The 57,671-nt window shown below is 59.0% G+C and carries 49 protein-coding genes (1 of these 49 cut by a window edge); 26 read left to right on the plus strand and 23 right to left on the minus strand.

The window, feature by feature from the left end; all coding sequences use genetic code 11:
- Nucleotides 1–324 precede the first annotated feature (324 nt).
- A complete protein-coding gene (locus HMPREF2605_RS00365) occupies nucleotides 325–660 on the minus strand; it encodes a hypothetical protein (protein WP_049345994.1) in 336 nt (111 codons plus the stop codon).
- 173 nt (nucleotides 661–833) lie between these two features.
- Here HMPREF2605_RS00365 and HMPREF2605_RS00370 point away from each other — a divergent pair, with 173 nt between their 5' ends.
- The 3 genes from HMPREF2605_RS00370 (at nucleotide 834) to HMPREF2605_RS00380 (ending at nucleotide 3,229) form a co-directional block, all read left to right on the plus strand.
- Nucleotides 834–1,361 (plus strand): peptidylprolyl isomerase, encoded by a 528-nt coding sequence (locus HMPREF2605_RS00370; protein WP_049352247.1) that lies wholly within the window; start codon nucleotides 834–836, stop codon nucleotides 1,359–1,361.
- Between the two features lie 172 nt (nucleotides 1,362–1,533).
- Complete coding sequence (locus tag HMPREF2605_RS00375) at nucleotides 1,534–2,358, plus strand: rhomboid family intramembrane serine protease (RefSeq protein ID WP_049338659.1); 825 nt, start codon at nucleotides 1,534–1,536, stop codon at nucleotides 2,356–2,358.
- Between the two features lie 241 nt (nucleotides 2,359–2,599).
- A complete protein-coding gene (locus HMPREF2605_RS00380; protein ID WP_246828140.1) occupies nucleotides 2,600–3,229 on the plus strand; it encodes a rhomboid family intramembrane serine protease in 630 nt (209 codons plus the stop codon).
- A gap of 337 nt (nucleotides 3,230–3,566) precedes the next feature.
- On the opposite strand, the gene HMPREF2605_RS00385 is transcribed toward HMPREF2605_RS00380, so the two are convergent.
- From HMPREF2605_RS00385 to HMPREF2605_RS00405, 5 genes are all read right to left on the minus strand, one after another.
- Nucleotides 3,567–4,385, minus strand: a complete 819-nt coding sequence (locus HMPREF2605_RS00385) for a shikimate 5-dehydrogenase (protein ID WP_005504124.1) — start codon at nucleotides 4,383–4,385, stop codon at nucleotides 3,567–3,569.
- A gap of 1 nt (nucleotide 4,386) precedes the next feature.
- A complete protein-coding gene (locus HMPREF2605_RS00390; protein ID WP_005504125.1) occupies nucleotides 4,387–4,707 on the minus strand; it encodes a glutaredoxin domain-containing protein in 321 nt (106 codons plus the stop codon).
- Nucleotides 4,708–5,239: 532 nt separating this feature from the next.
- Entirely contained in the window at nucleotides 5,240–5,404 is a 165-nt protein-coding gene (locus HMPREF2605_RS00395; protein ID WP_005504128.1) for a hypothetical protein, read from the minus strand.
- 434 nt (nucleotides 5,405–5,838) lie between these two features.
- Entirely contained in the window at nucleotides 5,839–7,236 is a 1,398-nt protein-coding gene (locus tag HMPREF2605_RS00400) for a galactokinase (protein ID WP_070846630.1), read from the minus strand.
- 257 nt (nucleotides 7,237–7,493) lie between these two features.
- Nucleotides 7,494–8,096 carry a TetR/AcrR family transcriptional regulator gene (locus HMPREF2605_RS00405; RefSeq protein WP_049350255.1) on the minus strand — a complete coding sequence of 201 codons (603 nt, stop codon included), beginning with the start codon at nucleotides 8,094–8,096 and terminating at the stop codon, nucleotides 7,494–7,496.
- A 291-nt stretch (nucleotides 8,097–8,387) separates the two neighbouring features.
- On the opposite strand from HMPREF2605_RS00405, the gene HMPREF2605_RS00410 reads away from it, so the two are divergent.
- The 4 genes from HMPREF2605_RS00410 to HMPREF2605_RS00425 all read left to right on the plus strand — a co-directional run bounded on the left by HMPREF2605_RS00410 (nucleotide 8,388) and on the right by HMPREF2605_RS00425 (nucleotide 12,398).
- Nucleotides 8,388–9,341 (plus strand): biotin synthase, encoded by a 954-nt coding sequence (locus HMPREF2605_RS00410; protein WP_070846631.1) that lies wholly within the window; start codon nucleotides 8,388–8,390, stop codon nucleotides 9,339–9,341.
- Nucleotides 9,342–9,590: 249 nt separating this feature from the next.
- On the plus strand, nucleotides 9,591–11,333 hold the full coding sequence (locus HMPREF2605_RS00415) for a cation:proton antiporter (protein WP_070846632.1): 1,743 nt from the start codon (nucleotides 9,591–9,593) through the stop codon (nucleotides 11,331–11,333).
- 193 nt (nucleotides 11,334–11,526) lie between these two features.
- Nucleotides 11,527–12,039, plus strand: a complete 513-nt coding sequence (locus tag HMPREF2605_RS00420; RefSeq protein WP_049352259.1) for a hypothetical protein — start codon at nucleotides 11,527–11,529, stop codon at nucleotides 12,037–12,039.
- An 11-nt stretch (nucleotides 12,040–12,050) separates the two neighbouring features.
- Complete coding sequence (locus HMPREF2605_RS00425) at nucleotides 12,051–12,398, plus strand: hypothetical protein (RefSeq protein ID WP_049338642.1); 348 nt, start codon at nucleotides 12,051–12,053, stop codon at nucleotides 12,396–12,398.
- A 174-nt stretch (nucleotides 12,399–12,572) separates the two neighbouring features.
- Here HMPREF2605_RS00425 and HMPREF2605_RS00430 read toward each other — a convergent pair whose 3' ends face one another.
- From HMPREF2605_RS00430 to HMPREF2605_RS00455, 6 genes are all read right to left on the minus strand, one after another.
- The gene (locus tag HMPREF2605_RS00430; RefSeq protein ID WP_210401028.1) at nucleotides 12,573–13,097 is read right to left on the minus strand and encodes a hypothetical protein; all 525 of its coding nucleotides are present in this window, start codon (nucleotides 13,095–13,097) and stop codon (nucleotides 12,573–12,575) included.
- A 134-nt stretch (nucleotides 13,098–13,231) separates the two neighbouring features.
- Entirely contained in the window at nucleotides 13,232–14,005 is a 774-nt protein-coding gene (locus HMPREF2605_RS00435; protein ID WP_070846633.1) for an HAD family hydrolase, read from the minus strand.
- 185 nt (nucleotides 14,006–14,190) lie between these two features.
- Entirely contained in the window at nucleotides 14,191–15,045 is an 855-nt protein-coding gene (locus tag HMPREF2605_RS00440) for a PTS system mannose/fructose/sorbose family transporter subunit IID (protein WP_070846634.1), read from the minus strand.
- Between the two features lie 11 nt (nucleotides 15,046–15,056).
- On the minus strand, nucleotides 15,057–15,923 hold the full coding sequence (locus HMPREF2605_RS00445; RefSeq protein ID WP_012902657.1) for a PTS mannose/fructose/sorbose transporter subunit IIC: 867 nt from the start codon (nucleotides 15,921–15,923) through the stop codon (nucleotides 15,057–15,059).
- Nucleotides 15,920–16,900 (minus strand): mannose/fructose/sorbose PTS transporter subunit IIA, encoded by a 981-nt coding sequence (locus HMPREF2605_RS00450; protein ID WP_070737403.1) that lies wholly within the window; start codon nucleotides 16,898–16,900, stop codon nucleotides 15,920–15,922. The genes HMPREF2605_RS00445 and HMPREF2605_RS00450 overlap by 4 nt, the downstream gene beginning before the upstream one ends.
- A gap of 758 nt (nucleotides 16,901–17,658) precedes the next feature.
- Nucleotides 17,659–18,528 carry a PRD domain-containing protein gene (locus HMPREF2605_RS00455; RefSeq protein ID WP_049345980.1) on the minus strand — a complete coding sequence of 290 codons (870 nt, stop codon included), beginning with the start codon at nucleotides 18,526–18,528 and terminating at the stop codon, nucleotides 17,659–17,661.
- A 259-nt stretch (nucleotides 18,529–18,787) separates the two neighbouring features.
- On the opposite strand from HMPREF2605_RS00455, the gene HMPREF2605_RS00460 reads away from it, so the two are divergent.
- From HMPREF2605_RS00460 to HMPREF2605_RS00500, 9 genes are all read left to right on the plus strand, one after another.
- Nucleotides 18,788–19,531, plus strand: coding sequence for a response regulator transcription factor (locus tag HMPREF2605_RS00460; protein ID WP_049354120.1), 744 nt, complete (start codon nucleotides 18,788–18,790; stop codon nucleotides 19,529–19,531).
- A 93-nt stretch (nucleotides 19,532–19,624) separates the two neighbouring features.
- Nucleotides 19,625–21,280, plus strand: a complete 1,656-nt coding sequence (locus HMPREF2605_RS00465; protein ID WP_246826887.1) for a sensor histidine kinase — start codon at nucleotides 19,625–19,627, stop codon at nucleotides 21,278–21,280.
- 262 nt (nucleotides 21,281–21,542) lie between these two features.
- Entirely contained in the window at nucleotides 21,543–22,244 is a 702-nt protein-coding gene (locus HMPREF2605_RS00470; protein WP_070846635.1) for a TetR/AcrR family transcriptional regulator, read from the plus strand.
- Between the two features lie 182 nt (nucleotides 22,245–22,426).
- Nucleotides 22,427–25,213, plus strand: a complete 2,787-nt coding sequence (locus HMPREF2605_RS00475; RefSeq protein ID WP_070846636.1) for an MMPL family transporter — start codon at nucleotides 22,427–22,429, stop codon at nucleotides 25,211–25,213.
- Nucleotides 25,214–25,358: 145 nt separating this feature from the next.
- Nucleotides 25,359–25,763, plus strand: coding sequence for a fluoride efflux transporter FluC (locus tag HMPREF2605_RS00480; RefSeq protein WP_246827040.1), 405 nt, complete (start codon nucleotides 25,359–25,361; stop codon nucleotides 25,761–25,763).
- Nucleotides 25,763–26,215, plus strand: a complete 453-nt coding sequence (locus tag HMPREF2605_RS00485) for a fluoride efflux transporter FluC (RefSeq protein WP_070678835.1) — start codon at nucleotides 25,763–25,765, stop codon at nucleotides 26,213–26,215. Before HMPREF2605_RS00480 ends, HMPREF2605_RS00485 begins: the two co-directional genes overlap by 1 nt.
- Before the next feature lie 225 nt (nucleotides 26,216–26,440).
- Complete coding sequence (locus HMPREF2605_RS00490; protein WP_070684739.1) at nucleotides 26,441–27,082, plus strand: VanZ family protein; 642 nt, start codon at nucleotides 26,441–26,443, stop codon at nucleotides 27,080–27,082.
- Nucleotides 27,083–27,197: 115 nt separating this feature from the next.
- A complete protein-coding gene (locus HMPREF2605_RS00495; protein ID WP_083324830.1) occupies nucleotides 27,198–27,743 on the plus strand; it encodes an ArsR family transcriptional regulator in 546 nt (181 codons plus the stop codon).
- Nucleotides 27,744–27,783: 40 nt separating this feature from the next.
- Nucleotides 27,784–28,218: a HEPN domain-containing protein gene (locus tag HMPREF2605_RS00500; RefSeq protein ID WP_070684817.1), complete on the plus strand. Its 435-nt coding sequence runs from the start codon at nucleotides 27,784–27,786 to the stop codon at nucleotides 28,216–28,218.
- A 161-nt stretch (nucleotides 28,219–28,379) separates the two neighbouring features.
- Here the strand turns inward: HMPREF2605_RS00500 and HMPREF2605_RS00505 are convergent, their stop codons facing one another.
- From HMPREF2605_RS00505 to HMPREF2605_RS00515, 3 genes are all read right to left on the minus strand, one after another.
- Nucleotides 28,380–29,387 carry an MIP/aquaporin family protein gene (locus tag HMPREF2605_RS00505; RefSeq protein ID WP_049345964.1) on the minus strand — a complete coding sequence of 336 codons (1,008 nt, stop codon included), beginning with the start codon at nucleotides 29,385–29,387 and terminating at the stop codon, nucleotides 28,380–28,382.
- A 482-nt stretch (nucleotides 29,388–29,869) separates the two neighbouring features.
- Complete coding sequence (gene argE / locus HMPREF2605_RS00510) at nucleotides 29,870–31,099, minus strand: acetylornithine deacetylase (protein ID WP_070846637.1); 1,230 nt, start codon at nucleotides 31,097–31,099, stop codon at nucleotides 29,870–29,872.
- Nucleotides 31,100–31,230: 131 nt separating this feature from the next.
- Nucleotides 31,231–31,773, minus strand: a complete 543-nt coding sequence (locus tag HMPREF2605_RS00515) for a flavin reductase family protein (protein WP_070819214.1) — start codon at nucleotides 31,771–31,773, stop codon at nucleotides 31,231–31,233.
- 383 nt (nucleotides 31,774–32,156) lie between these two features.
- Between HMPREF2605_RS00515 and HMPREF2605_RS00520 the strand changes: the two genes are divergently transcribed.
- The 5 genes from HMPREF2605_RS00520 (at nucleotide 32,157) to HMPREF2605_RS00540 (ending at nucleotide 37,891) form a co-directional block, all read left to right on the plus strand.
- The gene (locus HMPREF2605_RS00520; RefSeq protein WP_070846638.1) at nucleotides 32,157–34,160 is read left to right on the plus strand and encodes a DUF6541 family protein; all 2,004 of its coding nucleotides are present in this window, start codon (nucleotides 32,157–32,159) and stop codon (nucleotides 34,158–34,160) included.
- A 171-nt stretch (nucleotides 34,161–34,331) separates the two neighbouring features.
- Nucleotides 34,332–35,069, plus strand: a complete 738-nt coding sequence (locus tag HMPREF2605_RS00525; protein WP_005507977.1) for a glycosyltransferase family 2 protein — start codon at nucleotides 34,332–34,334, stop codon at nucleotides 35,067–35,069.
- A complete protein-coding gene (locus HMPREF2605_RS00530; protein WP_005507976.1) occupies nucleotides 35,070–35,447 on the plus strand; it encodes a DUF2304 domain-containing protein in 378 nt (125 codons plus the stop codon).
- A 51-nt stretch (nucleotides 35,448–35,498) separates the two neighbouring features.
- On the plus strand, nucleotides 35,499–36,374 hold the full coding sequence (locus HMPREF2605_RS00535; protein WP_070846639.1) for a glycosyltransferase family 2 protein: 876 nt from the start codon (nucleotides 35,499–35,501) through the stop codon (nucleotides 36,372–36,374).
- 116 nt (nucleotides 36,375–36,490) lie between these two features.
- The gene (locus tag HMPREF2605_RS00540; RefSeq protein ID WP_070846640.1) at nucleotides 36,491–37,891 is read left to right on the plus strand and encodes a hypothetical protein; all 1,401 of its coding nucleotides are present in this window, start codon (nucleotides 36,491–36,493) and stop codon (nucleotides 37,889–37,891) included.
- A gap of 91 nt (nucleotides 37,892–37,982) precedes the next feature.
- Here HMPREF2605_RS00540 and HMPREF2605_RS00545 read toward each other — a convergent pair whose 3' ends face one another.
- The 6 genes from HMPREF2605_RS00545 to HMPREF2605_RS00570 all read right to left on the minus strand — a co-directional run bounded on the left by HMPREF2605_RS00545 (nucleotide 37,983) and on the right by HMPREF2605_RS00570 (nucleotide 44,208).
- Nucleotides 37,983–39,098: an acyltransferase gene (locus HMPREF2605_RS00545; RefSeq protein WP_005507973.1), complete on the minus strand. Its 1,116-nt coding sequence runs from the start codon at nucleotides 39,096–39,098 to the stop codon at nucleotides 37,983–37,985.
- Nucleotides 39,099–39,152: 54 nt separating this feature from the next.
- Nucleotides 39,153–40,145: a glycosyltransferase family 2 protein gene (locus HMPREF2605_RS00550; protein WP_070846641.1), complete on the minus strand. Its 993-nt coding sequence runs from the start codon at nucleotides 40,143–40,145 to the stop codon at nucleotides 39,153–39,155.
- Nucleotides 40,146–40,205: 60 nt separating this feature from the next.
- A complete protein-coding gene (locus tag HMPREF2605_RS00555) occupies nucleotides 40,206–41,192 on the minus strand; it encodes a glycosyltransferase family 2 protein (protein WP_070846642.1) in 987 nt (328 codons plus the stop codon).
- Nucleotides 41,193–41,503: 311 nt separating this feature from the next.
- Nucleotides 41,504–41,728, minus strand: coding sequence for a hypothetical protein (locus HMPREF2605_RS00560; RefSeq protein WP_070846643.1), 225 nt, complete (start codon nucleotides 41,726–41,728; stop codon nucleotides 41,504–41,506).
- A gap of 196 nt (nucleotides 41,729–41,924) precedes the next feature.
- A complete protein-coding gene (locus HMPREF2605_RS09355; protein ID WP_141762257.1) occupies nucleotides 41,925–42,524 on the minus strand; it encodes a DUF7340 domain-containing protein in 600 nt (199 codons plus the stop codon).
- A gap of 1,033 nt (nucleotides 42,525–43,557) precedes the next feature.
- The gene (locus HMPREF2605_RS00570; RefSeq protein ID WP_049354102.1) at nucleotides 43,558–44,208 is read right to left on the minus strand and encodes a peptidoglycan amidohydrolase family protein; all 651 of its coding nucleotides are present in this window, start codon (nucleotides 44,206–44,208) and stop codon (nucleotides 43,558–43,560) included.
- Between the two features lie 436 nt (nucleotides 44,209–44,644).
- Between HMPREF2605_RS00570 and HMPREF2605_RS00575 the strand changes: the two genes are divergently transcribed.
- Complete coding sequence (locus HMPREF2605_RS00575; RefSeq protein ID WP_070846644.1) at nucleotides 44,645–45,937, plus strand: MFS transporter; 1,293 nt, start codon at nucleotides 44,645–44,647, stop codon at nucleotides 45,935–45,937.
- An 84-nt stretch (nucleotides 45,938–46,021) separates the two neighbouring features.
- On the opposite strand, the gene HMPREF2605_RS00580 is transcribed toward HMPREF2605_RS00575, so the two are convergent.
- Nucleotides 46,022–46,936: a shikimate dehydrogenase gene (locus HMPREF2605_RS00580; RefSeq protein WP_070846645.1), complete on the minus strand. Its 915-nt coding sequence runs from the start codon at nucleotides 46,934–46,936 to the stop codon at nucleotides 46,022–46,024.
- 240 nt (nucleotides 46,937–47,176) lie between these two features.
- Between HMPREF2605_RS00580 and HMPREF2605_RS00585 the strand changes: the two genes are divergently transcribed.
- The 4 genes from HMPREF2605_RS00585 to HMPREF2605_RS00600 all read left to right on the plus strand — a co-directional run bounded on the left by HMPREF2605_RS00585 (nucleotide 47,177) and on the right by HMPREF2605_RS00600 (nucleotide 56,833).
- Complete coding sequence (locus tag HMPREF2605_RS00585; RefSeq protein WP_070846646.1) at nucleotides 47,177–52,066, plus strand: NAD-glutamate dehydrogenase; 4,890 nt, start codon at nucleotides 47,177–47,179, stop codon at nucleotides 52,064–52,066.
- A gap of 476 nt (nucleotides 52,067–52,542) precedes the next feature.
- Nucleotides 52,543–53,898: a hypothetical protein gene (locus tag HMPREF2605_RS00590; protein ID WP_070846647.1), complete on the plus strand. Its 1,356-nt coding sequence runs from the start codon at nucleotides 52,543–52,545 to the stop codon at nucleotides 53,896–53,898.
- Nucleotides 53,899–53,931: 33 nt separating this feature from the next.
- A complete protein-coding gene (gene pelF / locus HMPREF2605_RS00595) occupies nucleotides 53,932–55,647 on the plus strand; it encodes a GT4 family glycosyltransferase PelF (protein WP_070599560.1) in 1,716 nt (571 codons plus the stop codon).
- Nucleotides 55,637–56,833: a putative glycoside hydrolase family 15 protein gene (locus HMPREF2605_RS00600; RefSeq protein ID WP_070846648.1), complete on the plus strand. Its 1,197-nt coding sequence runs from the start codon at nucleotides 55,637–55,639 to the stop codon at nucleotides 56,831–56,833. The genes pelF and HMPREF2605_RS00600 overlap by 11 nt, the downstream gene beginning before the upstream one ends.
- Nucleotides 56,834–56,945: 112 nt before the next feature.
- Here the strand turns inward: HMPREF2605_RS00600 and HMPREF2605_RS00605 are convergent, their stop codons facing one another.
- Nucleotides 56,946–57,671, minus strand: partial view of a glyceraldehyde-3-phosphate dehydrogenase gene (locus HMPREF2605_RS00605; RefSeq protein ID WP_070738108.1) — the 3' portion only. 711 nt of this gene lie beyond the right edge of the window; the window shows 726 of its 1,437 coding nt (coding positions 712–1,437); the start codon falls outside the window, past its right edge; its stop codon occupies nucleotides 56,946–56,948.

Genomic DNA, 57,671 nt, shown 5'->3' on the forward strand with positions numbered 1-57,671 from the left:
AGAGTAGGTCATCGCCGGTTTATTTTTGAACCGAGAACCCCATGTCGAAAGACATGGGGTTCTTTGTATATCCGGGTATGTCAGGGAAATACCGCAGGGTGCACCCCGGGGTATATGCACGGGGAGATTCAGCGCTCTACCTGTAGCATCTGTAGCGCCTCCTCTCTCCCCTTTTCCTCCCCCCCCCAAAAAAACAAACAATAGCCGCCCGTCAGAGTAAAACTCTTGGCGGGCGGCTATCTCTCATAAAGCGCTCTCTTACGCCGCTAGCGGCGCCTCAGAAAGCTATCTTAGATCCCCTGAGAGAAGGAGATACGGGAACGCTTACGCGTTCTTCCAGGGATCCTCCACGGGACGAGCTGCGTTGTAAGCTGCTGCGCCTGCAACGCCCAGCGCAACCAGCAGACCCAGGAATGCCAGGCCCTTACGGGGGCGCTTGCCGCCGTTACGCTCGATACGAGCCAGTTCCTTCTCAGCGGCGCGAACGGTCTTCGCGGTAGCCTTACGAGCCTTCTTCAGGGCCTTCTTGTTGCCGGTCAGCTTCTCAGCGAACATCTCAGCGGTCTTGCCTTCCAGTGCGGACTCAACAGCAGCCAGGGAAGAGACAACAGCCTGAGCCTTAGCAGCCTTGCGTGCCTTGCGCTTCTTGCAGCAGAACATGGGGTGACCTCCATCGGTTGAAATGCGCCAGCGACTAGAAAACGCCGCCGCGCGCGTAGTGTTCACCTCTCAGGATATTCAATTCCCGCCCAAAAAGCCCGCTCGACGGTGCGCCCGGGGCGAAAAAACATGTTAGATGGCGAATGAGCGCCGCCCCGTGCCACAATAGAGCCATGACTAATGCAACTGCTAAGGCAACTATCCACACTAACTACGGTGACATCGTCGTCGAGCTCTTCGGCAACCACGCACCGCTGACTGTTGAGAACTTCATCGGCCTCGCTGACGGCTCCCGTCAGTGGAAGCACCCCCGCACCGGTGAAATCATGAACACCCCCCTGTACAAGGACGTCGTGTTCCACCGCATCATCAAGGACTTCATGATTCAGGGTGGCGACCCCCTGGGCATGGGCGTTGGTGGCCCCGGCTACCAGTTCAAGGACGAGATTCACCCCGAGCTCTCCTTCTCCAAGCCCTACCTGCTGGCAATGGCTAACGCAGGCCCCGGCACCAACGGTTCTCAGTTCTTCATCACCACCGTTGAGACCCCCTGGCTGAACGGCCGCCACACCATCTTCGGTGAGGTCACCGACGAGGCATCCAAGAAGGTTGTTGACGCTATTGAGAGCGTTGAGACCGGCTTCCAGGACCGCCCGGTCAAGGACGTTGTCATCTCCTCGATCGACATCGAAAAGCTCTAATAAACCCCATCGGAAGGCTCATACGAGCATTCTGCTGAAGGTGTTGAGAAAACACGTATAGTTCAGGGGCCCGCCAGGATTCTTCCGGTGGGTCCCTGCGCTTATATGCCCACGCGCGCCATCCCCCGCACACCACCTTCGGATAATCCTGTACACAACCCCTGGAGGTTCAGTGGAGAACTTTCCCAACTACGCAGGCTACGGGCAGACTCCCACCGTCTGCGTCAACCACCCCAACCGCGTTAGCTACGCCCAGTGCAAGCGCTGCAACCGCACCGTCTGCGGCGAATGCCAGGTAGCGCTGGATGTGGGCATGGTCTGCCCCGACTGCTACCGCGACCTCACGGGCGGCAGCTCGAAGGCGCAAGGTTCGAAAGCACAGGGCTCATTCCTGGCGCGCCACTGGCACATTACGTACACGCTCATTCTGATTAACGTCGCGATGTACGGTCTGCAGCAGATCATTCCCAATGAATGGGTGGTTAGGCATGGCAACATCTGGTGGCCCTACGTCCAGCATGGCGAGTACTACCGCATCATCAGCTACGGTTTTCTGCATATGCAGAACGACCCGATGCACCTGGTGTGGAACATGATTAACCTCTTCATCTACGGTGTGTCCCTCGAACGCATGATGGGGCGCTGGAAGTTCCTCCTCGTGTACCTGGGCTCTATCGTCTTCGGCGCCCTCGGCGTGTACGTGCTGGCGTCTGACACCAGCGTGGTGGGTGCCTCCGGTGGTCTATTCGGCCTCATGGGCTCTTTCTTGACCCTGCTAATCATCAGGAAGCAGAAGGACACCGCACGAGTGTTCGTCATGATTACTGCCCCGAACATCATCTATAGCATTCTGACCCCCTCGAATATCTCCCACGCATGCCATGCGGGTGGTTTTGTCGGTGGTGTGCTGTTGACACTGCTGTTTGTCCCGCTTGTGGATAAGCCCGAGCCTCCTCAGCAGCAGAGCCCGCAGCAATGGCAAAACGGCAGGTACTAAGCCTGAAAATACGTGAAAAATCTTCGGAAAATCCGGCACGAAAATCTTTGGAGAGGCAGTGGAGAACTTTCCCAACTATATGAATTACGGGCAGAGTCCAACGGTCTGCGTTAACCACCCCGACCGCGTCAGCTACGCCCAGTGTGGGCGCTGCAACCGCACCGTCTGCGGCGAATGCCAGACGGCACAGGGTGCGGGTGTAGTCTGCCCAGACTGCTATCGCGAGCTTAACGGGGGTAACGTGAGACCGAAGCGTTCCTTCATCGCCCGTCACTGGCATATTACGTACACGCTCATCCTGATTAATGTCGTGGTGTACGGCCTGCAGCTGATCATTCCGTTCCGCTGGGTACACAATCTCGGCATGATGTCTGGTCCCCGTGTCCACCACGGCGAGTACTACCGCCTCATCACGCACGGGTTTGTGCACTCGCAAACTGACCCGATGCACCTGGTGTGGAACATGATTTACCTCTTCATCTTCGGTGTGTCCCTCGAACGCATGATGGGGCGGTGGAAATTCCTCTTTGTATATATGGCGGCTACCGTAGGTGCCGGCTGCAGTGTGTACCTCTTCACCTACTACCGTGGTGCCGTGGGCGCATCAGGCGGTGTGTACGGCCTCTACGGCGCGTTCTTCGTCCTTCTGCTTCTTCGGAAGCAGAAGGATACTGCACGCCTCTTTATTCTGCTCATGGGTATTGACGTTGTGCAGAGCCTCTTCCACCCGAATATTTCTCACGCGGGACACTTTGGCGGTCTTGTCAGTGGCGCACTAGCAACCCTGCTGATTATCCCGTTCGTGAAGAAACCCGAGTCCTCGAATCCGCCGCCGCAGAGCCCGCAGCAGTGGCTCAACGGCAGGTATTAAGCCTGGAAAACCGCGGAAATCCGGTGCAGAGACACGTTATCCACAGCAGTTTTCCACACTGTGTATAACTACATTCGTGTAATTCCACGAGTGTGAGTACATGTTAAAAACCTGTGGATACAGGCTAAAACAACCGAATTACACGGGGTGAATTACACGGGTGTAAGAGTTTTCCCCAGATTTCTCCACAGATGTGGAAAACCTTAAATACCAGGGTGTGTGTAATTACAAAAAATTCCGGTGCTACGCACCAACAAAAAGTGCCCGGAAGGATCAACCTTCCGGGCACTTTCACGTATCGAGCCCCTTACGGGGCAAAGAAGCAGCGGGTGCGAACCTAGTTCGCCTGAGCTTCCGCCTCCTCAACCTCCTCGGGGGTGAGCTCCACGCCGGTGTACAGGCGGAACTGCTCAGCGGCCTGCAGAGCAATCACCTCGCCGCCGTGAATAACTTCCTTACCCGCCGCGCGAGCCGCACGAACCAGCGGAGTCTCAACGGGCATCGCCACCACGTCAAAGACCACCTGTGCCTCAGCAATAGCCTCCTGCGGGTAGGACAGCTCCTCGCTCTCCTCACCGCCAGCCATGCCAATCGGGGTCACGTTCACCAGAATCGGCGCTCGCAGGTTGCCCACCTCCGGCGCCCAGGCGTACTCGTAACGCTCAGCCAGCGCGCGGCCGGTCTCCTCGTTACGGGCAATAATCATGCCCTGCGAGAAGCCCGCATCAAAGAACGCACCAGCCACAGCCGCAGCCATACCGCCCGAACCGCGCAGCAGGAACGGCAGAGACGGATCCACATTATGCGAACGCAGCAGGGAGGCCACCGCAATCACATCCGTGTTGTACGCCTTCAAGAAGCCGTCAGTGTTCACAATCGTGTTCACCGCACCAATAACCGCAGCCGAGTGGTCCATATCGTCCATCAGCGGGATAACAGCTTGCTTGAACGGCATAGACACCGAGCAGCCACGAATACCCAGAGCACGCACGCCGGCGATAGCACCCTCAATATCGGTGGTGGTCATCGCCTTGTACAGGTAATCCAGACCGTGCTTCTCATACAGGTAATTGTGGAACTTAATACCGTGATTTGACGGGCGACCAGACAGAGAAATGCAGACCGTCGTATCGCGGTTCAGTGCCGGGCGAGCCATCTTAAGCCTCGCCGCCAGCGTCGAGAGTGTTCTGGATCAGCTTCTTCACCTTGTTGCGGCTCACCAGGTCAGCGACCACAAAGTGGGTGTCGCCGGTATCCACGGTGGGAACAACCGCGTTGCCGTCGTTGAGGGACTTCACGTGCGCCTCAGCCTGCGGATCCTCCCAAATGTTCACCCAGGTAGCGTGGTCGCCCAGCTCGCCCAGCTTAGAATCCAGAGCCTCGCAGTAGGGGCAGCCGGGGCGCCAATAAATGACGACGCCGCCATCCTTCATGACCTCGCGTGCCTTCTGCTGATCGGACTGCTGACGTTCAAACATAGTTCCTCCATAAACAGGGTGCTCCGCGGTCTCCAGGAGGCGCTAAAACCTGCCTGAGGGCGCAGCTCAATAAGTTGATGTATCAAGCATAGCCTGAGTACGTAGGTGCGGGGGAGAGGCCCTCATCGGGCGAACGCCCGCGCCGCACCCCGGCAACCCGCACAGCACTCCCGCAGAAGCCTTCACCCTGCGCCCCAGAAGCCTTCCCCCGCGCATTAACGGCATACGCCCCACACCAAGGTTGCCGGACCAATGATGCGGGGCGTATACAGTTCGCGAGAAAGCGCGAGCACTTGTGCTGAGTAAGAGTAAAAGAAGAGTGAAAACAGGCTACCAGGCGGTAACCGAAGCTGAGCAATATGCCGAGTGAGTCGGTGAATGAAAGAACCCAGGCGGGGCAGAACGCCCCATTATTCGAGAGAGATGTTGAGTGAAAGCCGTTGAGTGAAAGCCTGTGATGCAAACCCAGGGAAATGGCGCCCTACCCCATGAGGAAGCGAGGCAGGGCGCCAATCCAAAGGAGGCTGTCGCCTTACTTGCCGAACTTCTCGGTCAGCTTGGAGACGTTCTCGGTCACGACCTCTTCAACCTTGGCAACGTGCTCGTCGGTGACGACCTCCTTGCCAGCCTTCTCGTTGATGACTTCCTGAGCCTTGTCGAGGCCCTGCTCAACGGTGCCCTTGATATCGAAGCCCATGGGGGCCTCCTTTCTGCGCTTTCGCGCTCTAAAGCCTCACTTCAAGTGAGGGGTCTGCCCGGACGGGCAGAAAACTGGAGTGTGATGCTTTGGTGGACGAAACCTGCAAGCTGGGTTTGTATGTGACGGTAGAACCCAGTGTAGATGCTATCCATATGCCGGACTATGCGCATCGAAACTTTACAGCTCACGGATTGCGTCCGTCGATAAGTGTACATACCCGCGAAGGCAAGAAAAACCACCCTCAGAAAACGTGGCGCCACTTTTGACCAACGACCAAAAAATTATGGCTTATCAGCGCGTTATTGCAGGGGATAACCGGAGGAAAATTGCAGAAACTCGCAGGAAACTTCCAGCTATGAATATTGTTCAAAACCCCGAAAAAACGCCCCTGTGACACCCCGCCGATTTATGACAGACCTCAGCGCCCAACCCTACAACACCGGAATATCCGTAGGATCAGCGCCCGCAGCCCAATCATGAGACGCCGCAAAACCAGCAACCATCGGCAAAAAACGAGGCGCCGCATAGCCGCGCACAGCATACGCAGTCGCCACCGCATCCGCGGCAGCCTCCAGCTGAGAGGTCGGAATCAGCGCCATCACCGCGCCACCAAAACCGCCACCCACAATACGGGCACCCAACGCGCCCCGATCCAGGCACACCTGCACCGCATCATCAATCTCAGGGCGAGAAACACGCAACTCATCTCGCATCGACACAAAAGACTCCGTGAAAATACGGCCCGCCTCCTCAAACGCCGCAAAGCCCAGCTCATCAGCATGCTGCAGCAAATAGCTCGCACGACCCACCAGAGTCATATCGTGGAACGCATGACGCACCCAACCACGCGGGAACGAACACGGGCGACCCGCGTCCTCCAGAGCATCCAAGGCACGATTCACCGAAGAATCCACCAAGTCAGCACGCCACGCCTTTGCCGCACGCGCATCCATACCCGCACACGACAAATCCTCCGGTAGGGCATCACGCAAAAAACGCAGACCCAAAGCGTCAGCGCACGCCTCAGACGCCGCACGACGAGCCGCAAAACCGCCATCCGTCAGCTCATGCGGAGTGTTCGTATCGATCACCAAAAAACTCAGGCCATGCTGGGCAATATCCACCGCAACCGGCTCAATCGAAAAATCACGGAAATCAATCACCAGAGCCTGCTCCGGATGCGAACGCAACGACGCCGTCTGATCCAGGCCACCCGTATGCGCGCCAGCCACCTTATTCTCAGCCGTAATACACACCTGAGCCAGACGCGCACGCAACGCATCACTATCAGCCGGGGTAGCATCCGCCTGCGGGCACTCCTCACGCACCGGACACGAGAGCTCCAACAACGCCAACGCCGTCGAACACTCCAAAGCCGCCGAAGATGACAAACCGCCACCCACCGGAACACGAGAATTAATCAGCAGGTCAGCACCAAACTCATCGGGCAGCATAATATCCCTGCCACCCTCCTGATTCATCGCCCACGCAACACCCGCCACATAGGTGAACCAGCCCTTCAAATGACCCGGTTGAATATCGCGAATCACGACCGTGCGCTCATCGCCGGGCATCTGCAAAGAAGCCGCGCGCAACACGCCATCACGACGCAACGCACCCGCCACATAGGTGCGGTACGGCAACGGCATCGGCAGGCACGAGCCACCCAAAAAATCAATGTACTCGCCCAAAAGATTCAGACGCCCAGGCGCAGACCACACACCATCCGGCTCGTAACCATACGCAGTAATAAACTCCTCACGCACGCGCGCAATCTCCGCGCTATGGTCCGGAAGAGCCGCCCACTGGGCGGTAGCGGTCATCGACATGGAACACCTCTGATAAAGCCCAACAGGGCACTAAGACATAAACAACACCCCACCCGCACCAGATACACTCCGGGTACAAGCACGTGTCACCTCTAGACTAAAGCAGAAAACCAGCGAACATCGACTCAGCCGCCAAACCGCACCGGTATCAGCGTGCGGCAGGGCAGCCAAAAGCCAACGCACGCAAAAGCCCCGCACCCTACAAGGGGGCACGGGGCAACATACATAACTAATAAACCAACAGAAGGGCCAAGCGATTACGCATCCTGCGTGTAGGGCTCCTGCACCACCATCATCGAATCAATGGCAGAAAGCAGATCCTGGCGGTAACGGTTAAACGCATTCTCAATCAGAGGAACATCGCCGCTCGCCACAGCCTCCTGAGGCGAAATCAGCGGCAGAGTCTGATACTCCTCCACCAGGCTCAACGCAATATGAGTCAACAAACGAGCACGACGCAGCGCCTCCGCATGACCCAAACCAAGAGCCTGGAACTCATGAGCCATAGCCACCACCGGCTTCAACTCACGCGGGTGCAGAGTCAAACTCAAACGCACCACCTCAGGGCACTCACGAATCGGGTAGAGCAGGGAGAACAGAAGATCACCGCGGCGAATCATCGAAGCGCGAATAGCCTCCGGATTCGGCTCAGCCTCCTCAGACATCGACTTCGGGGCACGAGCCAGAATGTAATCCGCCAACAGAATGAGAAGCTGCTGCTTATTCTTCACGTGGTAGTACAGAGCGCCGGGAGCCACGTGAAGCTCCTGAGCGAGTCGGCGCATGGAAAGGTCCGCCAAACCGTAGGTCGCCAAGACCTCGTAGGCGGTATCTAGAATCTTTTCACGGGAAAGTACCACCCTTTCATTTTAGGGTGTTCAACTCTATATCTTGAGCAAGATGCACCCCGCGGCAAACAAAAACCCAACAAATACGCGGCACAAACCCAAAAAGCAATGTTGATTCTCACTCACCCGGAGCGAACGGTTCGCGTTTCATGAGCGCTTTTGCCACCAAAAACGCTTCAGCACACACAGAATAGGTAGCCGCCCACGCTCTCGGCATAAAAACACGTCTTAAACCGCCCAAAACCGCCAAGGCAGGCAAACCTCGCGGGCACACGCCCCGAAATCAGGTGTTTAATATTCGGTATGAGCAATGCATTTTCTGAACTAATCGAGCGCGCCACCGTAGGCGAAGGCCTCAACCGCGAAGAAATCCACACCCTCCTCGTGGACGGTGAAGGACAGGACTTCGCCCTCATCGAGGCAGCCTCCGTCGTGCGCCGCAACGAATTCCGCAACATGATTGCGATCCACACCGAAGATGAAGCGCTCGCCGATGCGCTGGGCACCCGCTCCATCGCCGTGGACTCCTACGAAGTTCTGGACATCTCCCGCGATATCGACTCCGAAGAACTCGCGGCAACCATCGAACGTATTGCAGAGTCCTCCGCAATCGGCGTGACCGTACTGCTACCCGAAAATGCAGTACCCATGATGCTGATGCGCGTGCTGTCCATCCTGCGCCTGGCAGCACCCGCCAAGGTTATTCACCTGTCCGAAGGCTACGAACAGTCTCTGCGCTCGCTGACCTCCCTCGCAATGCACGTGGTCAGCGCTATCACCATTACCGACGACATTGAGCAGTGGCCGATGGTTAACGAGGTGCTCAAGGCACTGCGCCACGGCGGCATCGTTATCTCCGGCACCGGTGGACGTGACGCCCTCGCAGGTTACCTGCGTTACCTCTCCGACCTGGGTGTGGACCTCATGGGTCACCGCGATGCACGCGGCTCTGCCTGTGGCTCGGTTGACGGTGGCGGCTGTGGCTGTGGCTCGGGTGGCTGCGGTAGCCACGATGAGTCGGCACCTTCCGCCGGTGGTTGTGGCTGTGGCTCGGGTGGATGCGGTTCCTCCGCTGAAGCTCCGGCTGAGTCTCACGGCCACTCCCACGGTGGCGGCGGTTGCTGCGGCGGCCACGACGAACCTAAGGAAGAAAAGGGAGGCTGCTGCGGCGGCCACGACGAGCCCGAACCGGTCGTGGAGGAGGAAGCTCCCGCTGGCGGTTGCGGCTGCGGTGCTGGTGGATGCGGCTCTAAGTAATCCGCTAGAGGTAACTACCCCAAGCAATATATTCCAAATATAGAATTTTCCCCTGAATAACCTGCTGAAAAGCAAGGATATTCAGGGGAAAACGCTATATTCCACACAAGGCATTAGGCTTAGAGGTAAACAGCACCAGAATAAACGCCGCAGAACCCCCATATCCCGAAAGTGGTATGCGCCGCTCCGGTAGAGTAGAAAGACGTAGCCGACTAACCCTAGCCGCGCGAAAGGAACAACACCGGACCAATGCTTTACCTCTCCGTTATTGTCATCATCCTGATTGCGACCGTGTTCATGGTCAGCGTCGGTGACCGACTCAACCTCCCCTGGCCGGTCATGATGACCCTGCTCGGCACCGCCGCGCTCTTCATCCCCAACCGACCGGACATCACTATCGACAGCGACATCATCCTGCCGATCTTCCTTCCGCCGCTACTGTGGGCCATCGGCGTTAAATTCTCCTGGGGCACCCTGCGCCGCCGCTGGAGATCCGTACTGCTCTACTCGGTCCTTCTCACCACCGTCTCCGCCCTGGCAATTGCCGGCGCAGCCATGTGGTGGGTCCCCGGCATGACCATCGCCGTCGCCCTTGCCGTTGGTGCCGCCGTCTCCCCGCCCGACCCCGTCGCCGTGGAAGCAGTCGCTGAGCCCGTCGGCATCCCCCGCCGCCTCATCGGTACTCTGCAGACCGAAGGTAGCTTCAACGACGCTATCGCAATCGTTCTCTTCCACGCCGCAATCCACTCCATGACCAGAGGCCACCACATCGAGCCGCTCTCGGTCGCCAAAGACTTCGTGCTCGGTTCGATCCTCGCGGTCATTATTGGTTACATCTTCGGCTGGCTCGGCGGCTACGTTCGCCAGCGTGCCCACGACGTGGTCACCAGCAACGCCGTGACCCTCGTGATCCCCTTTGGCGCCTACCTCGCTGCTGAAAGCGTGCACGCCTCCGGCGTTATTGCCGTGGTCATCGGCGCTATCCAGTTCACCAGCACCAAATACATGGCGGCACTCGAAGCGGAAGAACGCCTCTCCTCCACCTCCTTCTGGCAGATTATTGAGCTGCTCATGACCGGTGTCGCCTTCGGCCTCATCGGCCTGCAGGCAAGTAGTATCATCGCCACCGCCGACCCCTCCCGTATCGCAAGCCTCTTCGCTGACGGTGCCCTGGTCGCACTGGTCGCCATCCTGGTGCGCCTCATCTGGTTCACCATCGTCTGGCTGGCAGGACGCAAGAACCCCATCCACGAGGGCGCCCCCGAAAGCTTTGCTGAAGTTATCGTTATGACCTGGTCCGGCATGCGAGGCCTCGTGACCCTGATTCTTGCCCTGTCCATCCCCGTGGTCAACGGCACCGAACAGGTACGCCAGGACGCCATCGTCATGATGCTCTCCGTACTCTTCTTCACCCTCGTGCTGCCCGGCCTGACCCTGCCCCTGCTCGTGAAGGTCCTTGGCGTGCAGGCTAACCATGAAGAAGAAACCGCCGTACCCGAGCTGCTCAAGATTGCGCAGGTCGCAGCCCTCGAGGCGCTGCAGGCTGAAGCGAAGGCAACCACCGACCCGGAAACCTACGCTCGCGTGAAGGAAATGTGCTCCGCCATTACCCGCCGAGACGAAATCAGCGAGGCACTGCCCGAAGAATACAAGCAGCACATGGAGAAGCTTAAGGACAAGAGGAACGACTTCGTGCGCCTGCGCGATGCCGCCCTCGTCGCCGCGCAGAACGAGGTTATTTCTGCTCAGGACCGCTACGACTCCCACGACGTGACCCGCGTGGTGCGTAAGCTGGACATCCTGGCGCAGGCAGAAAGCATCCGCTCCTCCGGCATGTTCATTCTTCCTGCCATGACCGCCGGCGCGGTCGCCATGGAACGCTACAACCTCTGGAAGAAGCACCAGAGCACCCTGAGCACCAGCGCAATCCCCGTGGTCGAGAACGCGCCCGCCTCGCCCCTGGTCACCAACGAGGTAACCCCCAAGTCCTAGCCGGTACGCCCGTGCGCGAACACTACGTTTCTGCCCCTGCCTACGCCACCGAGATAAGCCATCTGGTCTTTAGCTCACAGGCGATAGACAGGGGCAGAAGCAGATTAAGCCTCAACTATCACCTAAAATGAGACAGGAAACGTAGTGAACGTACGTTAGCTCTCTCAAACTCACGAACACATTGAAAGTAGACATGGACTTCAAGACTCTCTCGCCTGCGTACCTGACCTCCCTCGGCGTAATTTTTTGCGGCGCGCTCTTGATTGGAACCTCCAACCCCTGGCTCCTGTGGCTCGGCTGGATCCTTCTCATCCTTGCGTTGGGCCTGAACGTCCTCGCCTTTGTGCTGTCCGTGGGTAAGGCGAAGGGTGACCCGACCCCCGCACTGGTGACCAACCTGGACGGTTTCGAATCCTCCGTGGAGAACCGTATCCGCGAGCGCGCAGAGCACCGCCGCGAAGAACGAGAAGCCGCTGAGCATGAGGCAGTTGAGCACGATGCTGCGGCGCAGGTTGATCAGGAAGTAGCTCCCGCTGAGGCAGCTGAGACCGTTGAGGCGACCGCGCCCGCTGAAACTGCAGAGGTCCGCGAGGAAGAGCCCACCGAATCTCAGCCGATTGTTGATCGTGCCCCCGGCCGTATGAGCGTTCTGCCCTCGCGTCCCCGTTCGGGTCGTACCCCCAAGCCCCGCTCCAACGCACGCTAGGTAGGTCGGTAGTGAATACGAAGTTTTTGCTTTCCCCGGCGTACCTGGTTTCTGTTGCCCTGATGCTTTCCGGCGCGGTGCTTTCCGGTGGTCGGTTCATGCTGATCGGCTGGATTCTGTGCATTGTGGGTGTCTGCCTGAACGCCATGACCCTGGTGGTGCTGACGAATCGCGAGCAGCTGTACACCATGGAGGCGAAGGCTGCCCGAGGCACCCGCCGCGGCTTTGATGACCGCCCCGCTGTGGTGCAGCGATTGGACGAGGCTCCGGCTACTGACAGCGCAGACGAAGGATCTGCGGAGTCCGTCGAGGAAGCCGCAGAAGAGCCTGCTGAAGCACCCGCACAGAAGACCAACTAGGGTGTAACCCCTAAGACGTAAAAGACCCCCGCAGAGGGTATCTGACGTAAATAAAAGACCGTAACCGCCCCCCGTACAGGGGAGTGGTTACGGTCTTTTGGGTGCCTGAACACTCACCTCGACTAACGCTCGTCGAATACTTTTTGGGAGGGGCGAGCGAGCGCAGCGGGGTCTTTAGCGCTGAGTGCCCAGCTTCTGTGCCGCGAAATCCGCGTACTCTTGCACGTGCGCGCGAGCCTGCTTGGTCAGCGCCTTATTCTCATCCAGGATGCGCGTCGACTGCGCCGCCATCAGCTCCAGGTACTGGCGGTTGCGGGTCTTTTTCCATGCGGTGCGTGCCGCCTCCAGCTCCGCAAAATCGTTGAGCGCCTGACGCTGCATCGTGTAGCGAACCCACATGAGCACCAGAATCAGCACCAGCGGGATGAGACACGCCCAGCTCTGCCACAGCCCGTACAGCGCCGCCGCAATGGCGCCCAAAATAATCAGCACCGGGGAAATCGAGACGATGGGGGAGTCCGGGCGGTTCTTCTGGTTCTTCACGAGTGATTCACGCGCCATAGCGCGGAAGGTGTCAGAGAAGCTGGACGGGTCGTAAGACTGGGCAGGCTCCGGTTGCTGGCTCTTCTGGGACTGGCTCTTGGGAAACTGATCCTTGCCGGGCTGGTTCTTACGGGGCTGAGAAGCGGAAGGGCACATAGAAACCTCACGGGGGTACACGGGGAGTAACGGGAAAGCGGGTGTTTCACGTGAAACGGGGGAGTAGGCGGCGAGTACGCGGAAGCGGCTGGCAGACGGGCGCTCGCCGCACCTAAACGCCACCTCGGCAGCTTCTACAGGGAAGCCTCAATAAACTCGTACGCCTTATCCACACAATCGGTGGTGACAGCCTTAACCTCATCGGGGGAGTAGCAGAACGACGCCGAACGGTCAGCGTAGCGGTGCATGTCGATATCGTTCCACGAATCTCCAATCGTGTGCACCTCATAGGAGCTACCCGGATGCTCCGACTGCAGGTACTCCACCAGATGCTGCAGACCGGTGCCCTTTGTGCAGGCGGGCGGCACAATATCCAGGAAATCCTGGTTCTTGTGGCAGTCCACCGAATCACCAAAACGCTCCAGAATCCAGATGTACGCCGCCTCGCGAACCTGAGCATCCGGAATCCACAGGGGCACACCCACGTACTCGTGGTTCTGCAGGTCGTCAGCCGGCAGGGGAGTGAACTCCGGCAGGATATTCGTCGAGGAGCCCACCCGGTCGCAGAGGCTGTAATCGTTATCCAGAGTCGTCGCGAACAGAGCCACGCCGTCCACGGTGCTGAAATGCTCGTAGCACGCCTGCACAACACTCACCGGAAGAGGCTGATGGTAAATCACCCGGTACTGCCGGTCAGTAATCACCGCACCCGTGTACAGCACGTGGTAGTCAAAGCGGATGGCGGTCGGGTTCAACGCCAGTTGCGTGGCAAAAATGCTCTTGCCCGTGCACGAGACCGCCAGGTTACCCTCCGCCTGCCAGCGGGCAATCGCCTGCTCAGTGGCAGGCTCCACGGCACGGTTAAACAGGATCGTGCCGTCAAGATCGAAAGCCATCAATTTGGTCATAGAAACTCCTTCGCGGGAGGGCTGCATTGCCGCGAATTGTGCGCCGCAACCGATAGAAAACGCCCATGAAAAACGGGGGTGCCGCCGGTACTTTTAAGTGTACCGACCGCACCCCCACCACTTGAGATATAGCCCCTGAATCTCACGCCTTCACTGAAGGGTGAAAGGGCTCATCCCTCATATTTTTAGAGAGCCAGGAAGCCCAGGTACGAACCGAGGATACCCACGGCAAACAGAGCGAAAATCAACCAGATGGCGTTAATCTTCTTCTTCAGAAGCCACATGCACAGGAAGCACAGACCCAGCGAGGCCAGGCCCGGCAGCAGATCGTTCAGCACGGACTGGACGGTCACATTTACCGTCTCGCCCGCCTGGTTTGTGTAGCTAGTCAGTGGCAACGGAATGTTCACGCTCGTCCAGCGGTACACCAGAGCACCCATCACGAACAGGCCCATCACGGAGGCGCCCTGAGTAATCTTCTGCAGGGTGTTGCCGCCCGCCTCGGTCACAATCTGGGTGCCCTTCTCGTAGCCGTACTTGAAGCCGTACCAGCGGGTTGCCCAACGAATTGCGGTCATGCCGAAGAAGAACAGCAGCGGGCCCAGAATATTGCCGGTCACCGCCAGGGATGCGCCCAGAGCCGCCAGCACGATACGTGCGGTACCCCAGAAAATCGGGTCGCCCACGCCGGCCAGTGGGCCCATCAGGCCCACCTTAACGTTGGTGATGGCGGCTTCGTCAATGTCCTTACCGGCTGCCTTCTCACGCTCCATCGCAGCGGTCACGCCCATAATCGAGGATGCAACCCACGGCTGGGTGTTGAAGAACTCCAGGTGGCGGGTCAGCGCCTCCGCCTGGTCTTCTTTCTTGGTGTAGAAGCGCTTAATGGCCGGAATCATGGAAACCGCGAAACCGATGGACTGCATGCGTTCGAAGTTGAACGAACCGAGCAGGAAGGTGGAGCGGATGTAGGTGTCGACCTTATCGCGCTGGGTGAGCTCGGGAACTTCAACGAGCTCGACGTTCTTGTTTTCAGTCATGGTGATGCTCCTTATTCGAGCTCGTTGTCGAGGTCATTGGCGGCGGCCGGTGCTACGGCGGGTGCCTCACTCTTATGGAAGAGCGGGTTCAGCTGCGTGTACAGCAGGCCCAGGCAGGCGCCGACCAGGCCGATAGCAACCAGGTTGAACTGTGCCGGGGTGGACAGTGCCACGAGGACGTCCTTTGAGCTTCCGCCGGGTAGCGGCACAATCGACTGGGTTGCCGGGATAGCGGCGGCGGCGATGAAGCCGAGGAAGAAGAAGGGCATGAGGGCCTTCGAACGCATCATGTTGATGACCATTGCGAAACCGACCACGGTAATCATGCCACCGGCAATACGCAGACCGATGGTCACCTGTTCCGGAATCATGCCCAGCAGGCGGGTCAGCTCGTCGGAGCTAATCAGCGCCACAATAGCGGTCGGGATAGCCACGCGCAGACCCTGCAGAGCCATACCGCTAATGTGCATCAACTCAATACCGCGGAAGTTAGCCGTCTTTGCGAAATTATCCGCCTGATGCTGGAAGAACACCGTAATGGTACGAACGAAAATGGTCAGAACCTGACCTGCCGCAGCCAGCGGCACAGCAATAGCAATACCGGTGGTGATGTCCTGGTGACCCTGAATCACAACAACAGCGGAGATGGTGGAAGCCAGAGCCGAGTCGGGAGCCATAGCCGCACCGACGTTCATCCAGCCCAGTGCGATGAGCTCCAGTGCGCCACCGAGCATAATGCCGGTAGTCGGGTCACCCAGCGCAAAACCCATCAGGGTACAAGCGACCAGGGGGCGGTGGAACTGACGCTCGTCCACCACGGATGCGACGCCCGCAATGAACGCCACGAGAACAACGAGAATAAACGTCAGGGCGCTCATGCGTCCAGGCCTTTCTGCTTGAGGATCTTTTCCAAATCAACCGGGGAGTGGTTGGGCAGCTGCTGCACCGTCAGCTTCACACCGCGCTTAATGAGTTCGCGGTAGGCTTCCAGGTGCTCCTCGGAGGCGTACACTGCGTCCGAGAGCTGAACCATGCCGGTCTTGAAGGTGACGCCACCAACGTTCACTTCGTTGATCTTGACGCCTTCGTCGAGCAGTCGCACCACGTCAACGGGGGATTCTACGACGAACATGGTCTTCATGCCGGTGTACTTGGGGTTGTTGTACACGCGGCCAGCCTTAGCGATGTCCAGGACGTTGGTCTTCACGCTGGTCGGCGCGACCTGCAGCAGCAGGGACTTGCGCAGCTGATCGTGTGCCGCATTATCGGATGCCGCGATGAAGGTCTGCGGTGCGATATGCGGAACCCAGGTGCCTGCCACCTGACCGTGAATCAGACGGGAGTCGATGCGGGTGAAGATAGCGTCCATGGTGCCGCCGGGAACCTGCTGAGCAGCCGGAACCTCGACCGCCTTGGTCTCTGCGGGCTTCGCCTCGGCGGGCTTGGCGGCTACGGGCTGGTTCGCCTCCTGGAAGGAGCGAATACCCTTAGTGCCAGCCTTGTGCGCCTTAGCGACCAGGGACTTGAGGGTTGCGTTCTTACGGCCTGCGCCGGAGATGACCTCAATAAGCATCGGTACGTTGACACCGGAGACGACGTCGACGCCCTCGCGGGTGGCTGCGAACTGCGCACCGGCGTTGTAGGGGCTACCGCCGAAGAGGTCGACCAGCAGCAGGGTTTCTTCTGCTTCAGATGCCTCAACGATGCGGGTGTACTCTTCGACGAGATCTTCGGGGCCCTGACCCGGCAGGAACGTGACCGGGTGGACGTTTTCGAAGTTACCGAGGATCATGCCGGCGGTCTTCAGCAGAGCCGGAGCCGACTCGCCGTGTGCCGCCACAATGATAGTGACCATAGTGGTCCTCTCGTGTTCGTGACATGGTGTGTAGTGGCCCCGTGAAGGGCCTCATAATTCTCAGATAGTAACACGTTGTTTTTGTGTTTTGTGGGTTTTTTCTGGCTTTGCACACTTTAGGTTCTTGTGACACTTTTTCGCGTGTTGGAATATGGGTTTTTGATGTCAAAACACGTATTTATTGCCAGGGCGTAAAAAATTTAAACAGAACACCGAAAAAAGGTTGTCGACACGGGGAGAAATGCGTTATTTTTGTGAAATTTCAGGAATGACGGCATCTTGCAAGCGGACTGACGAGGTGCTTGTTATGGGATATTTTGGACTGTGATAGTGCAAGAAAATGATTTACAAAGAAAATATCGAACAAAAAATGGGTACGTGAGTCAAAATATGTGGGATTTATAAAAAACCCACATTTTCCTGCGGTCTGTCCACAGAATGGTATTTCTGGAATACGCCGCTATAAACCGTCATTTCAAAATTTAAATCGACGCGCTAACGCGCGAAGGAAAACCCGGGAAAACGACATTTTAGTGACAGATTGTATATATAAATAGCAACCCACCTTTAATGGCCACGTTCCGCCCGGCAGCACCCCTCTAGAATCCTCACTCCCAGGTTTTTCACTCCCAGATTCCCCCACCCGAACCCCTCGCCGGGATTCCGTGGGTATAGATTCCGCAACATAGACTCTGGGGGGGGGGGAGAATAGAAAAAGCGACCGAGAACCCTCCCGGTCGCTTTCTATCGAACATGCGCTACGCGTTAATGCCCCACATATCCCGCGCCAGACGCGCAATATGAATCGTCAAATACGTCAACTCATCACGAGTCAGGCTCTGCTTCAGCTGCATCTGCAGTACCAACAAAACCTTCTGCGCACACGCGTAGGCACGCGGTGCATCCTCACGAAGAGCCGCCAACAAACTCGGCTGCGACACCTCATCTGCATCCTCCGCGCGATTCGCGGAGGCGCGGCTCGCCCGCACAAACAGGTACCGCAGGTGCGTCACAAAACGTGCCGCACTCATCGAATCCGGGTCGATCTTCCGCTCGTAGCTTGCCTCAATAATTTCAAAAACCTGCGCGAAAACCTCGGTCATGCGGAATGCCTGAGACATATCCGCCGTCGCAAATTGCGCGTTGACCAGGTGCAACGCCAGGGGGATAGCCTCGTTCGGGTCCAGTTCAACCTGCAGGCGCTCGCGAACCATTTCCAAAACCGTGCGGCCGTACTCCACCTCGCGCGGGTAGAGGACAGTCACCTCCGGGGCGAGCGGATACTGCACCCGCACCCCGTCACGCGCACGAACCACCGCATAGTGCAGGTGATCAGCCAGCGGAAGAATAAACGAGTTCGACAGCTCCAATGCACCCTCGGCGCGCACCTTCGACTCCAAAAGTGTGGCAATCGACAGAATCTCCGCCGGAATCTCAGACAGAGTCATGCTCAAGCGCTCACCCGACATGCCCTGCTCCGGCACAAACGTCTGCTCCACCGCAGACGGGTCAATCAGCTGACCCTTACGCTTACCAAAAGCAATGCCGCGACCAATCATCACGGACTCCTTGCCGTAATGATCCACCGTGAGGACAACATTATTGTTATAAATACGGCTAATGCGCATGTGTCCTCCTCTGCGGGTGTCGGGGCGCCTGTGTCGGGGTGGCACACTGAAACGATAAACGGTGATTGAGTATCACCTAAGCTACTACAAATTTTACCGAAAGATTGAACCCGTATTGAAGGGTTAACGCGCATGGTTGGGATAATGGGCGGCACGAAACTGTGCCCCAGCTGTGACGCGGGCAAGCATTCCATAAGTTTGCGGCTGAAAACCGGCTCCCGCCTCACCGCGAACCCTAAATCGCGATACTCTTAATCACATGAGCAGCAAAGCAACCGAAATCGCAAAGAACCTTCCCACCCTCGAGCACCCGGATGGCAGCCCCATCCGCGCCCTCGTTGTTGACGATGAGGAGATGCTCAAGGAACTCGTCAGCATGGGTCTGAAAATGATCGGCTGGGATGTGCAGTCCGCAGGGGACGGCCCCTCCGCGCTCGCAATTGCCCGCGATTGGCGCCCCGACGTGCTCGTGCTGGACATTATGATGCCCGGCTTTGACGGCCTGGAGCTACTCTCCCGTATCCGCAAGTTCTACCCCGAGGTTCCCTGCCTCTTTCTGACCGCTAAGGATTCGGTCGATAACCGTATCGAAGGTCTTGCCGCCGGTGCGGACGACTACGTGACTAAGCCCTTCTCCATGGAAGAGGTCATGATCCGTTTGCACCGCCTGGTGCAGCGCTCCGGTGTTGCCGCCATTGATGATGCTGAGCTGGTCGTTGGCGACCTGGTGCTGAACCAGGACACCCGCGAGGTGACCCGCGGTGGCGAGCAGATTAATCTCACCGCAACCCAGTTCGACCTGCTGCGCTACCTCATGGAGAACGCGAAGCGTGTGGTCTCCAAGAGTCAGATTCTTGATAATGTCTGGAACTACGATTTCGGTGGTCAGGCAAATATTGTGGAGCTGTACATCTCCTATCTGCGTAAGAAGATTGACGTGGGTCGCGAACCGATGATTCACACCGTGCGCGGTGCCGGTTACGTGCTGCGTCCCGCTGTCTAAGTTTATTCTCTGCTCTTCATATGGCGCGGTATAACACCCGGTTATACCGCGCCATATCAGTTATATTCCGTATTTCGAATATGGAAAGAAAGGATGCTCGTGGGCTCCTACTCACCCGGTGAACCCGCCTCCCCGGATAATGAAGCAACCCGCCCCCTGCGCGCGGGTACCCCCGCACGAGACGGTGCCGCGCCCTCCCCGGGGAACTTCTTCGTGCGCCTACGCGCCGCCTGGAAGAGCATGAGGAACCCCGAGGCATCCCCCGAAGAACTCGGGTACGTACCCCACCTTCGCTCGCGCCTTATCGCCATCCTCGTGGCAGCCCTCGGCATCGCCTGCCTCATTATTGGCCTGTCCACCTATGTGACTCTGCAGAACTCCCTCTATCAGCAGGCGCAAAGCGACCTCAAAGAAACCAGCCACCGCGTAGTGCAGCCGACCTCCCGAAACGGCAAGCGAGAAGAAGTGGACTGCAGTGACCTGCAGAAGAGCAGCTCTCTCTTTGCGCCCGGTCAGGCATCCGGAACCATCATTACCTGTGTTGAGTCCGAAGGTGCCGTGGAAATTGCCAGCAAGCTCGCCAAGGACGGCACCGTACAAACCCTCTCCGCCAACGACCAGGTAACCCTCGGAACCATGGCGCTGAACGCCACCAAAGAAGAAGTCCGAGAGGTCAAACTGGAATCCGGCCTGTACCTCATCAAAATCACCCCGAAAGCTAATAGCAGCGCCGACGCCCAGGTGGTTGGTATTCCGCTCGCCAACGTACAGCAGACCCTCACCATCTTCGTGATTGTGGTAGCCCTTGGTTCTATTGCTGTGATGGTCGGCGCCGGCGTGGCGGGTTCCTACATTATTCGGGGCACCATGAAGCCTCTGGAGCGAGTCTCCGCGGTGGCAACCGATGTGGCGCACCTGGACCTGGAAGAGCACACCATCTCCTCGGCGGTGCGAGTGGGTCCGCGAGATTCCGACCCGCGCACCGAAGTGGGTGCCGTAGGCTACGCCCTCAATCAGCTGCTCGATAACGTGAACTCTGCTCTGGAGGTGCGCGAACGCACCGAACATCAGATTCGCGCCTTTATTGCGGACGCCTCCCACGAACTGCGCACGCCCCTTGCCGCCATTAAGGGGTACTCCGATATGCTCCGCTGGACCGAGCCGCTCAGCGAATCCGGCCAGTCCTCCCTGGCGCGTATCGATTCGCAGACCGAGCGTATGTCCCGCCTCGTTGAGGATCTGCTGACCCTTGCTCGCCTGGACGAGGGTCGCGAGCCCAAGCTGGAGCAGGTTGACCTGACCGAGCTGGTGCTTGAATGCACCTCCGACATGCAGGCGGCAGCGCGCACCCACGAATGGCACCTGAACCTGCCCGACGAGCCGGTTGAGGTTGTTGCCGATCGCTCCCAGATTCAGCGCGTGATTCTGAACTTGCTCTCGAATGCTCGCAAGCACACCGATGAGGGTACGCGCGTGACCGCGGGCCTGTCGGTGGATGCTGCACGCCGTGAAGCTGTGGTGACCGTGGCCGATAATGGTCCGGGTATTGCCCCGGACTTCTTGCCGAAGATTTTTGACCGCTTCACCCGTGCCGATAAGGCGCGTTCCGGTTCGGATGGAACGACTGGTCTGGGTCTGGCGATTGTGCAGGCGATTGTGCAGGCGCACGGCGGTTCGATTCAGGTGCAGAGTCAGCCTGGGCATACGGTCTTTACGGTGCGTCTGCCTTTGGAGGCGGCGCGCGCCTAGTGCGCTTGATTTGTGGTTCGCTGAGCGACTCGCCTGGCGGGTAGTTTGGGTGAGTATTCGAGGGGGTGGGGTGGGGTGTGCACTCTGCTCCCCCGCGGTGCTTTTGAGGGTTTATAGCGCCTTGACGTGCTAAAACGCTAAATTACTTGTTGAGTAAACGTTAAATCTGCACTTCAGGTTTATTACCTAGAGTGCAAATATGTGGTGAATCTAACCCCAAAATAGTTACCCCCAGTGAAACAATGCGCGTATTGTAAAAAACATGGCTAATCTTGTTGAATCTCCCGCAAACATCACGGACAAGCGTTCCGCCCGCAAGGCAGAGAACCGCATCGCAATCGTTGAGGCAGCAGAATCCCTCATCCTCGAGGGTGGCTACGGCGCCCTCAACGCAGAAGCACTCGCAGAACGCGCAGGCGTCTCCCGCCGCACCATCTTCAACCACTTCGCCTCCGTAGACGACGTACTGGTCACCCGCATGAACCAGTACTTCAACCGCATCTTCGAAGAATGCGACTTCACCATCTCCGGCGAAAACGCAAGCATGGAAGCCGAAATGCTCTCCATCGCTCGCAAGGTCTTCATGAGCAACACCCTCGAAGAGTACATCGCACCCTTCGCACACCTGCTCTACGCCCTCGAAATGGACAGCCCCGCGAAGTTCGAAGAATACTCGCACGTCATCCTCGAGCGCACCTACGACATCTTCCTCGAGCGGTACCTCGCGGCATATCCCGACCTGCCCTACCTGCGCGTGGCAGTCTTCGCCTCCAACCTCGCCGAAACCATCGGTGAAGGCGTCTACTACTACCTCACCCGCGCCGAAGAAATGACGGTCAAGGTTGCAGCAGAAGCCCCCGAGGGCACCCACCCCGAAGCACTCGCCATTGAAGCAATGCGCCAGTGTGTCCTCGAAGCACTCGACTACCTGGGTCGTCTGGTCCAGGGCGAATTCGCAAGCTAAGCCCCATAGCGTCAACGCTCAAACACTCTCGCTTCGGGCACCTCATCTGCAGGTGCCCGGGGCGGGGTGTTTTTTGTCTAAAAACAGGACACAGCGTTCGCCGTATAGGGCAAACCACACGCCGTATTCACACGCACCCAACACCCAAACTCTTCACTCACTTAACTTCAAAGGACTGAATCATGGCTACATGGCTCTACCGCATCGGTGAAGCTGCCGCCCGCCGCGCATGGGCTGTCATCCTCACCTGGGTACTCATCGTCGCCGGTGTAGTGGGTGCCTACACCGCGTTCCACGGCAAGCTCAGCAACACCTTCACCATGCCCGGAACGCAGACCCAGCAGCTCTCCGACGAGCTCGCACAGCGCTTCCCCAGTGCCAACCGCGGCTCCGGCCAGATCATTCTCACCACCGGTGACGGCACCGCCCTCACCGAAGAGCAGAAGCAGGCATTCTCCGCCGCACTGAGCGCACTGCCCAGCGAGGTGCCCTCCGTGGATGCGGTCACCGACCCGTTCACCACCACCTCCAAGCTTGCAGAAGCGAAAACCCAGCTCGACGAGGCGCACGCCAAGATTGACGCCGCCCCCTCCCAGATCGAGGACGGCAAAAAGCAGCTGAATGCCGCCACCTCGCAGCTTGAGGACGGCAGGAAGCAGATTGCCGACAACGAGAAGAAGCTCGACGACTCGCAGGAGCAGATTACCGCAGGTCGAAAGCAGCTGGACGACGCGCAGAAGCAGTTGGACGATGCGCAGGCACAGCTGAAGGACGGCTACGCCCAGGCGGAGGCGGCAGGCTCACCCGCCGCCATGATGGAGCAGCTCAACACCCAGCAGGCGCAGCTGACCGAGCAGCAGAACGCACTCAATCAGCAGCGCGATACCCTGACCGAGAGCCAGAAGCAGGTTGACGCGGGTCGCGCAGAAATCGCCTCCAAGAAGGACGAGCTGGCTGAGGGCAAGAAGAAGCTGGACGAGCAGCGCAACCAGCTTCAGAAGACCGAGAGTGACCTGCCTGCACAGCGTGAGCAGCTGGAGCGTCAGCAGAAGCTCTACGACTTCACCTCCGGCTACCGTATGGTCTCTGAGGATCAGTCCACGGCGATTGCGACTGTCTCGTTTAAGAAGAAGATTTACGAGGTGCCGTCCGCCGAATTGCAGAAGGTCATGTCCGACATCGAGTCGGCGAACCTGCACGGGGCGACCGTCCAGTTCGACGCGAACCTGAGCGAATCCGCGCTTGGCGGCGGCTCGCACACCGGTGAGGTTGCGGGTATGATCATCGCCTTCATCGTGCTGATAGTTATGCTCGGCACCCTCGTGGCTGCCGGCCTGCCGATTCTGATGTCTCTGGTGGGCGTGGTGGTGGGTGTGCTCGGCACGCTCTCCCTGTCCTCCGTTGTTCAGATGAGCTCCACCGCCTACACCCTGGGCCTGATGCTTGGCCTGGCGGTCGGTATCGACTATTCGCTGTTCATTCTGAACCGCTACCGCACGAACCTGCTGGACGGCATGCCGAAGGTCCAGGCGATTGCCCTGGCGAACGGCACGAGCGGTAACGCCGTGATTTTTGCGGCGAGCACCGTGATTATTGCGCTTGTGGCGCTAAACGTGACCGGTATTCCCTTCCTGGGCGTAATGGGTAATGCCGCCGCGTTCTGCGTGGTTGTTGCCGCCCTGATCGCGGTGACTCTCACCCCGGCGGTGCTGTCCCTGGCGGGTGCCAAGGTCATGTCGAAGAAGCTGTGGGCTTCCAGCGGTACCCCGAAGAAGATTGCGGAGCGCCGCGCGCAGGATGCCGAACGCACCGAGAAGCCGAACGGCTGGTTGCGCCTCGTGCTGGCGCGTCCGTTACTGACTCTGGTGGTCGGTACGCTGGCACTGCTGGCAGTTGCCGCCCCCATGTCTCAGATGCGCCTGGGCCTGCCGGACGCCTCGAACTACCCCTCCGATAGCGTCGCGTACAAGTCGTACGCACTGGTCAAGGACAAGTTTGGTGAGGGCATGAGCGCGCCGCTGGTTGCGGTCGCGCACACGCCCGCGAACATGAGTGAGGAGCAGGCTCAGCAGGCGCAGATTGATATCGCCTCTGCGGTCAAGGAGCGCGGCGGCGCGAATGTGCAGGCTGTGGTTCCCGGCGGTATGACTGATGACCGTACCCTGATGATTTTCCAGGTGATTCCTGCCCACAGTGCAAGCTCCGTGGAGACTGAAGAGCTCGTCCACGAGCTGCGAGCCGTGACCGTTCCGGTTCAGGGCTCTGAGGTGTCTCTAGGCATTGCGGGTCAGACCAGCGGCAATATTGACGTCTCCGAGGTGCTCGCGCAGAAGCTACCCCTGTACCTGGGCGTGGTGATGGGCCTGTCCTTCCTGGTGCTGATCCTGGTGTTCCGTTCGATTATGGTTCCGCTGGTTGCCTCGGTTGGCTTCCTCTTCTCGGTGCTGGCGAGCTTCGGTGCCGTGGTGTCGATTTACCAGTTGGGCTTCATGAGCTCCCTCTTCGGCGTGGACCACCCGGGTCCGGTGCTGTCCTTCTTGCCGACCCTGCTCATCGGTATTCTTTTCGGTCTTGCGATGGATTACCAGATGTTCCTGGTGACCGGCATGCGTGAAGCGTACGTGCACGGCAAGGATGCGGCGACCGCCATTGTGAGCGGTTACAACCATGCGGTGCGTGTGGTGGTGGCTGCCGCGATTATCATGATTTCGGTGTTTGGTGGCTTCATCTTTGCTGATTCGACCATGATCCGCCCGATGGGCTTCGGTCTGGCGTTCGGTGTGCTCGTGGATGCGTTTATTGTGCGCATGACGCTGACCCCGGCGATTATGGCTCTGCTGGGCGATAAGGCGTGGTGGATGCCTAAGTGGCTGGATCGCCTCACTCCGAATATGGATGTTGAGGGCGCCGCACTGAGCGAGAAGATTCAGCACGAGCGTGAGTCTGCCGCCGGTTCGGGTAACAGCTAAAGCCTGGGTAACCGCTAAAGTATTAGTGTGTGTTTGTGCGCTGTTGTAGCGCACTTTGAAGACTAATACGAGACGAAAGGGCAGGTGCACGGTGATGAGGAACCGCGCGAGTATCCGGCAGAGGATAGGAGGCGTTCTAACCCGTGTGCCTGCCCCTTTTCTTGTCTTTTTGGGCGGCGGCACGGGTGCGCTGTGCCGCGTGTACACCCCCGGTGGCGTGCTGGTGGCGAACCTGCTGGGTTCGTTCACGCTGGGCCTGCTGACGATGGTGTGGAACGCCTACGCGCGCCGTGACGGCGAGGACCGGATTCACTCGTTCCGCCTGCTGTTCGGTGCGGGTATGATGGGCGGCTACACGACCTATTCGTCGATTGCTGCGGTGCTGGCGCAGACGATTTTTCTGCCGTACACGGTGCACGCTCAATATATGGTGCTGGCGGTGGCAGTGCTGCTCGTGGGTGGTTTGGTTGCCGCCGCGGCTGGCATGCTGACCGGCCGTTTTGTGGCGTCCCGCCTGGTACCCGTCCACGATGCTGAGGAGGGCCGCTAATGTTTTTCGCTCTGATGGTGTTCCTCTGCGGCGGTCTGGGTGCGATGACCCGCTTCTTCCTCGATAAGGCGATGTCGCCTCGCCTGCGCACGGAGTCGTCGATTATTAGCCCGGTGTTCGTCATTAACCTGGTGGGCTCGTTCCTGTACGGCCTGCTGATTATGCCGGTCTCTAATCCTCGCGCGCTGGGCGTGCACTATAACGCCACGGAACAGGTGGCGTTCTGGTGCACGGTGATTACGACCGGTCTGCTGGGTGGGTTTACGACCTTCTCGACCGCCATGGTGGAGGCGCTGACTGCCCGCGCTGAGGGCAAGATGGTGAAGTTCCTGATGCTGTGGCTGGTGCAGGTTGTGGGTGCGATGGCGGCTGCGATTGCGGGCGCGCTCTTGTTCGTGCTGCTGTTTGGTCGGTATATTGCGCCGGTGTTCCCGCCGGATGTTTTGTACTGACGGCACCGGCTGTGGTGGTTCTCATGGCATGTTTGGGTGCGTGTACAGCTTTTTCACAGTTTCGCCTAGGGTGAGCCATAGAGCGGTCTTTTACACTGGTGGTGAACGATATGCGGCGGGCATGAACGGTAACCCGCTATATACCATCGGAAATATATGTTAGAACAGGCATATATGCAGGTGGAAAGCATATTACTCACTCTCACGACCTAAGGAACACACGGCATGCAGGAACTGCTCAGTAAACACATGATTGGCACCTTCGCCATCGAGATTGCGGCGCTTACTGTCGCACTCTCTATCATCGGGTTCATTGGTATGCGCCTGCGTGCCAAGAGGACCGGTCGAGCGCACAGCACCCGCCAATACCTGCTGACTGCATCTTTCGCGTTGTTCCTTGCCTCGATTCTTTCGCTGACGCTGACTCCGATTGGTAGCGCGAATAGCGTCACGAACCCCGAACTGTACTACCCGCGCTTCTATGTGGGCTGGAGCTGGCAGCAGGCGTGGGACCTGACGGCCGGCATGGGTCTGCGCCGCTTCGCGACTACCGTGTACGCGCAGCTCTTCTTCAATATTGCGATGTTCATTCCCCTGGGCTTCTTTACGGCGGGCTGCCTGCGCTGGGGTCTGCGCGCTACGGCACTAAGTGGCTTCGCACTCTCGAGCTTCATTGAGCTGAGCCAGCTGACCGGTAACTGGGGTCTGGCGGGCTTCACCTACCGTACTTTCGATGTGGATGACATTGTGAACAATACTGCCGGCGCGGTTCTGGGTGCGGTGTGCATCTGGGTGGTGCGCGCGATTCAGAAGCGCCGCCTCGCTAAGCATGATCGGGTGCTGGCAATGGCTTCCGCTGCAGCCTAATACCCCTCCAAAAAATAGCAGACGTTTTCATAACATGATTGATATAATTCATGTTATGAAAACGTCTGCTCCTAGTCTCCTTCCTATCTTGCGTAGTGACCTGCAGGGTGAAGTGATGGCATTGCTGTTCTCTCACCCTGAGCAGCAGTACACGGTGTCTCAGATTGCTGATGCGACACGTGCATCGTTGCCGACTGTCTCCCGAGAGGTGAATCGTCTGGAACAGTCCGGTCTGGTGACTGTCCAGAATGTTGGTAGGACCCGTATGGTGCAAGCCAAGGTTGATAATCCGGTGGGCCAGGCGATGCGTCAGTTGATCCTGGTAACTTATGGCCCCGTTCCGGTGCTCCGGGATACTTTGCAGGGCATTTCCAATATTGAGGGTGCCGCTATTTATGGCTCGTGGGCTAGCCGTCGTTCTGGGGTGGCTGGGCACGTGCCGAATGATATTGATGTGTTGGTTGTTGGTTCCCCTTCACGTCAGAAGCTGTATGAGGCTATTGATGATGCTGAGCAGAAGCTTGGCTATGAGGTGAACGTAAAGCGGCTATCTCATGAGGCATGGAACTCGCAGGATGGTTTCGTGCAGACTGTGCGCTCGCGCCCGATGGAGGTTCTCTTTGGGCAGCTGGAGGTGAATGATGTCGACGCTGAAGCCTAATGCCCCGACTCCTGGTCCTTGGACTGTTGGCCGGGAGCGCATGCTTGAGCTGATTAATGCCGGTGAGTTGGAACGGGTTACTGTAAATCGTGAGCATGCTCAAGGTCTGTTGTTGCGTGCTCATCGGCATCTAAAGACGGCGCATCGTCTGGTGGTTGATGATCCGGAAGGTGCCTATACGCTCCTCTATGATGCTTCGAGGTTGGCGATGACTGCTGCCTTGGCGGTGCAGGGTCTGCGGCCGACTACTCGGGGAGGTCATATTGTGGTGGGTGATGCGTTGCGTGCTCAGCGAGGCCCTCATGATGTGGTGGGTAAGCTGTATTCTCGCTTGCGTCGAACTCGCCATGAGGTTGAGTATCCCGGTTTGGATTATGAGCCTATAGCTGTGGAAGAAGCTGAAGAGGCTTTGGAAGATGCAGAGTATATCGTTCAGGAGATGACTCTTTTTATTCCTAAGCTAGGACCTTTCTAGACGATATTTCTTTTCGGCACCCCTGAATGAACCTCCTTCCGTGAGGTAGACGCAACGAACCCCTCATTTTCATAACCTGAACAACATAAGTCAGGTTATGAAAATGAGGGGTTCGCCGTTTTAGATGAAACCCTAGACAGGGAAGTTCCCAGGCGGGAAGACTACTCGTCGTCGGTCACGCGGTTCACGACGCGGGTGCTACGGTTACCCTTCACCTCTTCGGGTAGCAGAATCGGCATGGAACCGGTCGGGGTGTAGGTTGCTGCGCGTGCCGCCGCGGTAGCGTGGGTGTCCTCAAATTCGGGGACGACCTCGGAGCTGGGTGCGCGGTACAGGTGGCTGTTAGCCCACCACGCGAAGAGCAGAACCACAACCGCCAGAGCGCTGGAAACGAACAGCCACGGGCTGACCTGACCCTCGTAGTAGAGCTTGAAGAACGCGCCACCCATGAAACCACCGGCAATCGGGCCGCAAATTGGAACCCACGCGTAGAACCAGCGCGAGGAACCCTTATCGTGGATGGGCAGCAGGGCATGCATGAGGCGCGGACCGAAGTCACGGGCGGGGTTCAGGGCGTAGCCGGTCTGACCACCCAGACCGATGACGAGCACGGCGACCATGAAGCCGAAGGCGAGGGGCTTGAGCACGTCGTTGAGGTTGAGGGAGAGTTCCACACCGCCACTGATGGACGGCTTGAAGTTCACGCCGGTGTACAGTGCCGAGAAGACCAGCATGAACGTGCCAATCATTTCGGAGAGGGCGTTGGTGAAGTAGTTGTGAATGGCGGGGACGGTACCGAAGATGCCGAGCTTAATCTTCTTGTCGGCGGTTGCCTTCCAGTGGGGCAGGTAGTTGAGGTAGACCAGTCCGGCACCGACCATTGCGCCGAGGACCTGGGCGATGATGTAGCCGGGGACCTTCTCCCAGGGGAATTCGCCGTAGGCTGCCAGTCCGATGGATACGGCGGGGTTTAGGTGGCCGCCGGAGTAGGCGTGGGAGGCGTAGACGCCGAAGGTGACGGCGAAGCCCCAGCCGAAGGCGATGGTGAAGAAGTTGTCGCCGTGGCCTTTGGAGCGGCGGAGTTCGACGTTGGCGATGACGCCGCAGCCGATGGTGCACATGATGAGCGTGCCGAGGAATTCGGCGAGGTAGGGGCTGATGGTGTACACGGGGTGTCCTTCAGGTAGTGAACTGCGGGTGGTGAACCGGGGTTCGACCGGGTGTGCAGTGCCGAGCGTGAGGGAGGTGTGGTTTTGTGTGGGTTATGTCGCCTGGGTGGCGTGTTTAACCTTTGGCATCTATGGAACCTTGAATACCCCTGGAAGACAATACTTTTGTGTTATTTCACCCTTAGACATAAGCGGTTTTTCGGGTTTTTCGTTTAAAAATAAATGTGGTGGATGAGGGGAAAAACAGGCATAGTCCACACCTTGGACTCATTCCATAAACCCATACTTAAACCCACAGTTCAACCGATCGTTAAATCCATGGCTCAACCAACACTTGAATCCCCACCTTCACTACCCGCCATCAGCACAAAAAATGCCCGGGCACCGCATGAGGTACCCGGGCATTTTCTGTAATTTTTGTGCGGCTCTTATGAGCCGCCATGGTCTGGGTTCTACGCCGCTACACGGTTGCTATGTGGCTGCTACTTGGCGCTCGCCCAGTCGAGAATCGCCTCGAAGAAGCGCTCACATTCGCTCAGCTGCTCCAGTTCAATCCACTCGTTCGGGGAGTGCGCCTGCGCAATATCGCCGGGGCCGCAGATGATGCTCTGCACGCCGGCGCGCTGGAACTGGCCCGCTTCGGTGCCGTAGGTGACCTTCTGCGGTGCGTCGTTGGTGCCGAGCCACTCGTGGGCGAGGCGCACGATGGGCGCATCGTCTTCGGTACCGAGGCCAGGTACGGCGGCGAGCAGTTCGTGCTTCACGCCCACGCGGGAGGTGAGGCTACCGGGCTCCGCGCCGGTGAGCTTCTCTGCGCGTGCGGCGCGTGCCTGCAGGTCGGGCAGAATCACCTCGGAAAGTTCGCGGTCAATGCGCTCGACGAAGGACTCGGTAGTCACCTGCGGCAGGGTGCGCACATCGTACTCCACGACCGCCTGCTCGGCGACGATGTTGTACTGCAGGCCGCCGTTTGCCAGGTTCACGCTGCCGGTGGAATGGGGAATGATGAACGATTCGTCGTAGGGGCCTTCTTCTTCCCACTGGTCCGCCATGTCGGTGAAGAAGGTGATGAACTCGCCGGCGGCAGCAACCGCGTTCACGCCGTGGGTGGCGAGGGAGCCGTGCTTGGGCACGCCGGTGAAGGTGACGCGGCCGCGGTGCGCGCCCTTGTGCGCGTCGATGATGCGCATGCTGGAGGGTTCACCCGCAATCGCGTAGTCGGGGGCGAGGTCGCGCGCCACGAACTCCTCGATAAGGGCGGGGGCACCGACGCAGCCGATTTCCTCGTCGTAGGAGAACGCGAAGTGCAGGGGAGCGCGCAACTTCGCCTCGGCAATGCGCGGCAGCAGCCAGAGGGCGACGGCGAGGAAGCCCTTCATATCGCACACGCCGCGGCCGTAGGCGCGGGTACCCTCCACGCGCAAGGTGAAGGGGTCGGCGTCCCAGTCCTGACCGGCGACGGGAACGACGTCCGTGTGGCCGGAGAGGATGAGGCCGCCGCGGGTGGTGCCGTCCGCTGCGGGGACGGTGATGAAGAGGTTGGCGCGGGTGCCGTCCTCGTTGTAGGTGCGCACGCCGCTGTAGCCGTAGCGGGCGAACTCGGCTTCGATGAGCTCAATGAGTTCGAGGTTGGAGCTACCGGAGATGGTGGGAATCGCGATGAGCTTTTCGAGCCAGGGGAGGGATGCGGGCTGGGTGGTCTGAACCGTCATAACTATTCCTTCTGCAATGTAATGCTGTGCGCTGTCATGTGCCGCGTGCGCTGTCATGTTCAGGGTACGCCGCGGGGCGGCATTCGTCGCCTCATGGTCGTCGAATACCGCCCCGTGACCCCTGCGCGGGGTTAGATGATGTAGTTGTTCACGTTGGAGTGGTCGCCCAGCGCGTGGAAGTTGCGCGAGTGGTAGACCAGCGGGGTGCCTTCGCAGTCGTTGCGGATGAACTCTTCAACCTGCGCGGTGAAGACGAGTGCGGGGCCTGCCTCAACGCGGCTGAGCGGGGTTGCGCGCAGTACGCGGCGCACGCCGTGGACGAGGGGCTCGCCGGTGTGGACGAATTCCCAGGTGCTGGGGTCCTCAAAGCGAGGGTAGTCGTGGGTTGCGAAGTTCTTCGCGAGGGTGACATTCTCAGCGTCGAGCATGTGCACGAGGAAGGAGGAAGCAGCCGCGATCTTTGCTGCGGAGCCGCTGTTTGCCTTGAGGGAGAAGGCGATGATGGGCGGTTCTGCGGCGACGGAGGTCAGCGAGGAGGCGGTGAAGCCTGCGGGTTCGCCGTTTTCGTCGGTGGCGGTGATGATGGCAACGCCGGCGGGCTGGTGGCCGAAGGCGAGCTTGAACTGCTCGGAGGTGTCGGCGATGGGTGCCTGTGCTGCAATGGTTTCGGTCATGATCGACCCTTTCTTCTGCGGCTGCGTTTGAGGGGTCGTCCAGATGTGTATGCGTTGGGCGACCCTTTGTTAAGGGGAGATATGTTTCAGAGTAAAGCTAATGGGTGCTGAACACCTTATTTATTGCCCTATGTTTCTTAGGTGCACCTTTCATGACGTAGGGCGTGAAATATTACGTCATATTCTTCGTCATATGGGAGCTTCACACAGACAGCCCAACCAGCGCCCTGCAACACATGATTGAGGTGCTATCCCTCTCTCTTCCGCGGGGTTTCGCGGGGGTGAAGAGGGCTCTAGGGTATCCTTGCTTGGTACGCGAAAGCGCACCGACCCCCGTATTTGAGGGGTTTTCCGGTGCGTGAACTGTGGGGAGAAGAAGGTTAATGAGCTGGTTGGCAACTATTCCGCTGCTACTTTTTGCGGTCGTGTTGGCTTTTGGCCCCGGCTATGCAATGGGCTGGGCGCTGCGTGTTCCCGCACGTCTGCGCGTCTTCCTCTCTCCGCTCCTGTCCTTTGCCCTGATTGCCGTCTCGGCAATTGTGCTGGGTAAGATCGGGATTGCGTGGAACCTGATTTCCTTCGTAGTGGTCGCGGTCGTGTTGGTGGCTACGGCAGCGGGCCTGATGTGGCTAGTGGGTCGCCGTTGGCCTGCCCTGGCGTCTGCCTCGTGGCCGGGTAATGATGTTCCTGTGGCGTGGCCGGTGGTGGGTGCTGTTTTAGGCGGATTCCTGGTGCTGCACATGACCGAGGACATGGTCTACGGGCCTGAGGCGTTCTCGCAGAGCCTGGATAACTCATTCCATATGAATGCAATCCGTTGGATTCAGGAGCACGGTGACGCGTCGAGCCTGACCCTGGGCGCGGTATCTGCGGCAGACCAGCAACCGGCATTTTACCCGGCGGGTTGGCATGATTTTGTGTCCCTGATTTATAGCACTACGGGTACGAGCATTGCGACTGCCACCATCGTGACCGTGTTACTGGCTGCCAGCATTTTGTGGCCCTGCTCGCTGGTGGCGCTAAGCCTGAGCATCCCGAAGCTGCGTCGCCTGCAGGCGTTGGCAATCCCTGCGCTGACCTGTGGTTTTGCCGCCTTCCCCGGTCTGTTGTTGCGCTGGGGTGTGCTCTTCCCGAATCTGCTGGGTTACGCTCTGGTGCCATCATTTGTGGCACTCATGGTATGCCTGGTGCAGGTGATGGTGCGCGGCGAGTACGCAGCTCTGCTTTCCCTGTGTCTTGCCGCCCTGGTGGGTGTCGCAGGTCTAGCGCTTGTGCATCCGAACGCGGTGGTGTCTGCTGTGGTCTTTGCTCTGCCGCTGGTGCTGGCCGGGGTGGCGTGGGTAGTGCGCTCGCGCGAGCTGGCCTCTCGCCAGAAGTGGGTGAGATCCGCTCTACTCGGGCTGGTAATTCTTGGGTGTGTGGGTGCCTGGTGGTTCCTGCGTCCTGGCGCATCTGCCAGCAACACGTGGGAGCCTATGCTCACCGAAGGTGAGGCGCTCTACCAGTTCCTCTTCTTGGGCCTGGAGAACGCCAATCAGTTGAGAGATACGTTCAATCCCTCGTATCTGGCCGGTTTCCTGGCCCTGTGGGGCGCGGGGTACCTGCTGTACAAGCACCGCAACCTGTGGCTGATTGCCAGCTGGGTGCTGATTGGTTACCTATGGATTGTGTCCGCCTCGGTGCCGCGCGGCGAGTTCCGCTTGTTGATGGTTGCTCCCTGGTACACGGATCATTTCCGCTTGGCGGCGCTGGTGGTATTCCCCTCGGTGATTCTGGCTGGTATCGGCTTGGGCGGCTTCGTGGAAGGTCTGCTTACCTGGGTTGCGCGCCGCGCGCCGCGCCCGGCACGATTGAAGGTTGCGACCGTCGGCATGGGCGTTGCGATGGTTCTGGTACTGGTAGTTGCTGGTCTTTCTTCGCGTGTACCCTCGGTGCAGGAGACAACTCTGGCGGTATCGCAGGAATACCGAGTGACCCCGACCTCTGTGGTGCTGAATCAGGACGAGATGAACGTCATTAACGAGATCCCGAAGATCGTGCCGAAGGGCGATGTGATCGTGAACAACCCCTGGGACGGTAGCGCCTATATTTACGCGCTGGCAGATCGTCACCTGACGGGATACCACTTCGAGTTTGAGACCTCACCCAAGTACTCGGCAATTATGCACAACCTCAAGGACGCTCGTACAAATCCGGAGGTGTGCCGCGAGGTGAACAAGTACAAGGCCCACTGGTACGTTCACCTGGAGAACCAGTTGAACTTCGGCCCAGACGCACAGAAAAACTACGACGGCCTCGTGGCTGCTATTGATACGGACGTTCTGACCCCGGTGTACTCCTCGGGGTCGATGACTCTGTATCGCATTAGCGCTTGCGATAATAACTAGTATCTGGCACTTTTGGGCTGCCTGAAGTATTGCGGGGGTGGCGTGGAGACTAGGCCACCCCCGCGGTGCTACTTCGAGCGTCGTTAAGAGAGTGCTGATAAGATGTAAAACCGGTATGCCTTTGTGCGCATACTAACTTCCGTATGCCATACACACAAGAGATAGCACCGCATGGAATCAGAGACTTTTACGCAGACCCCTCGGCCCCTCATCATTATGCCCGCGTGGAATGAAGAGGAAGTTATTGGGGGCACAATTGAAGAACTTTTCCGCATGATGCCTGAGGTCGACCTGGTAGTCGTCAATGACGGGTCCACCGACCGCACCTCTGAGATTGCGCGCGCTACCGGCGCTTTCGTGATTGATCTTCCCTACAACATGGGTATCGGTGGCGCTTTGCGCACCGGTTACAAGTATGCTCGCCAAGCCGGATATGATTGCGCGATTCAGGTTGATGCTGATGGGCAGCATGACCCGAAGGGTATCCGCACTGTGCTTGCTGGCCTGGAGGATGTCAACATCTCGATCGGTTCCCGCTTTGCTGAGGCGACGAACTATAAGGTGTCTGGTCCGCGTAAGTGGGCGATGGTGGTTCTGGCCCGTATGTTTACGATGATTTCAGGCGAGAAGTTCACCGACGCCACCTCCGGCTTCCGTGCGGCAGACCGCAAGGCGATTGAGCAGTATTGCGAGCATCTACCTGCTGAGTATCTGGGTGACTGTATCGATGCCTGCGTGATGGCGATTCGTTCTGGCTTGACTGTTAAGCAGGTGCCGGTTGAGATGCGTGAGCGTCAGGGTGGTACTCCTTCTTCAAGCCCGTGGAAGTCTGCGGTGTACCTGGTTCGTTCTTTCTTCTCGTTTGGCATGTCGATGACTCGCCAGAAAACGAATGTGGGGTCTAAGTAAATGAGTGCAAATATTTTCTTCCTTCTCATCGTGGTGGTGATGGAGGTTCTCGTTCTGGCGCAGGTACGCAACCAGAAGATGAAGGAAAAGTACGCCGCACTGTGGCTTATCGTTGGCGTCATCATGATTGTGCTAGCGCTTTTCCCGAAGCTTTTGGATGCCCTCTCGCGTCTGGTGGGTATTGAGACCCCGGTCAACCTGCTGTTCCTACTGGCGATTATTATGCTGATGGGTATTAGCTTGCACTTGACCCTGGCTATCTCGAAGATTACGGATGATATGCGTACCCTCGCTGAAGAAGTTGCGATTATGAAGGCTCTTCAGCGTCAGCCGCAGGGCGCTTCCCGCGCTACGGAGCGAGAGCAGAAGAAGCCCTAAAGCCCCTGATTTTTATACGTTTCTACACGTTTGAGCTTGGAGTAATACCTCATGACCGTTGATATTCTGTTCCCCTACTACGGCGACGTTGCCATGATGAAGCAGGCTGTGCTGTCTGTGGTCGGTCAGACCAACCCGGACTGGCGCATGATTGTTGTTGATGACGGCTACCCGGATGATTCGATTCCCGGCTGGTTCGAGTCGTTGAAGGATGAGCGCATCACCTACATGCGTAACGAGAAGAACTTGGGCGCGAACGGTAATTACCGTAAGTGCTTGACCTTCGTAGAGAATGACCTGGTCACCGTCATGGGTGCTGATGATGTCATGCTCCCCAACTATGTGCAGTGGCTGGTGGATTCGGCGGCGAAGCACCCTGAGGCATCCATTTTCCAGCCCGGCGTGGTCGTGATTGATGAGAACAACGGCCTGTCGAACACTCTGGTGGAGCAGACTAAGGCGTTCTACCGTCCCAAGGGTGAGGCTGTTCTGCAGGGTGAGGAGCTGGCTACCTCCCTGCTGCGCGGCGCGTGGTTCTACTTCCCGTCCTTGGGTTGGCGTAAGGACGCCATCGTGGGCACCGGCTTCCGTGAGGGCCTGAACGTTGTGCAGGATATGGCGCTGATTCTGGACATTACGATGCGTGGCGGCTCCCTGTACTACGATCCGCAGGTTGCGTTCATGTACCGTCGTCACGGTGGTTCTGACTCGTCCTGGCGTGCCCTGGAGGGTACCCGCTTTGATGAGGAGCGCCGCTACATGAACACCATTGCTGATGAGATGATTGCCCTGGGTTGGACGAAGGCTGCCCGCGTGGCCCGTATCCGTTTCTCCTCGCGTGCTCACGCTCTGACTCTGCTGCCGAAGGCAGCCCTGGCGAAGAAGTGGCAGGGTGTTAAGAACCTTGCCGAGCATGTGGTGAAGTAAACCTATATTTGTGTGCGGTGCGTCGTACATCCTGCGGTGGATGTGCGGCGCATCTGCGTATGTAATGATGGTTTGTGTTGGCGGCTATATTGGCGGCTAGGAATGAGGAGGACGCGGTGAGCGAGTCGGTACAGCACCCCGATAAGAGCGGGGTGGAGGAACACCCCTCTCGGGAGGTCCAGTCTTCGGGTACGGTCACCCGCTACCAGTCCCTGGCGCTTTTGGGTTCGTCCCTGTTGGCGGCGGTCTCCACGCTGTTGGTGACCATGATTGCTCAGCGTGCCCTGAACGGTTCGGAGCTGACGGAGTTCCTGCTGTTCTGGGCGGCGCTTTTCACTGTGACGGGTATTATCACGGGTATTCAGCCGGAGATTACGCGCGCGGTGGGTACGGCACGCACCCGTGCTGTAGCTGACAGGGCTTTAGCTAACAGGGCTGCATCCGGCGGGGCTGCATCTGCTGAGGGTTCCGCGCCGCAGGGCGCCCGCGTGGTTACGGTGACCGCGGCTCTGGGTGCTATCGCTGGTGCGCTGGTGTTGGTGAGCTCCCCTCTGTGGGCGGGCCAGCAGATTCCGCATTCGGCGGCGGTGGGCGTGACCGTTATGGCGGTGGGCGTGTTCCTCTACGCCCTGCAGGCGACTATGAGCGGTGTGACCGCCGGTGAGGACCGCTGGTACCTTTTCGCTGCGGTGGGCGGTCTGGAATCTGCCGGGCGCCTCATCCTCATGCTTGCGGCTGCGCTCATGATTCCTTCCCTTGCCGGCCTTGAGGTGGCAACCGTCGTGCCGATGGGTCTGTGGCTTATCCTGGCGTTCGTGACTGTCTCGGGTCGCCGTCTGTGGGTTGCCCGCGCCGATGTGCCCGCGCGCCGCCTGAGCTTAAATATCCTCTGGTCGTTCCTGTCCTCTGCCGCCGCGGCGGTGCTGATGATGGGCTTCCCGAACGTGCTGAAAGCGAGCGGCGCCGCGGAGAGCGAACCGGTCGTGCTGGGTACCCTGATCCTGGCGATTTCCATTACCCGTTCGCCGATTATGATTCCCCTGCAGGCGTTCCAGGGTGTGGCGGTTTCCGCCTTCTTGAAGCAGCGCCACCGCCCCGTAGCGGCGTTCATTAAGCCTGCCGCCGCAGTGGTGGCTGTGGGCGCTGCGGGCGCGTTGGCGGCGTACCTGGTGGGTCCGCTGCTGTTCCGCCTGATTTACCCGCCTGCCGCAGGTGCAGAGTCCGCGTACGAGGCGGCAGCCTCCGGCATCACCCTGGGTGCGCTGGTCTTCGCCTCGGCACTGCTGGCGCTCATGACCCTCTCAGGCAATATGGCGCTCGCGGTGAACCAGCACCGCATCTACCTCGCCGGTTGGGTGGTTGCCGCGGCGGTGACCTTGAGCTTGGCGTTCCTGGTCCCCGCGCCGCTGGTGCCGCGCGCTATCGTGGCGTTGGCGGTCGGCCCGGTCTGCGGCTTCGTGGTGCACATGGTGGGCGTGGCTTTGGCATCCCGCACGGAAGAAGCTCACGCCGAGTAGCTTAAAAACCTCTGCTTAAAAACCTATGGGAGGGGCACGTACATGATGTACGTGCCCCTCCCAACGTTTAAACCTGGTAAGCGGCTCACCGCTAGGGAATCAGCCACTTGCGGACCGGCGGAATCCAGCGCAGCAGCCACACCAGAATCAGCGAAGAAGCCCACACCAGCAGCGCGTAGGGTGCCTCCAGGCGGTAATCCACCAGCGGCCAACCGTAGGCGGCGAGGCCCTGAATAATCAGCAGGTGAATCAGGTACACACCAAAAGTCAGAGCCGACAGCTTACGCAGACCCGTCTGAACCGCCTCCGGCAGGCGATTCAGCGGCAGAGATTTGAAGAACACGAACACCGCCGCGGCCCAGAAAATCGTCGGAACAGACAGGTACTCGGTCGCCAAACCGCCCAGGCCCGGGTGGTTTAGTACCAGGTACGGGCCCACCAGAATATGCGCCAGAGAACCGGCAATACCCAGCACATAAATCACCAGACGCCACGGCAGGCTAAACTCCGTATTCGCCAATGCATAACCCAAGAAGCAGAAGCCCACATACCCCACGATGGGTGCCGAGAACTCCGGCATAAACTGCGGATTAATCTTCTGCAGGGTAGCAGTCGCAATGGGCATCAGCAGACCCAGCGCAGCCATCAGCCACGCCAGCTGCACCTTCTTCTCACCGGCACCACGCAGGGCGTACGAGAAGATCGGCAACACCAGGTACACGCCGATGAGCGCCTCCAAATACCAGAGGGTCACACCCACCTTGTTCGGCGCCAACAGCACCGCCAGAATCTCCTCACCCGTAGGCAGGGGAGTGTGCTTAAACCAGCTGCGCGCAAAGAGATACACCTGACCCCACACCAGCAGCGGAATCAGAATCTTCGTGAAACGCTTCTTATAGAACGTGCCGACGCTCTCACGGTTCGTGAAATTCAGCAGGGTAATGCCCGAGGCCATGAAGAAAAGCGGCACAGCCGCAACCGCGGTACCCGAAAGAATGTTCTCGAGAACCCAGCCGGGCGAATCGTAATCCACCCGATAGTTGAACCGCACATGCAACGCCACCACGAAGATAATGGCAAGAACATTAATAAGGTCCAGGTACACCTTTCGCGCGGGCTTAGGGCGCGCGGCAGGCACCTGAGACTCAGGCTGAGCATCCGCAGGTTGAGAAGACGCCACCTGCGCCGATGCAGGTTTGGAGGACATGAAAATCCGCTCCAATCAATGTGTGTGAGTGTGATGGGTACAAGCACCCGAATTCTAAAGGTTATAGACCCGCTTAACGTACGCGCCGTACAGCAGACGGTACAGCGGCATGCTAGTCTTCAACAGCAGACCCGCCGCACCAAACACCGGGCGGATGCGCAACGCAAGCAGCGCATCGCTCACCGTAAAACCGGCACGGCAACCCGCCAGCACAGCCGGTGCGCTCTCACCGCCCACAATCAGCGCCTGCTGCGCGTTATTCAGGTACGCAATAACCCGGGCAATCGTCAGCGCCTCCTGACCGGCAAGCAGATGATACGTGCTCGTACGCTGCAGAGACTTCTCAAAATACTCCAGCAGGCGGCGAGTCTCAGACAGGGGAGTAATACGGCTCCACGTCAGGCTTCCCGCGCTCACCGCGTACGCGTACAGCGGCTCGTCAATGACGGTCACGCTCTGTGCTCGTAGGTAGCAGTCCAATAGCGCGCACTCATCCTCGGCTCGTTCAATCTGCGGGTATCGAACACCTTCAAATAGTTCGCGGCGAATAATCTTATCCCAAGCGTAAGGAGACAGCTCATCCTTAAGCAGGGCGAACGCCGCCTCCTGACCGGTCAGCGTGCCGGGGGCACCCTTCAGGCGCTGCGTAGTCGAACCGTCGGTCGCCACCATGTTGTGGGCGCAATTGACCACCTGCGCCCCCGTACGCTCCGCGTGGTGGTGCAGGCGCTCCAGGAAAATCGGGTAGAGAGCATCATCAGAATCGGGGAACGTCACCCAATCGCCACGCGCCTCATCCAGGCCCTGGTTACGCATCGCGGACAGGCCCTGATTCTTGGGGTTATTGAACACGCGCACGCGCTCATCCGGGTTCTGCTGCAGGTACTCGGCAATCAGCTGCGCCGAATGATCCGGGGAGCCGTCAATCATGACCAGAAGCTCAAAATTGGGGTCGGTCTGCGCCAGCACCGACTTAATCGCCGCAATGACGGTGGAGGCGGTGTTGTAGACCGGCATAATGATGCTTGTGCGAGGGGTGGCAGACATAGGGTGGGAACCTTTGAGAACGGGGCTGATAAGAGCGGGACTGATAAGAACGTTGAGGGGTTACATGCCGTAGGCGCGGCGAACGTATGCGCCGTACAGGGTGCGGTACAGGGCGGGGGAGAGCTTCAACAGCAGGCTCGCCGCACCCACCACCGGGCTAGAACGCAGCGCCGGCACAACCCAACCCCACTCGATTTGGCGGCGGCACTCGCGGATTACCGCGTCCGAGTCGGCGCTATCGCTCATGAGCGCCTGCTGCGCATTATTCAGGTAAGTCACCGCAGAAGAAATCGCCAGAGCCTGCTGACCCTCCTTCGAGGAGAGCAGGGGTGCACCCGCTTCACGCATGTAGCGGGTGTGGCGGATGCTTTCCTCCACCGGGGTCACGCGGCCCCAGGTCAGGCCCTCAGAGCCCATGTGGTACAGGTACAGGCAGTCCGGGATAACCTCAAGCTTCTGCGCCTGCATGAGGCACTCAAAGACCGCGAGGGCATCCTCGGCGCGGTGAATATCGGTTGCGAAACGTACCGAAGAGAAGAGCGAAGCGCAGAAAATCTTATCGTGCACAAAACCCGTAAAACGGTTTAGCAGATAGTTGATGGCAATATCGTTGCCCGTGTACGTGCCGGGCGCACCCTGCGGGCGGTCCATCGTGGAGCCGTCGGCGCGGGCAATAGTGTGACCGCAGGTTGCCACATCCGCGCCGTTACGTGCCGCCGCGGCGTGCAGGCGCTCCAGGAACTCGGGGCGGTACGTGTCATCAGAGTCAATGAACGTAATCCACTCGCCGCGCGCCTCATCCAGACCCTGGTTGCGTGCCGCAGACACGCCGGCGTTCTGCTCATTGTCGAACAGGCGGATGCGGGGGTCGGGGGTGTTCTTCAGGAACTCGCGAATCACCTTCGAGGAACAATCCGGGGAACCGTCAACCACTACCAGCAGCTCAAAGTTGGGGTCGGTCTGTGCCAGAACGGACTCCATCGCGGCGACGACAGTGTCAGCGGTGTTATAGACCGGCATGATAATGCTGGTGCGGGGTGACGGCATGGGACCTCTTCGGAATGCGGCGGCTGGAACTTATACAGGTACATCATACGGTGGGGGCGGTAGGGAATCGAAATATGTTCCACCGCCCCCACGATATGTGACGGACCTACTGATGAGGAGGGATATGCGTAGTATTGCGGGGCTTGCGAGTATGGTCGGTGTTAGCCCAAGCCATCCACAAACCCCAGAGGGCTATCGCGAGACCAGCCCACACACTTGCCTGCTCCTGCGTGAGGATTCCGTAGGTCTGCAGGACAGCAGTGGTAGCTGGAATGACCGCGTACAGCTGCTTACGCCATCCTGGGCGATGTCTAAGCATGGCGCTTTGACTTTGCGAGCTTCTCGATATCTTCAATACGCTTAGCAATAAGAATCACCTGATGATCGAACCATTCCACAACGGTTCGAGTGTTGACAGTAGCGTTGCCAAATTTAGCAACCGCAAGATTACCTTCTCGAACAAAAGGCGCATCATACACATCAGTCAGAGCTCGATGCGCTGCGCGGTAGGCGGATGCTTCAGAAATAGGTGCCATGATAATCTCCTTGGCGGTTGGGCGGCTATGATAGCCGCGGTTTAACAGAAAACCCCGCCAGGATAAACCCGACGGGGTGAACTACAGCAGTGAAATAACAGCTTCATGCGGTAGTTTTATCTGCCCGGGAAAATGGTGTAATCCTACTTGGATTGGATACCTATGTTCACAGGCAGAAGCTTAATAGTGGACGATATTAGTCCTGGCTATGAAGTAGCAGGGCTAAGGCCTTCATGCCTTCTAACCCTTCCCACACAGCAGAGCATGAACGACAAGATGCTCGTTCAGCGGTGTAATATAGTGCAGATTTGCGTATTGATGTTGAGCCGTCGCAGCTTGTCTTCGTGACTTCCTGCTCCCCGCAGTTAGGGCAAAATCCCTGCAAGTCATGGCTGGGATGGCGCAACGCAACAATGGCCCGAATCCAACTGGTCGTCGTTGTCAACGCCTCATCATGAAGCTCCTGATGTAGGTGATTGCGAATCCACGCAGAAACCTGATTTTTCAGCGGTGCACCTGGGAATGAGCCCATCACAACGGAACGAATAGACTCCTGAACTTGTAGCGCATTAGCAGAAATGGGCATACGACATCCAAAGCGGCTGGTGCTGGATGCTCCTCCGGTACGTGAACCGCCGGCTACATAATCTGCCAACTCGTCCAATAATGCCTGGTGGCGTGGAATACGGAACTTTGTGCGATGCAGACATTGACGGTCTGCGTCCTTCACTGGCGTGCCCACGGTTAGAGCGATCAGATGCTGTTGTAGCTGATCGCTAGACGAAATGGTAGCCATAATGATGTAGCCTCTCTGCTAAATGAGTGAATTATTGATATCCGCTACAGTGCGGAAGGTGTGTGGACCATAGTGTTGGTCATACATGGATTTGCCCTGCTTCTGCTTCGTGGCAGCGAAGTTGAAGCATGCGACAGACGCTTTCTCCGTGCGTGTAGGAATGATGCTAGACCGGCATCATGGACGACCAATTCATCCTGTTCGCTCTTCTTACCGATTGGAGCTACTCCAGTGTCCTGGTGCTCGTTCTGTCGCTTCAATTGCCGGTAGTGCTTGCGGCACAAAGGATACCCAGCATGTCGAGAATCCTCATCTATTGGCTTCTCACAACGCGTGCAATGAGAAAGCGGAAGAAAAAGAACCGGATTTGCTCGCGAAGGGTAAATTCGCTGCTTTGAAGTTCGTCGAGCTCTAGGATTGACAGGAAGATAGACCCGCGGTGAATCAAGAGGGACAGTGCCTCGTGGAGCGTGAATACATGCACGACAGATGGAATAGATAGGATTCCACTGATTCTCTATTACGAGCGGTTGCCCGTAGCTCTCCGGGCGTACACTACTGGCCGGTAGGGAGAGACCTGCCGTACGCCAACACCGAGGGCATATTGAATGCCCCTGCATTAGATAGGGACTATCGTGCGTCTGTATAGCACGGCGCCGCGCCTGGCAGGTGCGGCAATCCTCTCTATAGGAACTGGTTGGCTCCCTGCATCCTGCGCAGGGGCGGGGTAGGTGTTTCATGGTTTCTCCTGAATATTATGCCTAGTCAAAAGAGTAAACAGATACTTTTCAATGTTCTAAATCGCCCTTTAATATTTGGTTCAGAGGGGGGGTGTATTTGAAGGTAGATGAGGCTATTTAATTCGTAAATCAACTTATACTGGTTTATTTATCGATAAATATTCATTAGGTGAAATTTTGTAATTTATTGAATGCGTTATATTTAAAGTTTTATGGGTGTTTGGGGTAGGGCCTAGGGACCCTCCCCCAAACACCCTGATGGTTATCTTTTTGGTTTCAGTAGATAAATCTAACTAGAGCGCACGCACGGCTTTTTCTGCATCATCGAGACGCTGCTGAAGGTACAACATGGAGTTGTCGAACCAGTGGATTACGCCGCGCAGGCCGACAGTGGCATTGCCATAGCGAGCCTTAGCGAGGTCGCCCTGGCGAACAAAAGGCTCATTAAAAATTGCATTCATCGCATTCTTAGCTGCGCGATAGATAACCTCTTCTTCGTTTACTTCTGCAGGGGGACGATAAATCGTGATTGCAGGAGAACCGTTATACACCCAAATCGTGTCGTGCGGATTGATGGAAATACCATTGTGGCCAGCATTGCAATGGATAATCGTGTCGTGGTCATCGTAGAAAATGCCGGTGTGACCAGCTGCGCCGCTGGTGTATCCACGGCGACCCCAAATAAACACGTCGCCACGTCGTGCCGGGTAATTACCCGATGCATCCGGTCGAACCTGAGTCCAGCCGTTACTCTCCAAATCGTGGAAGAGCGTTTCGGTATTACCAATAGCAATATTCTGCGGGAGCAGGCCAGCATCTCGCAGTGCAAAGTAAACCGCAGATGAGCAGTCATAAGAATGCGGGCCAGTTCGATAATTCATCGAATAGGTCACCTTGCCCTTACGCTGCTCCATCCATGCAATCGCCTGATCAATCTTGGACATAATAAAATCCTTTCGGAAAGGCTGTAGCCCTACACTTTGACATTCCCGGGAAGTCAAAGTGCAGGGCTACAGCAAATGAATTGGACACTAAAAATGCCGACCAGCTTTATCCTGATCGGCATGATTCCTCAGCAGGCACACTCCTGCCGAGGTGATATTCACTTTACGAGGGTTGGGGTGCGAAAGTCCTGTCGCGCATTTTTGAAATTACAAATTTCTTGATCGCTTATGAACTGGCTGGGGTTGGAGGTGTTAGCCCGCCATCCCTGCTTCGCGCTCTCTTCATGCTTTGTCTTCATACTCTGGGAACTTAGGTAACCCTATGGAAAACGTGCGGTACGCTCCCTACACTGGAAGGGCACATTGACAGACCGCGCGGGCCGCCCACACCGCGGCCCCGCCCCTCCCAACGGGTACACCACCGAAGGAGCCACCCATGAGCCGACGCACCGACGCGCCCGCCCGATCACCACGACGAGCCGCCCTCGCCAGCTGGATAGGCTCCGCCCTCGAATACTACGACTTCGCCGTCTACGGCACCGCCGCGGCAATCGTACTCAACCGCATCTTCTTCCCCGAAGACACCGCCGCCATCGGCATCCTCAAGTCCATGGTGGTTGTGGGCGTCGCCTACGTTGTGCGACCCTTTGGCGCCATGATTGTTGGGCCCCTCGGTGACCGTTACGGCCGCCGATTCGTCCTGATGCTCACCCTCTTCCTGATGGGCTTTGCAACCTTCGCAATCGGTTGCCTGCCGACCTATAGCGAGGCGGGTATTATCGCGCCGATTCTGCTGGTCGCCTGCCGTATGCTTCAGGGCCTCTCCGCCGCCGGTGAGCAGGCAAGCTCCATCTCCATCTCCCTGGAGCACGCCCACGAACACCAGCGCGCCTTCACGACCAGCTGGACCCTGCAGGGCACCCAGTTCGGCTCGCTACTGGCGACCGCCGTGTTCATTCCCTTCGCTGCCCTGCCGGACGAGCACCTGCTCACCTGGGGCTGGCGCGTACCCTTCTGGCTCTCCGCCTTCGTGGTGGTGACCGCCTGGCTGATTCGCCGCACCCTCTCTGAACCGCCCGCCTACCTGCAGCGCGAAAAGCTCACCGAGTCCCCGCTCATGCTGGTCTTCAAGCACCACAAGCGTGCCGTACTCACCATCGCCGTGTGTGCCATGGTCAACACCGTGAACATGGTCTTCACGACCTTCGCGCTGTCCTTCGCCACGAAGGGTTACGGGCTCGACCGCAGCACTATGCTGCTGGTGCCGGTCGCCTCGAATACTCTCGGCCTGATTGCGATTCCGCTTGCCGCCATGCTCGCCGATAAGATTGGCCGCAAGCCCGTTTTCATTACCGGTGCGGTGGCTTCTTCCCTAGTGATGTTCCCGTACCTCGGCGCGATTGCCGAGGGTAACTGGGTTGGTATCTTCGCCTACGGCGTGCTCATGCACGGTGCGCTCTACTCCATGGCGAACGGCGTGTGGCCCGCCTTCTACGCGGAGATGTTCCCGACCCGCGTGCGCGTGACCGGCCTGGCGCTCGGTACCCAGATTGGCTTCGCGATTTCTGGAGGCGTCGCCCCCGCCGTGGCGACGAGCCTCGCCGGTGCTGACCTGCATAATGCAGTGCTGCCCGCCGTGTTCACGGTTGCCATGTGCGTGCTCGTGGCGTTGGGTGCGCTGACGGCTCGTGAGGGTTACAAAAAGACCCTGGATGAGCTGGATGCATAGCCCACAGAATATATTCCGTATATAGAATAAAAGCAGGTGGGGCTGGATAGTTAGCTATCCAGCCCCACCTCCGTGTTTAATTTTCTAAACCCCTTGCTGTGCCGCAATCAGCGCCTCAAAATGAGCTGCCATGCGCTCTGCATTTGGTTCTAACTCGGTGAAGAGGCGGAAGGCATCCACCGCCTGACCGACCGCCATGTAGCCGCCCGTTAGCACCTCGCACCCGGCGGCACGCGCTACCTGTACCAGCTGTGTTTCCTGCGGCAGGTAGATGACGTCCGCAACCCACAGGCCCTCGCGCAGCACCCCGGCATCCAGTGCCGAATCGCTCAACGGCATACCCGGATGCACGTGCATACCCACCGGGGTCGCATTCACCAAACCCTGAGCTTCCAGTAGAGCTTCAATGAGGCGCTCATCCTCGGTTAGTACCTCGATTCGGGTCTGGGGGAAGAGCCCACCCAGCTGCTCCGCCAGCCCCTGCGCCTTCGCCGCGTCACGCTCGAAGAGGCTCAGGTGGTGCACCCCCAGGCGGCACAGCGCGTACGCCGTGGCGCTACCGGCACCGCCGGCACCTAGCTGCACCACGTGCTCCATGCGAGCCGGATCCTCCGCCACCTGCGGCAGGCCGCGCTTCAGCCCCGCGATGAACCCCGAATAGTCCGTGTTGTCGCCGTAGAAGCTGCCGTCCTCGCGAATCACCACGCAATTGACCGCGCCCAGGGCGCGTGCCGCATCCGAGAGCTCGTGCAGGTGCTCCATGACGGACTGCTTGCACGGGTGCGTGATGTTGAAAGCGTTAAAACCGAGCAGTGCCGCCGCATCCAGAAGCGCTGGGGCGGAGGCGCCGTCCAGGTTCAGGGCGTCCAGGTCGACGGGGCGGTACAGGTAGCGCACCCCGTGCGCGTCCGCCTCCGCCTCGTGCATGGGAGGGGTCAGTGAGGAGGTGATGCCGTCACCAATGAGACCCACCAGGAAAGATTCAGTACGCAAACTCATAGTTTCACTGTACGTGTCCACCCCTCAAGATGCACCTACTTTCTTGAACCCGTACCAAATGCGCGCTGGATTTGGGAAGAAGATAAAAATAATTTCTACGCCCACAAGAGCGATATGTCTGACAGAAACACCTCAAAGGTATAAGCTTGGTATAAGTGCTCGCGCGCCACGGCGCGCACATGAGACCACACAGACACCGTCACAGTGAAGTGATACCGATATTCGGAGGATAGATTGTCAATGACTGACAAGGCTATGGCACACTTCGCTGGCGCCGATGCATGGGTCGAGCAGTATTTCCTGAACAGCCCCGAAGATGAGCGTGAAGAGTTCACCCCGGCAGAGTTAGAGGATTTGGCTCGCACCCACCGTGCGCTGGCTCAAATCCGCCTGCCCAAGACCCCTGTCGTTGCCGCACGCAATGACGAGTACAACACCACCCTGTACGTCGCGACTGACGACATGCCGCACATTGTCAGCTCCCTGACCGCATGCCTCGCCGCGCACTTTGGTGGTTTCGTCACGATTCTTCACCCCACTTTCCTCGCCGAACGCGGCCCGGACGGTAACCTCCTGAGCCTGCGCGGCACCGGCATGCGCGGCAACCTTGCCAGCGGCGATACCGCCACTCTTGGCGTGCCCTCCCTCAAGCTCAGCGATAACGCCCCCGAGGGCACCACGGTCGCTATTGAGTCCTGGATTGCGGTCCGCCTGACCCGCTACCTCACTGAGGAAGATCAGCGCCGCTGCGAGAAGGAAGTGGAGCGCGTCCTCGCTGACGTTCGCGCCTGCCACACCGACCTGGACGCCATGGTCACCCGCGTTTTCGACCTGGCGCAGTCCATGTACGACCTGCGTGGCGCAACCCTGGGCCACGGCGAGGAATCCTACGCCGCCAACCCGCGCGGCGTGGAGCCCGCCTCCCGCGTGGAGGTGGCACAGGACTTCCTGCGCTGGCTCACCCGCGGCAACTTTGTGTTCATGGGCGTGAAGGAGCGCGTACTGGACGGCTCCTCCGGCGCTATTTCTCTGGTGGACCGCCCCGGTTCGGCGCTCGGTATTCTGCGCACCACGGAGGGTAAGAGCCGCATTCCGCTCTCGGGTGAGACCCTGGAGCGCGCTCTGTTCCCGCGCCCGCTGTACATCACGAAGGCGAACTCCCGCTCCACCGTCGCACGCAACGACTACCTGGACTACGTTGGTGTGCGCCGCTTCGACCTGAATGGCCGCGTGATTGGCGAGTACGTCATCCTGGGCCTGTTCACTCGCCAGGCGTATGCGCTGCCCGCTATTGAGACTCCGCTGGTGCGTGAGCGTATTGCGATGGTGCGCCGCCGCCTTGGCTACCACCCCGGTTCTTACTCTGACAAGGCGCTTCTGGGTGCCTTGGAGGATTACCCCCGCCTGGAACTGCTGCACGCTTCCGCTAATGATCTGACCGATACTTTCGGCGGCATTATGGGTCTGGAGGAGCGTCGCAAGACCCGCCTGTTCCTGCGCGCTGACCGGTTCAACCGGTTTATTTCCGCCGTGGTGTACCTGCCTCGGGATCGCTACAACACGAACGTGTGCTCCCGCATTCAGCAGGTGTTCCGACAGGAATTTGATTTGAGTGCCATCGACCATGAGGTGTACCTGTCTTCCTCATCGTTGGCGCGTCTATTTTTCCGCATTCGGCTCACGAACCCCAACGATGTGCCGAAGACGGATCATCAAGCTCTCGAAAAGCGACTGCAAGAAGCCGCCCGCTCCTGGGTGGAAGCAACCGCAGCTGCTATTGAGGCATGGAAACCCGGAGCGGAAGGCCGCCGACTCGCATCAGCCTGGGCAGATGCGACTAGTGCAGCCTACCGAGCCGATTACACAGTAGAACAAGCAATCGAGGATATCGTGATTCTTGAATCTCTCTCGGGCCAGAAGCCCGCCGCAATCAAGGTTGAAGCCGGCGAAGCCAACACCACCCGACTGAAGACCTACCTGTCCGCACCTCACACCCTCACCGAGCTTCTGCCGGTTATGCAGAATATGGGCCTGGTCGTTGTTGATCAGAAGCCCTACGAGTTCAAGCCTGAGGATGGCGAAGACTACGGTTACCTCTACGACTTCGGAGTTGAATTCCCCGAGGGCGTGGACGCAAACGCTGTGGCTTCCCTGTACGAGGATGCCCTGAACGCCTACCTGCTCGGTGAGCGCGAGTCCGATACCCTGGACCGCCTGATCCTGGCTGAGGGCCTGACCTGGCAGGAAGTACGTCTGTTCCGTGCCCTGAACCACTACCTGATTCAGCTGGGCCTGGGCTACACCCCGTCCTTCATGTCGAACACCCTGCTCGCAAACCCGGCCATCACCAAGCACCTGGTCGAGTTCTTCGAGGTCAGCTTCGACCCGAACAACGGCCTCAACGATGAGCAGCGCAACGCACGCCGTGAGGAAATCGAAGCAGCCCTGGTTGAGGAACTGAACCAGATCCCCACCCTGGACGCTGACCGCTACCTGCGTTCCCTCGGCAAGGTCATCCGCGCTATCCTGCGCACCAACGCATACCTGGCTGACCGCCCCGCACTCGCATTCAAGGTGGCACCGCAGGAGATCGACTTCGCACCCCTGCCCCGCCCCAAGTTCGAGATTTTCGTCTACTCCCCGCGCGTTGAGGGTGTTCACCTGCGCTTCGGTAGCGTCGCACGTGGTGGCCTGCGCTGGTCGGACCGCCGTGACGACTTCCGCACCGAGGTTCTGGGCCTGGTCAAGGCACAGATGGTGAAGAACGCTGTCATTATCCCCACCGGTGCGAAGGGTGGTTTCTACCCCAAGCAGCTGCCCGACCCCGCAGTGGATCGCGACGCATGGATCACCGAGGGTCGCGAGTCCTACAAGGTCTTCATCGGCTCCCTGCTGGACGTCACCGACAACCTCTCCGTTGGTGCTGACGGCTCCGAGACTGTTGTCCGCCCCGAGGGCGTTATCGCACGCGACGCTGACGACTACTACCTGGTGGTTGCAGCGGACAAGGGCACCGCAGCATTCTCTGACACCGCAAACGCAATCAGCCTGGAGCGCGGCTTCTGGCTGGGCGACGCGTTCGCATCCGGCGGCTCCGTCGGCTACGACCACAAGGCAATGGGCATCACCGCACGCGGTGCTTGGGAGTCCGTCAAGCGTCACTTCGCTGAGCTCGGCCACGACGCTCAGACCGAAGAGTTCACCGCAGTCGGCATCGGCGACATGTCCGGTGACGTGTTCGGTAACGGTCTGCTCCGCTCCAAGGCAACCCGCCTGGTCGCAGCATTCGACCACCGCGACATCTTCCTGGACCCGAACCCCGACGCAGCCGTCTCCTTCGACGAGCGTCAGCGCCTGTACGATCTGCCCCGTTCCTCGTGGCAGGACTACAACCGCGACCTGATTTCCGCCGGTGGTGGCGTGTACTCTCGCGGTCTGAAGTCCATCGAGATCACCCCCGAGGTGCGCGAGGTTCTGGGCCTGGACGAGTCCGTCACCGAGCTGGCACCGACCGAGCTGATTTCCGCAATCCTGAAGGCGCCGGTTGACCTGATTTACAACGGTGGTATCGGTACCTACGTGAAGGCCTCCACCGAGACCAACGCACAGGTTGGCGACAAGGCTAACGACGCACTGCGCGTCAACGGCAAGGACCTGCGCGCCAAGATTGTTGGCGAGGGTGGTAACCTCGGCTTCACCCAGCTGGGTCGTATTGAGGCTGCGCTCAACGGCGTCATCCTCAACACCGACGCAATCGACAACTCCGCAGGTGTGGAAACCAGTGACCGCGAGGTCAACATCAAGATTCTGGTGGACCGCCTCGTTGCACACGGCGAACTGCCCGTTGAAGAGCGTGCTTCCTTCATCGAGTCCCTGCAGGACGAGGTCGGCGGCAAGGTGCTCGAGACCAATGTCGAGCAGAACGTCCTGCTGCAGGGTGAGTTCCACGGTTCCGTCCTGGGTACCAACCTGTACAAGCGCCTCATGCACGACCTGGAAGAGCACGCCGGTCTGAACCGCGCCGTCGAGTTCCTGCCCACTGACGAGGAGCTGGACGAGCGCCTGGAGACCACCGGCGACCGCCTGACCCGCCCCGAGCTGTCCGTCCTGGCTGCGTACGTGAAGATTTACCTCACCCACGCACTGGAGCAGACCGACTTCGCGGACGACCCCTACCTGGAAGGCGTTCTGCGCAGCTACTTCCCGGCAGCACTGGTTGAGCGTTTCGGCCAGCACCTGGATTCGCACCCGCTGCGTAAGGAAATCATCTGCACCCGCGTCGCTAACGAGCTGGTCAACATCGGCGGTATCACCTTCGCATACCGCGTGATGGAGGAGTTCAACGTCGGTATCGATTCCGTCGCACGCGCCTTCATCGTCGCTCGTGAGCTCTTCGAGCTGGGCACCGCTGCTAAGCTGCACCGCGAACTGCCCCCGAAGACCCCGCTGGATGCATGGTTCACCGTTCTGCGCGACAACCAGCGCGTTCTGGACCGTGCGGTCCGCTGGTTCATCACCGAGCGCGGCGTCGTTGCTGGCACCAGCATCTCCGAGCTGCTGGAGACCTTCGGTTCCGTCGTCGAGATGCGCCACAACCTGCCCGAGTACCTCTCCGGCACCTCCCGTGCTCGCGTCCGTGCAAAGCGCGACGCAGGCGAGGCATGGGGCCTGCCCGAGGAACTCATCGTCATCTGGATCCGCGGCTTCGAGGGCTACGCCCTGCTGGACGTTATCCGTTCGGCACGCGACCACGACTTCGAGGCAGCTTCGCTGGCACCGGTCTACTTCGCAACCTACGACCGCTTCAAGGTGGACGAGCTGCTCGGCCTCATCACCGACCTGCCCCGTAGCGACCGCTGGGAGATCCTGGCACGTCAGGCAATGCGCGGTAGCCTCTACGAGACTGCGGCAGAACTGGCACTGTCCGTGGCAGAGGGCGCGAAGGGTGACTTCTCCACCGTGGACGGTGCGCAGAAGGCACTGGCTACCTGGATTGAAGAGCACCCGACCCGCGTCGGCAACATCGACCGCATCCTGAAGGAGATTGGCGAGGCCGCTCTGGACGTCACGGGTCACCCGCGCCTGGCTGTAGTGTCCGTGGCACTGCGTACTCTCTCGAGTGCATCCTAAATAGCTAAGGCCCGTTAGGGTCGCTTAGAGCATCCCGGTTCCCTCCCGGTGGGAGGGGCCGGGATGCTTTTGCGCAGGGACACATGGTGCGTGCACAGGTAGTGCGGGGGATCCTTGGTTGGGTGAACCTTGTGCCGGTGTGCCAGCGCGTCAGCACCTAGCGTGGAGCACCCAAATCAAGGTTGTTGCACCCCGCGTATATTGCATAGAATATTGCTCTCACTAGATGTTTTGCATTCTTGTGTGACGCGCATTATGTGGATGTGTCCTAAATCCCTCCAAATATCAAGTAGAGGGTTAAGGAAACCAAAGGTTTTAGTTGATATATGCCGTATATTGATTCACGGCGGCATCAGCGCAAACCATGGGGACCCGGCACTTCTCGGTACGACGACTCTTTCCCCTGGCGCGTCACACGGTGCTGTTCAAACACACTGCCCCTAATCTTTACGATTATCGACTGAAAGTCTGCAAGATTGTCTACCAACCACGGTACCGAGGAAAAAACCACCACCGCGTGGCGCCTCCTCATTAACTTTCTGCTTTACGTTTCCCCGGTCGCGCTGCTGACCACCGTCTTCCCCATGGTCACCCCGACCATTAACCGGTACAACCTTGATGGTGTACCCCTGATCCAGGTGATTCTGGCGGCGTCCATTACCGTTCCTTGGCTCAGCCAGGCAGCCTGCCTGCCCCTTTACCGTGCTATCCAGATGGAGCACAAGAAGATTGCGGACGCCCGCGAAGGCCTGCGTATTCACGCTGAAACCCTTGAGCACCAGCTCAAGCGTGCCGAAGCACGAGCCGTACGCGCACGCATGTCCGAGCCGCAGTTCCAGGACATTACCGACCTGACCGCGTTCACCCGCAACTGGCTCTATCTCTTCTTCATGACCATGCCGCTGGTGCTGCTCTTCGCAATTCCGGTCGCCCTCGTTCTTCACTGGAGCCCGACTGCATTCGGTGCGTTCTTCGTCCTGGGCGTTCTCAACATTGCGTTCGCGCAGCTGCTGGTCATCCCGAACCTCGCGAAGAACCGCATCATCTGGTTCATCGCGTGGCTTGGCTACACTCTTGCCTTGTACTGCTACCCCGTCATCTGGTTCCTGCCGCCGCTGGTTGGTTCGCTCATCCTGCTTGTGAGCCTCGGTAAGGACCTGGTGCACCTGCTGCACTTCGCGCGCATCCCGCTCAAGGACATTGCGCTCGACGCCCTGCGCGGCTTCTTCACCGGCTCCATCATCTGGGCTGATAAGTACATGCTCTTCCTGGTCACCGGCGGTGAAATCAACGTTGTGGCAATCTACCTGAGCCTGATCCCCTGCGTTATCGCCTACAACTACTTCTTCGTGGTGGAGGCAGACCGCGTCAACGCAAGCATTCAGCACCTGTGGACCATCTTCGACCGCCTGCCCTACAAGGGCGTTCAGGCGGAGTCCTCGAAGGCTCTGCGCGCCTCCAACCGCGCTATCCGCAACTCCCTGCTGATTTACATCGCCAGCGCTATTGTCACCGGCATCCTGATGTTCATCTTCCTGCCGCAGTCCTACCCGCTGGCGCTCTCCGGCCTGGTCGTGGCGTTCCTCTTCGTTGCAGTGGCACTGCTGATCTACCAGATCGAGTACATGACCATGTACGTCACCGTGCAGCTGCTCTCCGCAGCCCACCTGGTGCTGCTCTTCATCTCCTTCATGATTCTGCCCAACGAGACCGGCTACCTGCCCATCATCGTGGGCGAGGCTGTGCTCGCCTTCGCCTGCTACCGCGTCTACCGTCAGGCGTGGGCAGCCCCCGAGTACTCCCTCTTCTGGCGTCGAGCCCTCGCCTGGTAAGAACCGCACGGTCCGCGAAAGATACACACGACAATGACTGAACAGATGTACCGAAACCACTACGCGCCGCTGCAGCTTCCGGCTCCCGGCCCCCACTACAGCGACCCCGAATACCCGGACGTTGACGTCGCCATCATCATGGAATCCACCTACCCCTACCTCAAGGGTGGTGTGTCCGCGGTGGTGCACGATATCGTCTGCGAAAACCCGGATCTGACCTACGGCATTATTCACATCGCCTGGGATAAGAACTCCCCCCACGAAGACCTCTACGGCATGCCCGAGAACGTCAAGTGGGTCAAGGTGCTGTACCTGAGCCTGGAAGTCAACCGCGACGCCTTCGCGGAAGCCTGCGACCCCTCCGCACTGCGCATGAACTTTGCGGAGCGTCAGGCACTCACCCAGCGCCTCATGGACGGATTCAGCGCCCTCATCGCCGGCGACGTGAACCCCCTCTGGAAGCTCTACGACGAGGGCATCAACCCCGCAACCCGCAGCTACAACCTCTTCGGCCTCTTCGGAACCCGCGAGTTCATGCAGGCGATTGCGGGTCTGGGCTTCTTCTCCGAGGTGCCCTTCGGTGAGCTCTTCTGGAAGGTGCGCGACTTCGTCTCCATCCTCTTTGCAATCCTGCACGAGCGGATGCCGCACGCCCGCGTCTACCACGCCCACACCACCGGCTACGCGGCACTCATCGCCGCCGCAGCCGCACGTGACCACGGCACCAGCTTCCTACTGACCGAGCACAACCTCTACATTCGCGACACCGTGAACACCAAGCTCGAACGCAACATGGCGAAGCCCGTCACCACCGACTACGCCTTCCTCAACGAGGAGCGTGAGCACCCCGGCCTGGGCCCGGTCACCCTCGATGAGCGTGCCTGGTCCGTCTGGTTCGTGGAAATGGGTCGCTTCTGCTACCCGAGCGCCGACATGGCAACCTACCTGTACCCCAAGGCGCTGGAAGAGGCACGCGGTATTGGTGCGCCCATCGACCAGATGAACGAGGGCGAGAAGGACCGCGCAATCATTCTGCCCAACGGTATGCTCATCGAGTCCGTGGCGGAAGCCTACTACGCCCGCCAGGCGGCGCGTGCACGCATCCTCGCTGAGGGTCGCGGCCACGTGTGGCGCTTCGTGTTCATCGCCCGCGTGGTGCCCATTAAGGGCCTGACCGACCTGATCCGCTCCCTCGCGGTGCTGCGCGATCAGGGCCTGGTGAACTTCCACCTGGACGTTCTCGGCCCCAAGGACCACCTGCCCGAGTACTACGAACTGTGCCTGCGCACCATCGAAGAGCTCAACATGGGCGAGTACATCACCTTCCACGGCACCGTGAACGTGCGTGCGATGCTCGACCGCTTCGACCTGCTGCTCATGCCCAGCTACAATGAGGGTCAGCCGATTGTGGCGCTCGAGGCGATGGCTGCGTCCATCCCGCTGGTCAGCACCGACGTGGGCGGTATGTCCCAGCTCATCGACGATGTGCTGGTCGCCCCCGATGGCCACGAAATCGGTAACTGCGGTATCTTGACCATCCCCGGTGATATTCACGGCTTCGCGGCGGCGCTGCGCACCCTCATGGAGGAACCCAGCATCTACGAACGCTACTGTGTGAACGCCTACGACCGTATTGTCAGCTTCTTCCAGCTGCGACTGGTCATGGACCGCTACAACACGATTTACCGCGAGCTGGGCAAGTTGCCCCCTCGCGCCCCCGAATTCGACCCGGAGTACGATGGCGAATAAACTCAACCGCTTGGGCGGACCCGGCAAGTTTGGTGCCTGGGTCCGCTACGGCGGCAAGCCCATTACCCAGCAGCAGCTCGATTTTGCGGTCAAGAACTACTCTGTCGCAATCCTGCAGCCCTGGGAACTGGACGCGGCACGCTACCTGAAGAAGCGTGCACCTCAAATGGTGGTACTGGCGTATAAGTGCCTGTCTTCCACCCGCTCCTATGAGCCCGGCCCGATTTATTCCTCGGGTGTGTCTTACCCGCTGGCGCAGTCCATGGCGAACTCCGGTAAGGATTTCTTCGCCCACCGCCTCAACGGTGACCGCATCGAGTGGAAGGGCTACTCCAAGCACTTCCAGATGCAGGTGTGGAACGCCGACTACCGCTGGCACTGGGTGGACGCTGTGGTGCGCGAAATGCGCGACTCACCCTTCGACGGGGTCATGGCGGATAACGACGTGGAGAACGACTACTACGGTCTGGACCTGCCCATCCAGGGCGTGGAGTCCATGACGAAGATCCGTGAGCACCTGGATTTTCTGGTTGCTTACGCCGGTATTGAGCTGAATAAGATCGGCAAGATTCTGGTGCCCAATATTGCTGAAGCGCGTCTGCGCTGGGGCAAGTGGGAGCGTCACAGCGCCTACGGTGGCGGCTTTGAGGAGGTGTGGCTCGGCTGGGGTCCGAACGATTACCTGACCTCGCCGTATGCCGTGATGCAGGGCCGTGAGATTGCGAACGGCTCGGCGGGTGACGTCAACCTGGGCGCTACTTTTGCGGGCCTGGGTGGCCGCAGTGCCGCCTCGCAGAAGAAGGTGACGATTCTGCGCACCCCGCTTAGTGACCGCAAGGCTCCGATTACCGGCACGGATGAGAACTTCCTCTACGGTTTGGCGGGCTTCTGGGTGTTCGGCGGAGGCGCCTTCACCGGCATCAGCGCAACCCACCACGACGCCTACGACGAGATTCCGCACGCCCCCGAGCTCTCCTATGATCTGGGGGACCCGGTCGGCGGCATTATCGCGCAGAAGACCGCGCAGACCCGCGCGTTTACGAACGGCTGGGCGGCACTGAACACCGGCTCGAAGGATGTGACCGTGAAGGTTCCCTCCGGTTTGGTGGATGCGGCAAACCGCCCGGTGCCCTCGAGCTTCACGCTGCGGGCGCATCAGGGTGTGGTGTACCGCCGTAAGGCGTAATTTACCCCTTATTTGCGCATATAACCTCATAAACAAACCCACCGGCAATATAGCCAAATGGCTATATGTACCGGTGGGTTCGTTATATGTGTGTCAGATGAGCTGGGGTGACCTACTTAGCGGGGTAGGAGGGCACGTCGTAGCCGCCCATACGCTCCAGAACGCGAATCACCTGGCAGGAGTAACCGAACTCGTTGTCGTACCAGACGTAGACAATTGCGGAGTCATCGGTCACCACGGTAGCCAGCGAGTCCACAACACCCGCGGTGCGGGAGCCCACGAAGTCGGTGGAAACGGCCTCGGGGGAATCCGAGTAGCCCACCTGGCGGCGCAGAGCACCGTCAATGGACTCGCGGCGGAACAGCTCGTTCAGTTCCTCAGCGGAACCTGCGGGCTTGGTCAGCTTCACGTTCAGGATTGCCATGGAGACATCCGGGGTGGGAACGCGGATAGCGTTACCGGTCAGCTTGCCCTCCAGCTGCGGCAGAGCCTTCGAAACAGCCTTAGCAGCACCGGTCTCGGTAATGACCATGTTCAGCACAGCGGAACGGCCGCGGCGGTCACCCTTGTGGAAGTTATCGATCAGGTTCTGATCGTTGGTGAACGCGTGAACGGTCTCAACGTGGCCGCGCTCAACACCGTATGCGTCATCCAGAACCTTCAGCGCCGGAGTGATTGCGTTGGTGGTGCAGGATGCTGCGGAGAGGATCTTGTCCTCATCGGTGATGACGTTGTCGTTCACGCCGAACACGATGTTCTTCATGTCGCCCTTACCGGGAGCGGTCAGCAGAACACGAGAAATACCGGGGCGGTTCAGGTGCTGCTCGAGGCCCGGAAC

The sequence above is a fragment of the Rothia sp. HMSC065C03 genome (assembly GCF_001837295.1).
Classification (GTDB): Bacteria; Actinomycetota; Actinomycetes; order Actinomycetales; family Micrococcaceae; genus Rothia.

Bases quoted from the DNA above. Each gene is read 5' to 3' on its own strand.
- HMPREF2605_RS00545 (WP_005507973.1), bottom strand. From the start codon at position 39,098: ATGTCCTCCAAACCTGCATCGGCGCAGGTGGCGTCTTCTCAACCTGCG.
- HMPREF2605_RS00395 (WP_005504128.1), bottom strand. From the start codon at position 5,404: ATGGGCTTCGATATCAAGGGCACCGTTGAGCAGGGCCTCGACAAGGCT.
- HMPREF2605_RS00530 (WP_005507976.1), top strand. From the start codon at position 35,070: ATGAGTGCAAATATTTTCTTCCTTCTCATCGTGGTGGTGATGGAGGTT.
- argE (WP_070846637.1), bottom strand. From the start codon at position 31,099: ATGACGGTTCAGACCACCCAGCCCGCATCCCTCCCCTGGCTCGAAAAG.
- HMPREF2605_RS00475 (WP_070846636.1), top strand. From the start codon at position 22,427: ATGGCTACATGGCTCTACCGCATCGGTGAAGCTGCCGCCCGCCGCGCA.
- HMPREF2605_RS09355 (WP_141762257.1), bottom strand. From the start codon at position 42,524: ATGGCTACCATTTCGTCTAGCGATCAGCTACAACAGCATCTGATCGCT.
- HMPREF2605_RS00525 (WP_005507977.1), top strand. From the start codon at position 34,332: ATGGAATCAGAGACTTTTACGCAGACCCCTCGGCCCCTCATCATTATG.
- HMPREF2605_RS00470 (WP_070846635.1), top strand. From the start codon at position 21,543: ATGGCTAATCTTGTTGAATCTCCCGCAAACATCACGGACAAGCGTTCC.
- HMPREF2605_RS00445 (WP_012902657.1), bottom strand. From the start codon at position 15,923: ATGAGCGCCCTGACGTTTATTCTCGTTGTTCTCGTGGCGTTCATTGCG.
- HMPREF2605_RS00485 (WP_070678835.1), top strand. From the start codon at position 25,763: ATGTTTTTCGCTCTGATGGTGTTCCTCTGCGGCGGTCTGGGTGCGATG.
- HMPREF2605_RS00415 (WP_070846632.1), top strand. From the start codon at position 9,591: ATGCTTTACCTCTCCGTTATTGTCATCATCCTGATTGCGACCGTGTTC.
- HMPREF2605_RS00570 (WP_049354102.1), bottom strand. From the start codon at position 44,208: ATGTCCAAGATTGATCAGGCGATTGCATGGATGGAGCAGCGTAAGGGC.
- HMPREF2605_RS00455 (WP_049345980.1), bottom strand. From the start codon at position 18,528: ATGCGCATTAGCCGTATTTATAACAATAATGTTGTCCTCACGGTGGAT.
- HMPREF2605_RS00560 (WP_070846643.1), bottom strand. From the start codon at position 41,728: ATGGCACCTATTTCTGAAGCATCCGCCTACCGCGCAGCGCATCGAGCT.
- HMPREF2605_RS00585 (WP_070846646.1), top strand. From the start codon at position 47,177: ATGACTGACAAGGCTATGGCACACTTCGCTGGCGCCGATGCATGGGTC.
- HMPREF2605_RS00515 (WP_070819214.1), bottom strand. From the start codon at position 31,773: ATGACCGAAACCATTGCAGCACAGGCACCCATCGCCGACACCTCCGAG.
- HMPREF2605_RS00420 (WP_049352259.1), top strand. From the start codon at position 11,527: ATGGACTTCAAGACTCTCTCGCCTGCGTACCTGACCTCCCTCGGCGTA.
- HMPREF2605_RS00435 (WP_070846633.1), bottom strand. From the start codon at position 14,005: ATGACCAAATTGATGGCTTTCGATCTTGACGGCACGATCCTGTTTAAC.
- HMPREF2605_RS00410 (WP_070846631.1), top strand. From the start codon at position 8,388: ATGAGCAATGCATTTTCTGAACTAATCGAGCGCGCCACCGTAGGCGAA.
- HMPREF2605_RS00500 (WP_070684817.1), top strand. From the start codon at position 27,784: ATGCTTGAGCTGATTAATGCCGGTGAGTTGGAACGGGTTACTGTAAAT.
- HMPREF2605_RS00600 (WP_070846648.1), top strand. From the start codon at position 55,637: ATGGCGAATAAACTCAACCGCTTGGGCGGACCCGGCAAGTTTGGTGCC.
- HMPREF2605_RS00465 (WP_246826887.1), top strand. From the start codon at position 19,625: ATGCTCGTGGGCTCCTACTCACCCGGTGAACCCGCCTCCCCGGATAAT.
- HMPREF2605_RS00490 (WP_070684739.1), top strand. From the start codon at position 26,441: ATGCAGGAACTGCTCAGTAAACACATGATTGGCACCTTCGCCATCGAG.
- HMPREF2605_RS00555 (WP_070846642.1), bottom strand. From the start codon at position 41,192: ATGCCGTCACCCCGCACCAGCATTATCATGCCGGTCTATAACACCGCT.
- HMPREF2605_RS00450 (WP_070737403.1), bottom strand. From the start codon at position 16,900: ATGGTCACTATCATTGTGGCGGCACACGGCGAGTCGGCTCCGGCTCTG.
- HMPREF2605_RS00385 (WP_005504124.1), bottom strand. From the start codon at position 4,385: ATGGCTCGCCCGGCACTGAACCGCGATACGACGGTCTGCATTTCTCTG.
- HMPREF2605_RS00365 (WP_049345994.1), bottom strand. From the start codon at position 660: ATGTTCTGCTGCAAGAAGCGCAAGGCACGCAAGGCTGCTAAGGCTCAG.
- HMPREF2605_RS00520 (WP_070846638.1), top strand. From the start codon at position 32,157: ATGAGCTGGTTGGCAACTATTCCGCTGCTACTTTTTGCGGTCGTGTTG.
- HMPREF2605_RS00390 (WP_005504125.1), bottom strand. From the start codon at position 4,707: ATGTTTGAACGTCAGCAGTCCGATCAGCAGAAGGCACGCGAGGTCATG.
- HMPREF2605_RS00535 (WP_070846639.1), top strand. From the start codon at position 35,499: ATGACCGTTGATATTCTGTTCCCCTACTACGGCGACGTTGCCATGATG.
- HMPREF2605_RS00460 (WP_049354120.1), top strand. From the start codon at position 18,788: ATGAGCAGCAAAGCAACCGAAATCGCAAAGAACCTTCCCACCCTCGAG.
- HMPREF2605_RS00430 (WP_210401028.1), bottom strand. From the start codon at position 13,097: ATGTGCCCTTCCGCTTCTCAGCCCCGTAAGAACCAGCCCGGCAAGGAT.
- HMPREF2605_RS00400 (WP_070846630.1), bottom strand. From the start codon at position 7,236: ATGTCGATGACCGCTACCGCCCAGTGGGCGGCTCTTCCGGACCATAGC.
- HMPREF2605_RS00550 (WP_070846641.1), bottom strand. From the start codon at position 40,145: ATGTCTGCCACCCCTCGCACAAGCATCATTATGCCGGTCTACAACACC.
- HMPREF2605_RS00575 (WP_070846644.1), top strand. From the start codon at position 44,645: ATGAGCCGACGCACCGACGCGCCCGCCCGATCACCACGACGAGCCGCC.
- HMPREF2605_RS00495 (WP_083324830.1), top strand. From the start codon at position 27,198: ATGGCATTGCTGTTCTCTCACCCTGAGCAGCAGTACACGGTGTCTCAG.
- HMPREF2605_RS00370 (WP_049352247.1), top strand. From the start codon at position 834: ATGACTAATGCAACTGCTAAGGCAACTATCCACACTAACTACGGTGAC.
- HMPREF2605_RS00580 (WP_070846645.1), bottom strand. From the start codon at position 46,936: ATGAGTTTGCGTACTGAATCTTTCCTGGTGGGTCTCATTGGTGACGGC.
- HMPREF2605_RS00440 (WP_070846634.1), bottom strand. From the start codon at position 15,045: ATGACTGAAAACAAGAACGTCGAGCTCGTTGAAGTTCCCGAGCTCACC.
- pelF (WP_070599560.1), top strand. From the start codon at position 53,932: ATGACTGAACAGATGTACCGAAACCACTACGCGCCGCTGCAGCTTCCG.